50 protein-coding genes and 1 pseudogene are annotated in these 54,150 nt (G+C 71.8%); 19 read left to right on the top strand and 32 right to left on the bottom strand.

Going from position 1 to position 54,150, the window contains the following annotated elements; all coding sequences use genetic code 11:
• Positions 1–449: 449 nt before the first annotated feature.
• On the bottom strand, positions 450–2,060 hold the full coding sequence (locus KVT45_RS45610) for an MFS transporter (RefSeq protein ID WP_217555718.1): 1,611 nt from the start codon (positions 2,058–2,060) through the stop codon (positions 450–452).
• Between the two features lie 260 nt (positions 2,061–2,320).
• Between KVT45_RS45610 and KVT45_RS45605 the strand changes: the two genes are divergently transcribed.
• Positions 2,321–3,622, top strand: coding sequence for a mannosyltransferase family protein (locus tag KVT45_RS45605; protein WP_308311061.1), 1,302 nt, complete (start codon positions 2,321–2,323; stop codon positions 3,620–3,622).
• 238 nt (positions 3,623–3,860) lie between these two features.
• Complete coding sequence (locus tag KVT45_RS45600) at positions 3,861–4,880, top strand: phosphatase PAP2 family protein (protein WP_217555716.1); 1,020 nt, start codon at positions 3,861–3,863, stop codon at positions 4,878–4,880.
• Between the two features lie 125 nt (positions 4,881–5,005).
• Here the strand turns inward: KVT45_RS45600 and KVT45_RS45595 are convergent, their stop codons facing one another.
• Both KVT45_RS45595 and KVT45_RS45590 read right to left on the bottom strand, forming a co-directional pair.
• Complete coding sequence (locus KVT45_RS45595; RefSeq protein ID WP_217555714.1) at positions 5,006–5,221, bottom strand: I78 family peptidase inhibitor; 216 nt, start codon at positions 5,219–5,221, stop codon at positions 5,006–5,008.
• Between the two features lie 492 nt (positions 5,222–5,713).
• Positions 5,714–6,418 carry a transglycosylase family protein gene (locus KVT45_RS45590; RefSeq protein ID WP_217555712.1) on the bottom strand — a complete coding sequence of 235 codons (705 nt, stop codon included), beginning with the start codon at positions 6,416–6,418 and terminating at the stop codon, positions 5,714–5,716.
• A gap of 539 nt (positions 6,419–6,957) precedes the next feature.
• On the opposite strand from KVT45_RS45590, the gene KVT45_RS45585 reads away from it, so the two are divergent.
• Both KVT45_RS45585 and KVT45_RS45580 read left to right on the top strand, forming a co-directional pair.
• On the top strand, positions 6,958–7,743 hold the full coding sequence (locus KVT45_RS45585; protein WP_217555710.1) for a hypothetical protein: 786 nt from the start codon (positions 6,958–6,960) through the stop codon (positions 7,741–7,743).
• A 183-nt stretch (positions 7,744–7,926) separates the two neighbouring features.
• Positions 7,927–8,334, top strand: coding sequence for a hypothetical protein (locus KVT45_RS45580; protein ID WP_217555708.1), 408 nt, complete (start codon positions 7,927–7,929; stop codon positions 8,332–8,334).
• Positions 8,335–8,390: 56 nt separating this feature from the next.
• Here the strand turns inward: KVT45_RS45580 and der are convergent, their stop codons facing one another.
• The 5 genes from der to aroH all read right to left on the bottom strand — a co-directional run bounded on the left by der (position 8,391) and on the right by aroH (position 12,835).
• Complete coding sequence (der, locus tag KVT45_RS45575) at positions 8,391–9,875, bottom strand: ribosome biogenesis GTPase Der (protein ID WP_217555706.1); 1,485 nt, start codon at positions 9,873–9,875, stop codon at positions 8,391–8,393.
• Between the two features lie 91 nt (positions 9,876–9,966).
• Positions 9,967–10,554: a 1-acyl-sn-glycerol-3-phosphate acyltransferase gene (locus KVT45_RS45570; RefSeq protein WP_254648320.1), complete on the bottom strand. Its 588-nt coding sequence runs from the start codon at positions 10,552–10,554 to the stop codon at positions 9,967–9,969.
• A 53-nt stretch (positions 10,555–10,607) separates the two neighbouring features.
• Positions 10,608–11,294, bottom strand: a complete 687-nt coding sequence (cmk, locus tag KVT45_RS45565) for a (d)CMP kinase (protein ID WP_217555703.1) — start codon at positions 11,292–11,294, stop codon at positions 10,608–10,610.
• Between the two features lie 96 nt (positions 11,295–11,390).
• Positions 11,391–12,476, bottom strand: a complete 1,086-nt coding sequence (locus KVT45_RS45560) for a prephenate dehydrogenase (protein ID WP_217555701.1) — start codon at positions 12,474–12,476, stop codon at positions 11,391–11,393.
• Entirely contained in the window at positions 12,473–12,835 is a 363-nt protein-coding gene (aroH, locus tag KVT45_RS45555; RefSeq protein WP_089102957.1) for a chorismate mutase, read from the bottom strand. The genes KVT45_RS45560 and aroH overlap by 4 nt, the downstream gene beginning before the upstream one ends.
• A gap of 234 nt (positions 12,836–13,069) precedes the next feature.
• Between aroH and KVT45_RS45550 the strand changes: the two genes are divergently transcribed.
• The 4 genes from KVT45_RS45550 to KVT45_RS45535 are packed head-to-tail and all read left to right on the top strand — an operon-like array spanning position 13,070 to position 15,558.
• Positions 13,070–13,729: a hypothetical protein gene (locus KVT45_RS45550; protein ID WP_217555699.1), complete on the top strand. Its 660-nt coding sequence runs from the start codon at positions 13,070–13,072 to the stop codon at positions 13,727–13,729.
• Between the two features lie 29 nt (positions 13,730–13,758).
• Positions 13,759–14,343 (top strand): DUF6529 family protein, encoded by a 585-nt coding sequence (locus KVT45_RS45545; RefSeq protein ID WP_217555697.1) that lies wholly within the window; start codon positions 13,759–13,761, stop codon positions 14,341–14,343.
• Positions 14,340–14,792 (top strand): Rieske (2Fe-2S) protein, encoded by a 453-nt coding sequence (locus tag KVT45_RS45540; RefSeq protein ID WP_217555695.1) that lies wholly within the window; start codon positions 14,340–14,342, stop codon positions 14,790–14,792. Before KVT45_RS45545 ends, KVT45_RS45540 begins: the two co-directional genes overlap by 4 nt.
• A gap of 22 nt (positions 14,793–14,814) precedes the next feature.
• Complete coding sequence (locus KVT45_RS45535) at positions 14,815–15,558, top strand: nucleotidyltransferase domain-containing protein (RefSeq protein ID WP_217555693.1); 744 nt, start codon at positions 14,815–14,817, stop codon at positions 15,556–15,558.
• On the opposite strand, the gene KVT45_RS45530 is transcribed toward KVT45_RS45535, so the two are convergent.
• On the bottom strand, positions 15,484–16,236 hold the full coding sequence (locus KVT45_RS45530; protein WP_217555691.1) for a nucleotidyltransferase domain-containing protein: 753 nt from the start codon (positions 16,234–16,236) through the stop codon (positions 15,484–15,486). The two genes, KVT45_RS45535 and KVT45_RS45530, sit on opposite strands and share 75 nt — an antisense overlap.
• A gap of 121 nt (positions 16,237–16,357) precedes the next feature.
• The gene (locus KVT45_RS45525) at positions 16,358–17,281 is read right to left on the bottom strand and encodes a LysR family transcriptional regulator (RefSeq protein ID WP_217555689.1); all 924 of its coding nucleotides are present in this window, start codon (positions 17,279–17,281) and stop codon (positions 16,358–16,360) included.
• An 89-nt stretch (positions 17,282–17,370) separates the two neighbouring features.
• Between KVT45_RS45525 and KVT45_RS45520 the strand changes: the two genes are divergently transcribed.
• The 4 genes from KVT45_RS45520 to KVT45_RS45505 all read left to right on the top strand — a co-directional run bounded on the left by KVT45_RS45520 (position 17,371) and on the right by KVT45_RS45505 (position 20,658).
• A complete protein-coding gene (locus KVT45_RS45520; protein WP_217555687.1) occupies positions 17,371–17,811 on the top strand; it encodes a hypothetical protein in 441 nt (146 codons plus the stop codon).
• On the top strand, positions 17,808–18,713 hold the full coding sequence (locus KVT45_RS45515; protein WP_217555685.1) for a sugar phosphate isomerase/epimerase: 906 nt from the start codon (positions 17,808–17,810) through the stop codon (positions 18,711–18,713). The genes KVT45_RS45520 and KVT45_RS45515 overlap by 4 nt, the downstream gene beginning before the upstream one ends.
• 145 nt (positions 18,714–18,858) lie before the next feature.
• Positions 18,859–20,100 (top strand): sugar MFS transporter, encoded by a 1,242-nt coding sequence (locus KVT45_RS45510; RefSeq protein ID WP_217555683.1) that lies wholly within the window; start codon positions 18,859–18,861, stop codon positions 20,098–20,100.
• Between the two features lie 213 nt (positions 20,101–20,313).
• Positions 20,314–20,658, top strand: a complete 345-nt coding sequence (locus KVT45_RS45505) for an ATP-binding protein (RefSeq protein ID WP_217555681.1) — start codon at positions 20,314–20,316, stop codon at positions 20,656–20,658.
• 18 nt (positions 20,659–20,676) lie between these two features.
• Here KVT45_RS45505 and KVT45_RS45500 read toward each other — a convergent pair whose 3' ends face one another.
• Positions 20,677–21,630: a LysR family transcriptional regulator gene (locus KVT45_RS45500; protein WP_217555679.1), complete on the bottom strand. Its 954-nt coding sequence runs from the start codon at positions 21,628–21,630 to the stop codon at positions 20,677–20,679.
• Positions 21,631–21,742: 112 nt separating this feature from the next.
• Between KVT45_RS45500 and KVT45_RS45495 the strand changes: the two genes are divergently transcribed.
• Positions 21,743–22,546, top strand: a complete 804-nt coding sequence (locus tag KVT45_RS45495; RefSeq protein ID WP_217555677.1) for a glycine betaine ABC transporter substrate-binding protein — start codon at positions 21,743–21,745, stop codon at positions 22,544–22,546.
• A 54-nt stretch (positions 22,547–22,600) separates the two neighbouring features.
• Here the strand turns inward: KVT45_RS45495 and KVT45_RS45490 are convergent, their stop codons facing one another.
• The 11 genes from KVT45_RS45490 to KVT45_RS45440 all read right to left on the bottom strand — a co-directional run bounded on the left by KVT45_RS45490 (position 22,601) and on the right by KVT45_RS45440 (position 35,484).
• On the bottom strand, positions 22,601–23,623 hold the full coding sequence (locus KVT45_RS45490) for an ADP-ribosylglycohydrolase family protein (RefSeq protein ID WP_217555675.1): 1,023 nt from the start codon (positions 23,621–23,623) through the stop codon (positions 22,601–22,603).
• Positions 23,620–24,339 carry an NUDIX domain-containing protein gene (locus KVT45_RS45485; RefSeq protein WP_217555724.1) on the bottom strand — a complete coding sequence of 240 codons (720 nt, stop codon included), beginning with the start codon at positions 24,337–24,339 and terminating at the stop codon, positions 23,620–23,622. The genes KVT45_RS45490 and KVT45_RS45485 overlap by 4 nt, the downstream gene beginning before the upstream one ends.
• 198 nt (positions 24,340–24,537) lie before the next feature.
• On the bottom strand, positions 24,538–25,662 hold the full coding sequence (locus tag KVT45_RS45480; RefSeq protein ID WP_217555673.1) for a pseudouridine synthase: 1,125 nt from the start codon (positions 25,660–25,662) through the stop codon (positions 24,538–24,540).
• A gap of 11 nt (positions 25,663–25,673) precedes the next feature.
• Positions 25,674–26,324: an SMC-Scp complex subunit ScpB gene (gene scpB, locus KVT45_RS45475; RefSeq protein WP_217555671.1), complete on the bottom strand. Its 651-nt coding sequence runs from the start codon at positions 26,322–26,324 to the stop codon at positions 25,674–25,676.
• A complete protein-coding gene (locus KVT45_RS45470; protein WP_217555669.1) occupies positions 26,321–27,412 on the bottom strand; it encodes a ScpA family protein in 1,092 nt (363 codons plus the stop codon). The genes scpB and KVT45_RS45470 overlap by 4 nt, the downstream gene beginning before the upstream one ends.
• Positions 27,413–27,430: 18 nt before the next feature.
• Entirely contained in the window at positions 27,431–28,042 is a 612-nt protein-coding gene (locus tag KVT45_RS45465) for a hypothetical protein (RefSeq protein WP_217555667.1), read from the bottom strand.
• Positions 28,027–29,154, bottom strand: coding sequence for a ParA family protein (locus tag KVT45_RS45460; protein ID WP_089102947.1), 1,128 nt, complete (start codon positions 29,152–29,154; stop codon positions 28,027–28,029). Before KVT45_RS45460 ends, KVT45_RS45465 begins: the two co-directional genes overlap by 16 nt.
• Positions 29,155–29,559: 405 nt before the next feature.
• Positions 29,560–30,684 (bottom strand): alanine dehydrogenase, encoded by a 1,125-nt coding sequence (gene ald / locus KVT45_RS45455; protein WP_217555666.1) that lies wholly within the window; start codon positions 30,682–30,684, stop codon positions 29,560–29,562.
• Between the two features lie 135 nt (positions 30,685–30,819).
• Entirely contained in the window at positions 30,820–32,895 is a 2,076-nt protein-coding gene (locus tag KVT45_RS45450) for a tetratricopeptide repeat protein (RefSeq protein WP_217555664.1), read from the bottom strand.
• Positions 32,896–33,089: 194 nt separating this feature from the next.
• Positions 33,090–33,716: an NUDIX hydrolase gene (locus KVT45_RS45445; RefSeq protein ID WP_217555663.1), complete on the bottom strand. Its 627-nt coding sequence runs from the start codon at positions 33,714–33,716 to the stop codon at positions 33,090–33,092.
• A 97-nt stretch (positions 33,717–33,813) separates the two neighbouring features.
• Positions 33,814–35,484: a CTP synthase gene (locus KVT45_RS45440; protein WP_217555661.1), complete on the bottom strand. Its 1,671-nt coding sequence runs from the start codon at positions 35,482–35,484 to the stop codon at positions 33,814–33,816.
• Between the two features lie 516 nt (positions 35,485–36,000).
• Between KVT45_RS45440 and KVT45_RS45435 the strand changes: the two genes are divergently transcribed.
• The 3 genes from KVT45_RS45435 (at position 36,001) to KVT45_RS45425 (ending at position 41,111) form a co-directional block, all read left to right on the top strand.
• Positions 36,001–37,803: a glycoside hydrolase family 15 protein gene (locus KVT45_RS45435; protein WP_217555659.1), complete on the top strand. Its 1,803-nt coding sequence runs from the start codon at positions 36,001–36,003 to the stop codon at positions 37,801–37,803.
• A gap of 120 nt (positions 37,804–37,923) precedes the next feature.
• Positions 37,924–39,273 carry an FAD-binding oxidoreductase gene (locus KVT45_RS45430; RefSeq protein ID WP_217555657.1) on the top strand — a complete coding sequence of 450 codons (1,350 nt, stop codon included), beginning with the start codon at positions 37,924–37,926 and terminating at the stop codon, positions 39,271–39,273.
• 194 nt (positions 39,274–39,467) lie between these two features.
• Positions 39,468–41,111: a PucR family transcriptional regulator gene (locus tag KVT45_RS45425; RefSeq protein ID WP_217555655.1), complete on the top strand. Its 1,644-nt coding sequence runs from the start codon at positions 39,468–39,470 to the stop codon at positions 41,109–41,111.
• A 44-nt stretch (positions 41,112–41,155) separates the two neighbouring features.
• Here the strand turns inward: KVT45_RS45425 and KVT45_RS45420 are convergent, their stop codons facing one another.
• The 5 genes from KVT45_RS45420 to KVT45_RS45400 all read right to left on the bottom strand — a co-directional run bounded on the left by KVT45_RS45420 (position 41,156) and on the right by KVT45_RS45400 (position 46,859).
• Entirely contained in the window at positions 41,156–42,292 is a 1,137-nt protein-coding gene (locus tag KVT45_RS45420) for a glycosyltransferase family 4 protein (protein ID WP_217555653.1), read from the bottom strand.
• Between the two features lie 506 nt (positions 42,293–42,798).
• Positions 42,799–44,517, bottom strand: coding sequence for a DNA repair protein RecN (gene recN / locus KVT45_RS45415; RefSeq protein ID WP_217555722.1), 1,719 nt, complete (start codon positions 44,515–44,517; stop codon positions 42,799–42,801).
• A gap of 278 nt (positions 44,518–44,795) precedes the next feature.
• Positions 44,796–45,701 (bottom strand): NAD kinase, encoded by a 906-nt coding sequence (locus KVT45_RS45410; RefSeq protein ID WP_217555651.1) that lies wholly within the window; start codon positions 45,699–45,701, stop codon positions 44,796–44,798.
• Positions 45,698–46,513 carry a TlyA family RNA methyltransferase gene (locus tag KVT45_RS45405; RefSeq protein ID WP_217555649.1) on the bottom strand — a complete coding sequence of 272 codons (816 nt, stop codon included), beginning with the start codon at positions 46,511–46,513 and terminating at the stop codon, positions 45,698–45,700. The genes KVT45_RS45410 and KVT45_RS45405 overlap by 4 nt, the downstream gene beginning before the upstream one ends.
• Before the next feature lie 7 nt (positions 46,514–46,520).
• Positions 46,521–46,859: a hypothetical protein gene (locus tag KVT45_RS45400; RefSeq protein WP_217555647.1), complete on the bottom strand. Its 339-nt coding sequence runs from the start codon at positions 46,857–46,859 to the stop codon at positions 46,521–46,523.
• Between the two features lie 42 nt (positions 46,860–46,901).
• Here KVT45_RS45400 and KVT45_RS45395 point away from each other — a divergent pair, with 42 nt between their 5' ends.
• The gene (locus KVT45_RS45395) at positions 46,902–47,249 is read left to right on the top strand and encodes an SCP2 sterol-binding domain-containing protein (RefSeq protein ID WP_217555645.1); all 348 of its coding nucleotides are present in this window, start codon (positions 46,902–46,904) and stop codon (positions 47,247–47,249) included.
• Positions 47,250–47,301: 52 nt separating this feature from the next.
• Here the strand turns inward: KVT45_RS45395 and KVT45_RS45390 are convergent, their stop codons facing one another.
• The 4 genes from KVT45_RS45390 to KVT45_RS45375 are packed head-to-tail and all read right to left on the bottom strand — an operon-like array spanning position 47,302 to position 51,347.
• A complete protein-coding gene (locus KVT45_RS45390) occupies positions 47,302–48,189 on the bottom strand; it encodes an ABC transporter ATP-binding protein (RefSeq protein WP_217555643.1) in 888 nt (295 codons plus the stop codon).
• Positions 48,186–49,223 (bottom strand): iron chelate uptake ABC transporter family permease subunit, encoded by a 1,038-nt coding sequence (locus KVT45_RS45385; protein ID WP_217555642.1) that lies wholly within the window; start codon positions 49,221–49,223, stop codon positions 48,186–48,188. The genes KVT45_RS45390 and KVT45_RS45385 overlap by 4 nt, the downstream gene beginning before the upstream one ends.
• 8 nt (positions 49,224–49,231) lie before the next feature.
• Positions 49,232–50,275, bottom strand: coding sequence for an iron ABC transporter permease (locus KVT45_RS45380; RefSeq protein WP_217555640.1), 1,044 nt, complete (start codon positions 50,273–50,275; stop codon positions 49,232–49,234).
• Between the two features lie 43 nt (positions 50,276–50,318).
• The gene (locus KVT45_RS45375) at positions 50,319–51,347 is read right to left on the bottom strand and encodes an HAD-IIA family hydrolase (RefSeq protein WP_217555638.1); all 1,029 of its coding nucleotides are present in this window, start codon (positions 51,345–51,347) and stop codon (positions 50,319–50,321) included.
• 84 nt (positions 51,348–51,431) lie between these two features.
• On the opposite strand from KVT45_RS45375, the gene KVT45_RS45370 reads away from it, so the two are divergent.
• A complete protein-coding gene (locus KVT45_RS45370) occupies positions 51,432–52,715 on the top strand; it encodes a DUF1015 family protein (protein WP_217555636.1) in 1,284 nt (427 codons plus the stop codon).
• A 73-nt stretch (positions 52,716–52,788) separates the two neighbouring features.
• Here the strand turns inward: KVT45_RS45370 and KVT45_RS45365 are convergent, their stop codons facing one another.
• Positions 52,789–53,577, bottom strand: coding sequence for a tetratricopeptide repeat protein (locus KVT45_RS45365; protein ID WP_217555720.1), 789 nt, complete (start codon positions 53,575–53,577; stop codon positions 52,789–52,791).
• Between the two features lie 48 nt (positions 53,578–53,625).
• Between KVT45_RS45365 and KVT45_RS45360 the strand changes: the two are divergent.
• Positions 53,626–54,150 (top strand): annotated as a pseudogene (locus KVT45_RS45360) (hypothetical protein); the annotation flags it as partial.

The raw sequence follows: 54,150 nt of genomic DNA, 5'->3' as shown, positions 1-54,150 counted from the left end.
GAGCGGATAGCCGGGGGGCAGGAAGCGGGAAGCGGGAAGCGAAGAGCGGATAGCCGGGGGGCAGGAAGCGGGAAGCGGGAAGCGAAGAGCGGATAGCCGGGGGGGGAGGAAGCGGGAAGCGGGAAGCGAGGAGCGGATAGCCGGGGGGGGAAGCGAGGAGCGAGGAGCGAGGAGCGAGGAGCGGATAGCCGGGGGGGGAAGCGAGGAGCGAGGAGCGAGGAGCGGATAGCCGGGGGGCGGATAGCGGGGAGCGAGGAGGCGAGGAGCGGGGGCGGATAGCGGGGAGCGCATGGCGGCGGATGCGTTGGGCCCGTCGTTCGTACAGGCAGCCGCCAACGGCGAACCACCCCCGCAGGCGACGCCCACTCTTCCCCCCACCCGCACGGGTGGTGCGTGGGTGGGAGAAGGCCCTGACCCGCACCCGCCCGCCGGCCGGCCGGCCCACCGGGCTACGCCGAGACGCGGGACCTCTCCGGTTCGCGAGGGGCGGGGACCTCCACCGGGGCGTCCTCGCAGTGCATGGCTCGCGGCAACCGCAGCGCCATCACCGCCCCCAGCAACAACAGCCCACCGCTCACCAGCAACGTCACATGCAGACCGTGCACGTAGGAGTCCCGCGCCGCCCGGCGCAACGCCGACCCGGCCGGCCCGCCCAGCCGGCCGGCGACCGCGTACGCCTCCCCCAGCGAGTGCCCCGCCGCGGCCGACGCCGACGCCGGTACCCCCGGCACCCCGGCCAGCCCCGGCGCGTACGCCGCGTTCATCACGCTGCCGAGGAGCGCGATCCCGATCCCCGCCCCCAGCTGGTACGACGTCTCGCCGATCGCCGCCGCCCCGCCGGCCTGCGCCGCCGGCGCCTCGCTCAGCATCGACTCGTACGCCCCGAAGAGCGTGGTCTCCAGGCCGAAGCCGAGGAGCAGGAAGCCGAAGAGCAGCAGGCTCGCGTTGTCCGCCCCGCCCATCGCAGTCAGCGTGAGCACCGCCGCCGCGGTCAGGCAGAAGCCGAAGCACACCATCCGGCGCGGCCCGAACCGCCGCAGCATCCGCGCCCCGGCCAGCCCCGCGGCCATCGCGGCGAGCGTCAGCGGCAGCAGCCGTAGCCCGGTCTGCAACGGCGAGAGGCCCAGCACCAGTTGCAGGTACTGCGCGGCGATCAGCTCAAGGCCCACCAGCGCCAGCATCGCCAGCACGATGCAGCCCACCGCCGTACTGAACGCCGGCCGCGCGAACATCCTCAGGTCCACCAGCGGGAACGCCCGCCGCCGTTGCCGTCGTACGAAGAGGACCAGCAGCACTGCGCCCAGCAGCAACGGCGCCAGCGTGAGCGCGCTCGCGGCCGGTTCGCCGCCGCCGAGGCGCTTCACGGCGAAGACCACGCCGAACAGGCCGGCCGCCGCCATCAGCGCGCCGACCACGTCCCAGGGGCCGTCGCGGTCGCCGCGCGACTCGGGGAGGAAGAACCGCCCCACCGGGAGGCTGACCAGCATCAGCGGGATGTTGACCAGGAAGACGGAGCCCCACCAGAAGTGTTCGAGGAGGAAGCCGCCGAGGAGGGGGCCGACCGCCGCGCCGACCGCCGCCACCGCACTCCAGATACCGATGGCGAGGGCCCGCTCACGACGGTCGGGGAAGACCTGCCGGAGGATGGAGAGGGTGGCCGGCATGATCATCGCTCCGCCGACGCCGAGCAGCGCCCGGGCCCCGATCAGTGCCGCCGCGCTCGGCGCGACCGCGGCCGCCGCGGAGGCGATGCCGAACAGGGCGTAGCCGAGAAGCAGCACGCGCCGCCGGCCCACCCGGTCGCCGAGCGTGCCGAACAGGATCAGCAGCGAGGCGCAGACCAGCGGGTAGACGTCGACGATCCAGAGCAGTTCCATCGCACCGGGCTTGAGGTCCTCGGTGACGGCGGGCACCGCGACATGCAGCACGGTCGCGTCGAGGGCGACCAGCAGCAGGCTGACGCAGAGGACGACGAGGACGACCCAGCGGTTGGCACCGGCACCGGCCCTGGACACCGTCCGACGGCGCGGTCGTACGGTGGCCGTGGTCGTCCCGGACATGTACGTACCTCCCAGATGGTCCCTCGCGTGCGGCGGACGGGCGGGGTGGGGACGCCCCGTCGTACGGCCGGAGAGGAGCGGGGTCTCCGGCCCGCGCATACGAACGCGAGTGACATGTCAGCGTACGCGAGTTCGTTCCGGGGGCACGTGGCGGACCTCTCACACTCTCCGGAGAACTCATGTGGCGTACACCACTGCCCTCCGCTCTGCACCACGCCCGCACGAACCCCGTGGTTCCGTGCCCGTCGATAATCGAGCCCGTGACCGATCTTGAAACGCCCATGGCGGTACCGCGCGCCCCCGCCCTGCGCCGGGCGGCGCCGGCCCTGCTCGGGTACGCGGCCGTACGCGCCCTCGGCCTGGTCGTGCTGGCCGGGTGGAGCGCGGCACGCGGCAGGAGCGCGTACACCTTGTTGACGGCGCGCTGGGACTCGCTGTGGTACACGCGGGTCGCCGAACTGGGCTACGGCTACGAGGTGCGGCTGCCGAACGGCGACGTCCACTCCAACCTGGCCTTCTTCCCGCTGCTGCCCTGGCTGGAGCGCCTGCTGCACGCGCTCGCGCCCCTGTCGTACGCCGACGCCGGCTTCACCGTGAGCCTGCTCGCCTCGCTGGCCGCGGCCTGGGGGATCTTCGCGGTCACGGACTTCGTGTACGGCCTGCGGGCGGGGGTCTGCGCGGTGCTGCTGTGGGCCGCGCTGCCCGTCGGGATCGTGCAGTCGATGGCGTACAGCGAGTCGCTGTTCACGGCGCTGGCCGCCTGGTCGCTGTACGCCGTGCTGACCGGCCGCTGGGTGATCGCCGGATTGCTGGCCGCGCTGGCGGGGCTGACCCGGCCGGTGGGGCTCGCCGTGGTGGCGGCGGTGTGGACGGCTGGGGTGGTCTCGTTCGTGCGGGATCGGAGCAGGGGCGCTCGGGACGGTGGTGCGGACGATCCGGACAGCGCGCGAGAGGACGAGCGCGCCCCTGAGGTGTCCAGCGCCGCCCGCGCCCGGCGCGCCCCGCAGACAACCGGCGCATCCCACATGACACGCGCCCCCCACATCACCACCGCCGACGCCCCGCCCTGGCGCCGCGCCCTCGGCATGCTCCTCGCCCCCGTCGGCACCGCCGCCTACGTCCTGTGGGTCGGCCACCGCACCGGCAGGGGCCCGCTCGGCTACCTGGACGTCCAGGCGGGCTGGCGTAACGGCTTCGACGGCGGCTATGCGTTCGCACGCTTCGTGGCCGACAAGTTCACGTCATTTCCGTCCGCTCTCGCCGGAGCGGGTTTGCTCCTCGGTGTCGGCCTCCTGCTGTGGCTCTACGTGATCGGCGTCCGCCAGCGGCAACCGCTCCCCCTGCTGGTCTACACGGGTGTCGTCCTGGCGCTGGCACTGTGCGCGTCGAGCTACTTCGGGTCCAAGCCGCGGCTGCTGATGCCGGCCTTCCCGGTCCTGCTGCCGCTCGCCCGGGCCCTCGCCCGGCTGCGCACCGGCAGATCGGTGCTGGTCACGGCGGGTGTGGCAGTGGCCTCGGCGATCTATGGCGCGTTCTGGCTGAACGGCTCCGGACCTCCATGATCATTTGAGTGGCTCCGATGAGCAGCCGGAGAATTCCACCCCATGCTTTGGTTAACGAATTCATAAGTGCCATAAAACGGCGACCCGGCATGATCAAAGGAATTGAAGGGCGGACCCGCCGAGGATTACGGAATCCTTAGAATTCGGAGGCCTCCTGAGAGGTTTCCCACATCACATCGTCATCACAAAGCCGCTGTTTCGACCGGGAACAGAGCTCACTCGCTGTAACGTCGATTGGGTGCGTACCGAACGAAACCTCACCCGTCTGGACCGGGTGTTCGCCAGGCTGGACCGTGAGCCGGAACGGCCGGCCCACATTGATGTGCCGAAGATGAGCCGGCACCGGGTCGTGTTGTTCACCGCGACCCTGGCCTTCTACCTGGCGATCGTGTGGGCCGTCGTGATCACGTCGTGGCTGGTCCGGCTCGACTGGCAGGTCATGTTCTTCCGGCCGTACCAGCAGTGGGCGGGGATCCACTGGTTCGTCGACTACTACGTGGTCCTCGGCCAGCGCGGCCCGACGGCCGTGATGGTCGCGGCCTGGCTGGGCTGGCGTTCGTGGCGGCAGCACACGCTGCGCCCGATGCTGACGCTCGGCGCCTCCCTGCTGCTGCTCAACATCACGGTCGGCGCGGCCAAGCTCGGCATGGGGCGCCTCGGACCGCACTACGCGACCGTCATCGGCTCGAACGAGATGGGCCTGGGCGGCGATATATTCCCCAGCGGACACACCGCCAACGCGGTGGTGACCTGGGGAATTCTGGCATATCTGGCCTCCACCCCGAGAGCCCGCCGCTGGCTCTCCGCCGCCTCGGCGGTCACCTCGCTCGGCGTCGGCATGTCCACCGTCTACCTCGGTACGCACTGGCTGAGCGACGTGTTGCTGGGCTGGGCCGCGGGACTGCTGATCCTCTTGGCGCTGCCCTGGTGCGAGCCGTTCATCGCCCGCGCCGAGACCTCGATCTTCGACCTGCGCGACCGCTGGCGCGCCCGCCGCGGCAGCACGGTGCCCGCCCCGGTCCCGGTGCCCGTGGTCCTCAAGCCGCGTCCGGCGCCCGTCGAGCAGACGACGCCGGAACCCGAGCCGGTCTCCCTGGCCCGCGCGCCCAGGGCCCCGATCCATCTGGCACCCGGCCCGCACACCGCCCGTTCGGAGCGCACCCCGGTGACCCCGGCGGGCAGCCGTCGCCCGCCGCACCCCGAACGGCAGCCGCGCGGCACCGCCGCCCAGGCGGCCCGTCCCGTGGCGGGCGGCTGACGGCCGCCCCACCGGCACGACAGGCCGGGTACGACAAGCGGGGGTCAGGTACGCACAGCCGCCCCCGGCACGGCGAAGGCCCCGGTTCCCCACTGCGGGGAACCGGGGCCTTCGCCGTCGTACGGTCAGCCCTTCCAGGCGCGCGCCACGACGCCGTCGCGCACCTCGAAGTTGAGCCGCCCCGTCCGGTACTCCATGGTGATGATCGCGCCCGGCGGCAGCGAGCGCACCGTCGTCCACCCCCGTTGCCGGGCGAACCGTTCCGCGTCGCCCGCGTCGAGGCCTACGTACCCTTGCGGGCTGTCCTGGGGCTCCGTCGGCGGAGCGGTGTCCGGTGCCATGCGGCCCACGCTAGGCCGCTTCCGGCGGAGACGGAAGCCGAAGTCCCACGTCCGTCTCCGGTCACACTTCTGTCACAGAATCACGACACGCGTTTCGCTCGAACTCCGTCACACGTTCGAGCGGTTCCATGCGCCTTCCTGGCGCATTCGAGCGCAATTCCCCGATGCCGGTAGGGTCTTCCGAAAAGCCGCCGGAAAGAACCGGAAGCAGGGATCCGGGACACTCCGGCGCGTGCATTCCATTCCGATTCCGACGGCCGACGCCGAAGCTGACACCGCATAAGAGATTCACCGCTCCGGCACAGAACCCCCGTACCGCGCGGGTAGGGACGAGGTTGCGGCAGCGTGAACTCGAAGGGTGCCGTCCGCACGTGAATCACCCTCACATCCGCGCGCCCGCGCCCATTCAAAGCATGTACATGCCCCCAAAACGCACCGGGCCCCGCCCGGTCGGACCGGGCAGGGCATGGCGGTGCGGGGCGGGGGTTCGCGTCAGAGCGCGAGGCGCTGCCCAGGCACGATCAGGTTCGGGTCGTCGCCGATGACGGCCTTGTTGGCGGCGTAGAGGTGCTGCCAGGTGGTGCCGTGCCGCTCGGCGATCTCGCTCAGGGTGTCGCCCTTGCGGACGGTGTAGTCGCCCCCGGACGAGGTGCGGTCCGCCGAGCGCTGCGGCGTCTTCGCCGCAGGGGTCGACTTCCTGGTGGTCGACGGGGCCGACGGGGCCGACGACTTGGACGACCTCGACGACTTCGTCGCCGACTCCGTGGTGCTCTTCGTGGTCACCGAGGCGCTCTCGGGCGCCGAACCGGTCGCCCCGGCCCGCGCCGAGCAGACCGGCCACGCGTTCCAGCCCTGGGCGTGCTGGACCTTGGTGGCGACGGCTATCTGCGCTTCCCTGGAGGCCTGGTCGGCCGTCGCCGCGTAGGCGGTGCCGCCGTACGCGCGCCAGGTGGAGGCGGAGAACTGGAGTCCGCCGTAGTAGCCGTTGCCGGTGTTGATGTGCCAGTTGCCGCCGCTCTCGCACTGGGCGATGCGGTCCCACACTCCGTTGTCCGCCGCCGCGGCGTTGCCGGTGGCCGCCAGCAGGCCCAGCGGGGCGAGCAGCGCCGCTCCGGCCAGGGCGGCTGTCGTACGGCCCTTGCGGGAGCCGTTCTTGGCGACGGCGGTCTCACGGGTGGTATCGGCACACTCGGACATGTATTTCCCTCTCCACATACCCGGGGTCCCCCAGGCGGGACGCGGTCCCCGCGCGATGGACGCGGTTCCTCGCGCTCGCCCCGTCCGCCGCGGCCGGTACTGCGGTGGTGCTCTGCCTGGTGTGGCCGGCGGACGTACCCGAGCGGTGCTCGTTGCACACGGCGGAGGAATCTAGAGATCGGGAACGCCCGAAATCAACCAACTCCCTGTCAGGCCAGGCCAGTTCGCTGTTACCGTTGGTAGCAGCTATTTTCGGCCACCCACTACATTCCCTGATTTCCTGATTTGTCGACCATGGGTTCGACGGATCTGTGATTCACTTCACCGCGTCAAACTCCTTTGGCTTGCGAAGAGTTGACGGGGAGTGCCGGATTCCGCACGAGGAGTGACCCTGCGCAGCGGATGGTTCGATCCCGATCCTCCCGATGCGTGACCCCCACCACAGATCACCCGTTGTCTTCTTCATGAGCCCGCGACCCCGGGGGCTCACGGACCGGGAGCCACCCGGGCCTTCACGCACGCATCCCGAGGGAGCCACCGTGCCGCGCATGCTCGACGTCAGCGACGAGGTACGCGCCGAGATCGGCGACGAAGAAGCCGACCGGCTGCTCGCCGGAGACAACGCCCCCGGCAGCTACGACTGCACGTCCTGCCGCACCCCGGGCGACTCCGAACAGGAGCGCACCAGCACCGTCCTGTTCATCGGCGACGAGACCGCCGTCCTCGCCTTTGCCCACGCCACCTGCCTGCCCTCGCAGGTCGTCCAGGTCACCGAGGAGCAGCTGCAGGGCGCGGTCCGCTCCATCAACGGCGACAGCGCGCCGGGCGGCGGGCCGCAGAAGTCCGTGCCCGAGCAGGCGGTGCTCGGGGTGACCAGCGGACTCGTGCTGATCGCCGGGGAGTTGCACCCCGCGCTGGTCGTGGAGCCGACGTCGCCGATCGTGCGGCCCGGCACGGACGGGGTGGGCGACGACTTCCTGCCGCTCCTCATCGAGCAGGGCTTCATGCCGGTGCCGGAGCTGTCCGCAGTGCCGCCGGTGCTGCACGGGTGGTCGGTGCTGCTGGCGGTGGGTCAGCTGCACGCGGTGCTGCAGCCGGGCGCGGCGGGCGGGCAGCCGGTGGCGTGGTGGCAGGCGCATCAGCCGCTGCAGGTGACCGACGGGTGGCGGGCGGCCGCCAACAAGCACCAGCAGGTGCTGATGTTCGCGGCGCCGGTGGGGTCGATCGGGCGGCAGCCGCGGGAGGACCTGCTGCGCGACGCGATCGACAAGGCGGCGGCGAACGGGAAGCTGGTGGCGGCGGCGCTTCCGCTTGCGGGGGTTTGAGGGTCGCCCGAGGGGTAGGGGCTGCGGGCCGGATCGCGACTGCGGCAGCGTCGTGGTTGCTCGCGCCCACGCGGCGGCAGCCGCAGATCCAACACAGCCCCGCGCCCCTTACAGGGCGCTCCACAGCCCCAAAAGCAAAACTATGGGCCGCATCTCTTCAAGAATCCGGTCGTTTGGACATACGTGCACGCATACGACCTTCCTCCCCACCGGCCGTCCTTCTCCGCCGTTCCCGCTGCTCGGGCGGCTCAGGAGGCCCCGGGCGGGCTCTCGGCCACGCCGATCTACGACTCGCTCTATGCGGAGTGGGTCAAGGCCTTCCGTACGCTGCCGGGTGATCGCAGCGGTGAGGAGTCCATGGGGTTCGTCGCCTTCGGGAGCGCCCCGTTCAGTACCGGCACCCACGGTCTGGGGTCGTACGGAGGGAACTCGTACAGCGCGTACAGCGCCGGTGCCTACAGCGCCCGGAACGGCGGCGGGCAGCCGCAGCCGCCGCAGTGGCAGCGGGTCGGGACGCTCGGGCGGGCCCAGGAGACCGGGATGACGCCGGTCCCGGCTGCGCTTCCGCCGGGACCGCGCCGGGGGATGTGACAGATCATGCGTGAGGGGCGGCCACCGTCAGCGGTGGCCGCCCCTCACGCATGCGGCTACTTCTTCTTCGCGCCGCGCTTCTCGCGCACCCGCACGGAGATGTGGATCGGCGTGCCCTCGAAGCCGAACTCCTCGCGCAGCCGGCGCTCGATGAAGCGGCGGTAGCCCGCCTCGATGAAGCCGGAGGCGAACAGGACGAACCGCGGCGGCTTGGTGCCGGCCTGGGTGCCGAACAGGATGCGCGGCTGCTTGCCGCCCCGGACCGGGTGCGGGTGGGCCGAGACCAGCTCGCCGAGGAAGGCGTTGAGGCGGCCGGTGGGGACGCGGGTCTCCCAGCCGGCGAGGGCGGTCTCGATCGCGGGGACCAGCTTCTCCATGTGGCGGCCGGTGCGCGCGGAGACGTTGACGCGGGGTGCCCAGGCGACCTGGCCGAGCTCGGTCTCGATCTCGCGTTCCAGGTAGTAGCGGCGCTCCTCGTCGAGGGTGTCCCACTTGTTGAAGGCGAGGACGACCGCGCGGCCCGCCTCGACGGCCATGGTGACGATGCGCTGGTCCTGCACCGAGATGTTCTCGGAGGCGTCGAGCAGGATGACCGCGAGCTCGGCCTTCTCGACGGCGGCGGCGGTGCGCAGCGAGGCGTAGTAGTCGGCGCCCTGCTGCAGGTGGACGCGCTTGCGGATGCCGGCGGTGTCGACGAACTTCCAGGTGATGCCGCCGAGTTCGATCAGTTCGTCGACCGGGTCGCGGGTGGTGCCGGCGATCTCGTTGACGACGACGCGCTCCTCGCCGGCCACCTTGTTGAGGAGGGAGGACTTGCCGACGTTCGGGCGGCCGATGAGGGCGATCCGGCGGGGGCCGCCGACCCCCGTGCCGCCGAAGGTCTGCTCGGGCGCGTCGGGCAGCGCCTCCAGGACGGCGTCCAGCATGTCGCCGGTGCCGCGGCCGTGCAGGGCGGAGACCGGGTGCGGCTCGCCGAGACCGAGCGACCAGAGGTAGGCCGCGTCGGCCTCGCCGCTGGGTCCGTCGACCTTGTTGGCGGCCAGCACGACGGGCTTGCCGGCCTTGCGCAGCAGGCGTACGACCGCCTCGTCGGTGTCGGTCGCGCCGACCTTGGCGTCGACCACGAAGACGACCGCGTCGGCCGCCTCGATCGCGTACTCGGCCTGGGCCGCCACGGAGGCGTCGATGCCGAGGACGTCCTGCTCCCAGCCGCCGGTGTCGACGACCTTGAAGCGGCGGCCCGCCCACTCCGCCTCGTAGGTCACACGGTCCCGGGTGACCCCGGGCTTGTCCTCGACGACGGCCTCGCGGCGGCCGATGATGCGGTTGACCAGGGTCGACTTGCCGACGTTCGGGCGGCCGACGACGGCGAGGACGGGCAGCGGACCGTGGCCGGCCGCCTCGATGGCACCCTCGACATCCTCGATGTCGAAGCCCTCTTCCGCGGCGAGCTCCATGAACTCCGCGTACTCGGCGTCGCCGAGCGCCCCGTGGTCGTACTCGTGCTCAGCCGAGTCGCCGGGCTGGATGTGGTCGTTCATGAAGTCCGTACCTCGTCGTTCATCGTGGTGATCGGTGGATCAGACCTGCTGCGGGCTCTCTCCCACGGGCTGATCCACTACTCAGTGTCGCCTAGCGTCCGGTCAGACGCCTGGCGTTTTCCAGGTGACTGGTGAGCTGCTTCTGGATGCGCTCGGTGGCCTCGTCCAGGGCCTTTCGGGTGCGTCGGCCGCTGCCGTCGCCCGCCTCGAAGGCGTCGCCGAAGACGACGTCGACGCGGGAGCGCAGCGGAGGCAGCCCCTTTATCAACCGTCCGCGCCGCTCGGAGCTTCCCAGCACGGCCACCGGGACGATCGGCGCCCCGGAGCGCACCGCGAAGTAGGCGAGGCCCGCGCGGAGCGCGGCGAAGTCGCCGTCGCCGCGGCTGCCCTCGGGGAATATGCCGAGCACTCCCCCGGCCTCCAGGACGCCGAGCGCCTGGGTGATCGCCGTGCGGTCGGCGGAATGGCGGTCCACCTTCAGCTGCCCGATCCGGGTCAGGAACGGGTCGAGCGGCCCGACGAACGCCTCCTTCTTGATGAGGAAGTGCGTCGGCCTGGGCGCCACGCCCATGACCATCGGGCCGTCGATGTTGTGGGAGTGGTTCACGGCGAGGATCGCCGGACCGTGCGCGGGCACCTTCCAGGAGCCGAGCACGCGCGGCTTCCACAGCCCGTACATCAGGCCGACCCCGATGCGGCGCCCGGTCTCGGCGCCCCGCTGCGACGGAACGCTCACTTCCCGGCCCGCTTCTCCTCGACGAGGGTGACGACGCACTCGATGACCTGGGCCAGCGTCAGCTCGGTGGTGTCCACCTCGACCGCGTCGCCGGCCTTGGCGAGCGGCGAGGTCTTACGGGAGGAGTCGGCCGCGTCCCGCTTGACCAGGGCCTCGCGGGTGGCGTTGACGTCGACGCCCTTCAGCTCGCCGCTGCGGCGGGCCGCGCGGGCCTCCGGGGAGGCGGTGAGGAAGACCTTCAGGTCGGCGTCGGGCAGCACGGTGGTGCCGATGTCCCGGCCCTCGACGACGATGCCGTCCGCGGCGGCGCGGGCCAGCGACCGCTGCAGCTCGCTGATCCGGGTCCGCACCTCCGGTACCGCGCTGACCGCGCTGACCTTGGAGGTGACCTCCTCGGTGCGGATCGGGCCGGCGACGTCCACGCCGTCGACGGTGATCGTCGGCTTGACCGGGTCGGTCCCCGAGACGATCTCCGGCTTTCCGGCCACCGCGGCGATCGCGGTCGGGTCGGTGAGGTCGATGCCGTTGGTCGCCATCCACCAGGTGATGGCCCGGTACTGGGCGCCGGTGTCCAGGTAGCTCAGGCCCAGCTGCTCGGCCACGGCCTTGGACGTGCTCGACTTGCCGGTGCCCGAGGGGCCGTCGATCGCGACAATCACGGGCTTTACGGCGCCGTTTTCCACGGGGGGACACCTTCCGGGTGCAGGGTGGTGGGTGGTGTACGGGCGGCAGTGCGCCCCGCACAAGGTTACCGGCCCCCGGGACCTCCGGTTTCAGCGCTACTGCCGCAGCGCCCAGCCCCGGTCCCGCAGCGCCGACGTGAGCACGGGCACGGCCTTCGGCTCCACCCAGAGCTGGACGTGACCGGCCTGCTGGCCGGTCGCGTGCTCGATCCGCACGTCCTCGATGTTGACCCCGGCCGCCCCGGCGTCCGCGAAGATCCGGGCCAGCTGCCCTGGCTGGTCGTCGATGAGCACCGCCACGACCTCGTACGCCCGCGGCGCCGAGCCGTGCTTGCCGGGCACCCGGACCTGGCCGGCGTTGCCGCGGCGCAGCACGTCCGCGATCCCGGCCCCGCCCGCGCGCCGCTTGTCCTCGTCGGAGGACTGCAGGGAGCGCAGGGCGCGGACCGTCTCGTCGAGGTCGGCGGAGACGTCGGCGAGCAGGTCGGCGACCGGGCCGGGGTTCGCGGAGAGGATGTCGATCCACATGCGGGGGTCGGACGCGGCGATCCGCGTCACGTCCCGGATGCCCTGTCCGCACAGCCGTACGGCCGACTCGTCGGCGTGCTCCAGGCGGGCCGCGACCATGCTGGAGACCAGGTGGGGCATGTGGGAGACCAGGGCCACCGCGCGGTCGTGGGCGTCGGCGTCCATGACCACCGGGACGGCCCGGCAGTGCGAGACCAGCTCCAGGGCGAGGTTCAGCACCTCGGTGTCGGTGTCCCGGGTGGGGGTGAGCACCCAGGGCCGGCCCTCGAAGAGGTCGGCGGTGGCGGCCAGCGGCCCGGACTTCTCCCGGCCGGACATGGGGTGGGTGCCGATGTACGACGTCAGGTCCAGTCCGCGCTCCTCCAGCTCCCGGCGCGGGCCGCCCTTGACGCTGGCCACGTCGGCGTAGCCGCGCGCCAGGCCCCTGCTCATCGCGTCCGCGAGGACGGCGGCCACATGGGCGGGCGGGGCGGCGACGAGCGCCAGGTCGACCGGCCCCTCGGGCGCCTCGTCGGTGCCGGCGCCGAGCGCGGCCGCGGTACGGGCCTGCTCGGGGTCGTGGTCGGCGAGGTGGACGACGACGCCCCGCTGGGCGAGGGCGAGCGCGGCGGACGTACCGATGAGGCCGGTGCCGATGACGAGCGCGGTTCTCACTGGGCGATGTCCTTGCGCAGGGCGCCCGCGGCACCGAGGTAGACGTGACTGATGTCGGCGCGCGGCCGGTCGGACTCGATGTGCGCCAGTATCCGGACGACCCGGGGCATGGCGCCCGCGATGTCCAGCTCCTGGGCGCAGATCAGCGGTACGTCGACGATGCCGAGCTTGCGCGCGGCGGCCGCCGGGAAGTCGCTGTGCAGGTCGGGGGTGGCCGTGAACCAGATGCTGATCAGGTCGTCGGCGGTCAGCCCGTTCCGCTCCAGGACGGCCGTGAGCAGCGCTCCGACCTGCTCGTCCATGTGACCGGCCTCGTCCCGCTCCAGCTGGACGGCCCCCCGGACCGCTCGTACCGCCACGGCACCGCTCCTGTTCTGACGTCGGCCTCTTGGTCCGTCCAGCCTAGTCAGACCGCCGCCGGGCCCGTGCGCCGTGCCCGCCGGCTGAGACGAGGCCGTTGCCGGCCATGGCCCCAATGTCACGTGTAGTACCCCATTCCGCTACTTGGGATGAAACACCCCTGTGCGCCTCTTTACGCCGGGCCCGCCGATCCGCTCTGATGGCAGGCAGACCCGCCTCGGGGGAGGCCCGCCATGAAACGTCCCGGTCCGTTGCTGACCCTGCTCGCGGGTCTGCTGCTCGGCCTGTTCATGCTGACGCTCAACGCGACGACGGGGACGAAGTCCGCTTCGTCGTCGTACCAGGAGAAGTCACCGAGCCCGGCGCCGACGAAGACCACGGCGTCCCCGTCTCCGTCCCCGCGGCCGTCGCCGTCGCCGTCGAAGATCGCCGACGCCTCCTACGCAGGCCGCACCGCCGACGACTCGTCCTCCGTCGCCGTCTCGGTCCGCGACGGCAGGGCGATCGCGTACTTCTGCGACGGGCACAGCAAGGAGTCCTGGCTCAAGGGCCGGGTGAACCCCGACGGCAGCATGAAGCTGACCGGCGGCCACGGCGCCGTACTGAACGGCACGCTCCAGGACAACAGCCGCATTCGCGGGGCCGTCCACCTGGAGGGCGGCCACTACGCCTTCACCGCCCGGCGGGCCGTCAAGGGGTCGGGGCTGTACCGGGCCACCGCGACCGTGCGCGGGGCGAAGATCGACGGCGGCTGGATCGTGCTCGCCGACGGCCGCCAGGTCGGCATCGTCGACCGCGACGGCAAGCCCTCGGCCGCACCCCGCATCGACCCGGAGACCGGCGCCGTGACGGTCGACGGACAGCGGCTGACGGCGAGTCCAGTCGTCCCCTGACACCCGGCCGTGACCCGAGGGAGCCGACCATGACCGTCGACCCGAACGCCGCCACGCAGAGCTGGCCGTCGCCCGAGCCGAACCACCGCCGCCCGCACCCCGCCCGCTATCTCGTGCCCGTCCTGGTGGCCGCCGCGGTCGCGGTCGCCCTCGGCGTGTACGGCAGGGTCCACCAGCCGACCGGGACCGCCTTCAACCTCGCCGGTTTCAGCAGCACCCGCGCGGTGAAGTCCTGGCTCGCCTCGACGGCGTTCTTCTTCGCGCTCGTCCAGCTGGTCTCCGCGCTGATGATGTACGGCAGGCTGCCAGGACCGCGCTGGGCGCCGGCGCTGCACCGCTGGTCGGGGCGGATCGCGTTCCTGGTCGCCGTCCCCGTGGCGGTGCACTGCCTGTACGCGTTGGGCTATCAGACGTACGAAACACGCGTTTTGTGGCACTCCATCCTGGGTTGCTTCTTCTTCGGTGTTTTCAGTGCCAAGATGCTGCTGCTCCGCTCGGAGCGACTCCCCGGCTGGCTGCTGCCGATCGTCGGTGGGCTGGTGTTCGCCGTGCTCACGCTCGTCTGGCTGACGTCCGCCTTCTGGTTCTTCCGCACGTTCGGGGTGACGACATGACCGACGGCTCCACTCGGCGCAGCGTGCTCACGACGGGTACCGCGGCGCTCGCCGCGACCTGCGTGGGATGCAGCAACTACAACGACAACGGCTCCTCCAGCTCGTCCGAGACGCCCGCCTCGTCCGGGGGGTCCGCCTCCCGAGCGGCGAGCGCGACCGCCGGGGAGGCGCTGGCCCAGACGAGTGAGATCCCGGAGGGCGGCGGCACGATCTTCAAGGACCAGAAGATCGTGGTGACCCAGCCGACGAAGGGCGACTTCAAGGCCTTCTCGGCGATCTGCACGCATCAGGGCTGTACCGTGAACCAGGTGGTGGACGGCACCATCGACTGCCCCTGCCACGGCAGCAAGTTCCACATCGCCGACGGCTCGGTCGCCCACGGCCCGGCGACCAGGCCGCTGCCGGCCGAGTCGATCACGGTGACCGGAAATTCGATCACCCTGGGGTGACCGGCCACATACGCTCCTGGGCATGGAGCCCGAGGACCTGGTGCGCGACCACACGATCTATGCCTGCGTCATGGGGTCGCGGGCCTTCGGTCTGGCCACGGAGGGCAGCGACACCGACCGCCGGGGTGTGTTCCTCGCCCCCACTCCCCTGTTCTGGGGCTTCGAGAAGCCGCCGACTCATGTCGAGGGACCGGGCGAGGAGCGGTTCTCCTGGGAGCTGGAGCGGTTCTGCGAACTGGCGCTGCGGGCCAACCCGAACATCCTGGAGTGCCTGCACTCGCCCCTGGTCGAGCGCCTCGACGACACGGGCCGCGAGCTGCTCGCGCTGCGCGGCGCCTTCCTCTCGCGGCGCGCCCACGACTCCTTCACCCGCTACGCCCTCGCCCAGCGCCGGAAGCTCGACGCCGACGTCCGTTCGCACGGCGCCCCGCGCTGGAAGCACGCGATGCACCTGCTGCGGCTGCTGACGAGCGCCCGCGACCTGCTGCGCACCGGCGAGCTGACGATCGACGTCGGCGACCGGCGCGCGGAGTTCCTGGCGGTGAAGCGGGGCGAGATCGCCTGGGCGGAGGTCGAGTCCCGGATGACCCGGCTCGCCGCTGAGACCGAGCGGGCGCTGCACGGCACCCCGCTCCCGGCGGAGCCGGACCACGCGCGCGTGGCCGACTTCCTGTTCCGGGTCCGCCGTGCCTCAGCCCTGGAGGCGCGCCCGGACGACGAGATCGTGCAGGGCGTCGTACGCGCCGGGGGCCTCGGGCAGCACTGAGGTGTTCTGCGCGTCGTCGAGCAGGGCGTGCAGCCGCTCCACGTCGGCCGCCACGCGCGCGTGCTCGACACCGGCCTCGCCGTGCTCCCGCTCGGCCTTGGCGGCGATCAGCTCGGGCAGGTAGGCGGGAGCCTCCGCGACCTCGCCGACAAGGGTGGGCAGATGGGCCTGCACCTCGCCGCCGCGCATCAGATGGATGCCGGTGAGCAGCACCCGGAACGTGTACAGCAGCGGCTTGAGTTCGCCGGTCTTCTCGAACAGCCGCCACTGGGTGACCGCGAATCCCCGGTAGTGGTGGGCGTGGTGGCTGGTGAGCACGCCCGGGGCGAGAGCGGCCAGTTCGCGGTGCGTGTCGCCGGTGTGCGCGACGCGCGGCGACAGGAGCTGCTCCAGCACATAGCCGTTGCGGCGCAGCATCAGCCGGACGAACTTGCGCAGGTCGTGGGTGACGAGGTCCATCTCGACGCCGTAGTGCACCCAGATCCGCGAGCGGGTCTCCTCCGGTTCGCGCAGCCCGACCAGGTCGGCGGCGGGCAGCAGATGGACGCCGCGCAGGTCCACGTCGGAGTCACGGGAGGGGAAGCCGTACAGGTGTGCCCCGGAGACGGTCGCGAACAGCAGGGGGTAGGGCTGTTCCTCGACTATGGGCGTCAGGTTGATGTCCAGGTCGTCGATCATGGTGCCAGTGTGCGCGTTTCGCTCGGGGGGCGGGTCCGGATCTTGAGTCGGGAAGCAAAAGTGCCTTCTCCGTGACAGTGCCTGTACGTGCCTGTAGTGGCCGTAGTGGCCGTAGTGGCTGTCATGGAAGCGCGGCACGTTGTCTGTCTGCCGGCTTTGTCAGCTGAGCCGAGTCCTGCAACAGGGTGAGGAAGCGGTGCACGAGACCGTGCGGTTCGCTGCGCAGATAGCACGTCAGCTCGCGGAAACGCCTGGGCCGGCAGGACAGAATGGCGGCGTCCAGGCCCGTGGGCACCGCGTTGTCCGGAAGGAGAGCGGGTCCCACTCCGGCGGCGGCCAGCCGCGCCGCCGCATCGACCTGCCAGGTGCGTACCACCGGCATCGGCCGGAACCCCTCGCTCGCGCAGTAGCCGCCGATCAGGTCGTTGAGGCCGTGCCCCTGTCCGAACAGGACCCAGCCCTCGTCCGCCAAGGCGCGCAGCTCGACTGTGGTGGCCCCGGTCCCTGAGCTTTCGCGGACCAGCGGGTGGCTGCGAGGGAGGACCACCACGAACTCCTCGTGTCCGAGCGAGAGGACCGGGCCGTCCCACGCGCGTGGCCGCGGGCCGATGGCCAGGTCGCCCAGACCGTTGCGCACCTGTTCCTCCAGCAGGTCGCGATGGCTGAACTCCTCCAGCCGCACCGGGCACTTTGGGTGCTGGTCGTGCCAGGTCCGGATGACGTCCGGCAGGACACCGGCCGCGACCGAGGAGACGGTGGCGATGCGCAGTTCGGCTGATTCGCCGGTGACCGCCGCCCGCGCGGAGCGGTAGGCGCGCTCCGCACCGCGCAGCGTGGCGAGCGCTTCCGGCAGGAAGGCGCGACCGGCCGGGGTGAGCTGCATACCTCGCGGCAGCCTTTCGAACAAGGCGCCGCCCACCCGTCGTTCAAGCGCCTTCAGTTGCTGGGACAGGGATGGCTGGGCGACGGAGAGCCGCGTTGCCGCCCGGCTGAGAGACCCCTCCTCGGCCACCGCCACGAAGTACTCGAACTGCCTCAGGCTCATGCCGCCGACGTTACGTATAGATAGAGGCTAAGTAAATCCCCAGGAAGAAAGTCTTAGACTTACGATATCGAACGGGCCATTCTCGGGACATGGGCCACCATCACACCCCCGAAGCCGCGACCTGCGACGTCGCGCACGACAGGCCTTCCGATGCCGAGGCCGCGCACGCGCACCTCAACCGGCAGGTCGGCACCCGCCTCCTGTTCGAAAACAGCGCCGTCCGCGTCTGGGAGGTTCATCTCGAGCCCGGTGTCCGGGCACCGCTGCACTGCCACGCCCTGAACTACTTCTGGACCTGCACCGAGCCCGGAACAGCCCTGCAATGGCAGCTCACCGGAAGCGAATGGCGGCTGCAGCGCCGCACCTACCGCATCGGTGACACGCAGTTCTTCGACTACGGCAGTGAGTCGCCGGCCATCCACGATCTGTACAACGACGGCGACTCCACGCTCCGCTTCGTCACCGTCGAGTTGCTCGACAGCGCGGCACAGTCCGCTCCGACCACCATCGCGCCGGGAGGTGCGTCATGACCATGCGCCTGTCCATGCACAACTGGATGCGCCCGGAGCCGCTGGAGGTCACTGTTCCGCGGCTCGCCCGTTGCGGCTACGACGCGATCGAGATCTCCGCCGACCCCCGCGGCACCGATCTCGCCGCGACCGCGCGACTTCTTGACGAGCACCGGATCTCCTGCGCCGGCGGCCTCGCGCTGTTCATGGGCGGCCGCGATCTGGTCCACGAAGACCCCTTCATCCGGCAGGCCAGTCTCACCTACCTGTTCGAGACCATCGACTTCGTCGCGGCGCTGGGCGGCACCTTCGTCACGGTGCCCTGCACGGTCGGCAAGCTGGTGCCCATGGCCGACGCGCGGCTGGAGTGGGACTGGTACGTCTCCGCCCTGCGGGAGGCACGGAAACATGCCGACGACCACGGCATCCGGCTCGCCATCGAGCCGCTGACACGGTACGAGACGTATCTCATCAACCGGGCCGACCAGGCGCTGTGCCTGGCCGACGAGGTGGGCGACACGTGCGGCATCTGTCTGGACATCTTCCACATGAACATCGAGGAAGCCGACTGGCGAGCCGCCATCCGCAGCTGCGCGGGCAGGCTGGTGAACTTCCATGTCGCCGAGAACAACCGGCTGCCGCCCGGATCGGGAGCGATCGACTGGACGGCGCTGCTGGGCGAACTGCGCTCGGCGGGCTACGACGGCCATCTGTCCGTCGAGTTCATGCCCGCTCTCGACCGTACGCCCCTGTCCCAGCGGCAGATCACCGACGCCGCCGACGGATCCCTCAGCCAGGGCATGACCAAGTGGCTGCGCGACCACGCCTCCGGCGTGCTGCCCGAAGACCTCTACGAGGCCTACACCGCCCAGTCGGCCGACGTCCTGCGCCGCTACCTCGCCCAGGTGAGCACAGGCGCCTGAACCGGCTGCCGCATCGTCCGCCGGGGCGGCCACCCTCCCTCCTCGCCTCGGCGGATCCCCCCACCATCCCCCGTTTCCTCGTTCCCCCGTTCCCCCTCTCCCCCGTTCCCCCTCTCCCCCGCTCCTCCCCGACACGGAGTCCGCCATGACCGCGCTCAGCCGCTCCCTCAGACCCGCGGCCACCACGGCCGTTCCATTCGACATACGACGACTGTTCGTCGGAAGCTGTATCGCCCTCGCCGCAACCGGCATGACGTTCTCCGTTCGCGGCGACATCATGGGCGCACTGGGGCAGCGTTTTTCCCTCGACCACTATCAGCTCGGCCTCATCGCCGGGGCGGCCTTCTACGGCTACGTCGGCGCCATCCTGGGCGGCGGCCTGCTGGTGGACTCCCTGGGCGCCAGGAAGATCCTCACTCTCGCCTTCCTCGCCCAGCTTGCCGGACTGGCCCTGACGATCACCGCCCCCGGCTTCGACATGCTGTTCACCGGGACGCTCGTGGTGGGCCTGGGCAACGGGCTGATCGAGGCCGCGGCCAACCCTCTCGTCGCTTCCCTCTACCCACGGGAGAAGACACGGCGCCTCAACGCGTTCCACGCGTGGTTCGCCGGCGGTCTGATCGCGGGCGGACTCGTCGGCTACGGGTTCACCCTCGCGGGCCTGGACTGGCGTATGAAACTCGCCGCGATCACCGTCTCGGTCCTCGTCTACGGCGTGGTCCTGCTCCCGCTGCGCTTCCCTCCCACCGAACGAGTCGCCGCCGCGGTGAGCAGCCGGGAGATGTTCCGCACCGCGACCCGACCCGTCTTCCTGATCCTGCTGGCCTGCATGTTCCTCACCGCGTCCACCGAACTGGGCCCCAACCAGTGGATCCCCGACACCCTCGGGCAACTCGCGGGCGCCTCCGGGATTCTCGTCCTCACGTTCGTCAACGGCATCATGTTCGCCGCTCGTAGCCTCGGCAGTCGCCTGCTGGGCAACGCAAGCCCGATCGCCGTCCTGGCCGTGTCCTCGATCCTGGCCGCCGCCGGACTCCAGCTGCTCGCCCACGCCCACAGCGCTCTGGCCGCATACGCGGCCGCGGCCGTCTTCGCGCTCGGCATCGGCCGCTACTGGCCCACCATGCTCGGCGCTGTTGCCGAACGGTGCCCGAAGGGCGGCTCCTTCGTCCTGGCCCTCATGGGATCCGGAGGCATGCTCGCCACCGCTGTCGCTCTTCCCTGGATGGGACACATGATCGACACCCGCGGTGCGGCCTACGCCTTCGCCACCGTCAGCGTCCTCCCCGCCCTCTGCGTCCTGGCCTTCACCGCCCTGTGGCTGCGCGACCGCAGAACCGGCGCGGAGACCATCGAAACCCTTACGGTCCAGCCCCACTCCGCCTGACCCGCGCCCCACCGGCCGGTGTCCTGCCCGCGCCGCAAGCGGGCAGGGCCGGCCACCGGAAATCCTGCCCCTCAGCCCAACGGTCCCCTCATGATTCCGACACCGCCCGCCCCGAAAACCTCTCACCCGGGTGCGCATCCACCCCTCTCACGGCGCATCCATCTGGAGGACCACCCGGCCCCCGGCCGCCGCGCTCGCGCCGCTGTCCACCAGATGGCCTGCCTTCTCGGCGTCTGCGTAGCCACCGGTTTCGACGACCACGACCACACGAACATCACGGACACCGGGGACTCCGCGGCCCTCGTCGCCACCGAACTCGTCACCAACGCCTGGCGGCACGCCGGAGGCGCCCTGGAAATGCGCCTCATCTGGGACGGCCGCACCCTCACCGTGGAAGTCGACGACACGAGCAGTACCTCGCCCGCCGTCCTGGCGCCCGACCGACGCGGCTCACACGGCGGATACGGCCTCGCTCTCGTCAACTCCCTCGCCGAGGCCTGGGGAACATATGGCCGCCCGAACGGCAAGACCGTCTGGGCGAGGTGCGTACTCGCATGACCTGTGAGAACGGTGCTGTCACCGCCCGTCCCGTGGCGGGCGGCGGACCGTCCGGCCGGTGCTGCGCAGTCGCCTGTCGACATGTCCGGGCATCAAAGGCGCGTGGTCGCCGAGGATCTCCAGGAACGAGGCGGTCACCGGATCCGGGCTGGTACGGGTGTACCCGGCCAGGTGCCGGCGCAGGGGCGGGTCGGGGCGCAGGAACGCACCGCCGAAGCGCAGCGGGATGGTGTTGGCGGGCACGAGGGTGGGGCCAAGACCGGCGGCGGCGTACGCGATGGCCGCTGAGGCCTGTTCGGTGCGTACCGCGACACGGGGCCGGAAGCCAGCCGCCACGCACGCCTGTTCGAGGATGTCGCAGAGTCCGCTGTCGGGGGTGAAGTGCACCCATTCCCGCTCCGCGAGGTCGGGGAGTCGAACGCTCGGGCTACAGTCCGAGGCCGCCACGGGGTCGTCGGCGTGGGTGACCACGAGGAACTCCTCGGTGCCGATGTGGCGGGCGGTGCCCTCCCAGTCGTCCGGTAGCGGGCCCACGGCGACGTCGGCCTGACCGGCGGCCATGGCCCGGGCCATCTCGTCGCCCCGGCGGTGCTCGAACAGCCGGATCCGTACTCCCGGATGCTGCTGCCGCCACAGGCCGAGGACCGTGGGCAGCACACCTGAACTGAGCGAGTAGAGCGTCGCCAGGTGCAGTTCGCCGGTGGCGACGCCGGCGGCCCGGCGGGCGGAGACGGTGGCCCGGCCGGCCTCGGCCAGGGCGGCCCGGGCGTGCGGCAGCATCGAACGCCCGGCCGGGGTGAGCCGCACTCCGCGTGGCAGCCGTTCCACCAGCGGCCCTCCGACCTCGCGTTCCAGCGCCTGGAACTGGTGGGAAAGCCCGGGCTGGGTGACGTTGAGACGTTCCGCGGCCCGGGTGAACGACCCCTCGTCCACGATGGCCACCAGATACTCCAGCTGTCGCAGCGTTGCCATGCGGTCAGCTTATGAGAAGGATGCCAAGGATTCATTGTACTTATGGCGCACCTGGGTGGAGCGTGAGACCTGCCGAAGAACCGCAGCTCACAGCCGCAGCCAAGGAGCCGTCATGTCCCGTCCCTCCTCCGAGTCGACCATCACCGTGGGCAACATCGCCCTGTCCTTCCACCGGGCCGTGGCAGCGGTCACGCGTCGGGTCCTGGAGGCCCACGGTCATCGGGTGAACAGCGTCGAGGCCCCGCACGAGCAGTTGTTCCGACTGCAGGAACAGGGCGACATCGACGTACTGGTATCGGCGTGGCTGCCTTCGAGTCACGACAAGTACCTGTCCCGCTACCGGGACCAAGTGCGTGTGCTGGCACCCCAGTACCAGCCCTACTGCGTGTGGGCGGTGCCGCCCTGCATACCCGTCGAGATCGTGCGGGAGGTCGGCGACCTGGCACGGCCCGAGGTGGTCGGGAGAACGACCACGGCCATCGACGGCATCAACCCGGGAGCCGGCATCAGCCGCTTCTCGGCCCGGATGGTGGACGAATACGGACTGGGCCGGGTCGGTTACACCTTCACCCCGGGCACCGAGGCCGGCTTCGTCTCCCGCGTGGAACGCGGTCTCGCGACGGGCGAGTGGTTCGTCATACCGCTGTGGCGTCCCCAGTACCTGAACCGCCTGCACCGTCTGCGCCCCCTGGAAGACCCCAAGGGGCTGCTGGGAACCGTGGACAGCGCCAGTACGGTCATCAGCCTTGCGGCGCTGGACCGCATACACCCGGACGCAGTCGCCGGGTTGGACCAGCTCCACCTGGGCAACGAGGGCGTCGAGGAGATCGACGCCCTGATCAACGTGGACGGCCTCAGTCCGTTGCAGGCCGCCGACCGGTATCTCACCGGCTCCGGCCTCGGACTGCCCGCCTGACCAGCGCGGCGGCGATGCAGAAGCCTCGCCGCCCACCAGCGGAGGGACAGGCTCCTAGGCGTCCCAGAGCGCGCCCAGGGTCATCAGGTCGCCCCGGTACTCGATCCGGTCGGCCCACTCGGTCGGCCAGGCGTCCTCGCCCAGCCAGGCCCCGGCGAAGGCGCCGGTCAGGCAGGCGATCGAGTCCGAGTCGCCGGAGGAGCAGGCGGCCCGGCGCAGCGCGAGCAGCGGCTCGCCGGGGAAGAGCAGGAAGCAGAGCAGACCGGTCGCCAGGGCTTCTTCGGCGATCCAGCCGGCGCCGGTGGCCAGGCACGGGTCGGCCTCCGGCGATGCGGTGCGCACGGCCTCCTGGAGCCGGTCGAGGATCTCCAGGCACTCGTCCCAGCCGCGCGCGATGAACTCTTCGGGGGTCGCGTCCTGGCTCCGCGTCCACAGGTCGCCGAGCCAGGTGCGGTGGTAGCGGGTGCGGTTCTCGCGGGCGTACGACCGCAGCCGGCCGACGAGCCCGTCCGGTTCGGTCCCCTGCGCGAGCAGCCGTACGGCACGCGCGGTGAGGTCCGAGGCGGCCAGCGCGGTGGGGTGGCCGTGGGTGAGCGCGGCCTGCAACTGGGCGGCGCCGGCGCGCTGTTCGTCACTCAGCCCCGGGGCGAGCCCGACGGGCGCGACCCGCATGTTGGCACCGCAGCCCTTGGAGTCGATCTGGCTGGCGTCCTGCCAGGCCCGGCCCTCCTCCTTGAGGAGGGCGCACGCGCGCAGACAGGTGTTGCCCGGCGCCCGGTTGTTGTCCGGCGACTCGTACCAGGCCACGAACTCCGCGCGCAGCGGCCGCTCCAGCCGCTCGGGCGCGAGCACCCCGCGGTCCATCGCGGTGCGCACCGCGTGTCCCACGGCGAGGGTCATCTGGGTGTCGTCCGAGACGAAGGCCCGCTGCGGCAGCTCCATCTCCCGCCAGGGCCCGGACTTGGCGAGGATGGAAGGCACGTCGTTGAACTCGGTGGGGAAGCCGAGCGCGTCCCCGAGGGCGAGACCGATCAGGGAGCCGGTGGCGGCGCGCTTGTCGCCGATGTTCGTGGTCATGCGGGGCGTCCTTCCCGGGACGGGCGGAGCAGGGGCGGGTGGAGCGTGGTGGCGGTGCCCGCGCGGTAGAGGGCGGCCGGTTTGCCGCGGCCGCCGGTCAACCGCGCGGCGCCGGGGGCGGGTTCGACGAAGCCGGGGGTGGCGAGCACCTTGCGGCGGAAGTTGGGGCGGTCCAGTGTGACGCCCCACACGGTCTCGTAGACGTTCTGCAGCTCGCCGAGGGTGAACTCGGGCGGGCAGAAGGCGGTGGCGAGACGGCTGTACTCCAGCTGCGCGCCGACCCGTTCATGGGCGTCGGCCAGGATCCGGACGTGGTCGAAGGCGAGCGGCCTGGCCGGGTCGTACGGCAGCCAGCGCGCCTGGGCCGCGTCACCGCCGCCGTGCGGCTCGGGGGCGTCGGGCAGCAGCGCGGTGAAGGCGACGGAGACGACCCGCATCCTCGGGTCGCGGTCGGGCTCGCTGTAGGTGCGCAGCTGCTCCAGGTGCAGTCCGGACACGTCCGACAGGCCGGTCTCCTCGGCGAGTTCCCGCCGGGCCGCCGTCTCGGCCGACTCCCGCGGCAGCACGAAGCCGCCGGGCAGCGCCCACTGTCCGGCGTACGGCTCCTGCCCGCGCTCGACGAGCAGCACGTGCAGGGCGCCGGCGCGGAGGGTGAGGACGGCGAGGTCGACGGTGACGGCGAAGGGTTCGAAGGCGTACTTGTCGTAGCCCTGCATGTACCCGTCCACCCCCTCGATGATCGATGCCACTAATAGTCTTCACGACTATAAAGAGCGGACGGGGGCCGCGCAAGGCCTCAGCGGCCGCTGGAGCCCCGTTCGCGGACACGACGGCGGCCGGTCCCGGACTACCCGGAACCGGCCGCCACGAAGCCGTACACGCCCCTTTACGGGGTTTTGAGGCCTCAAAGGGGTCTAGAGGTCGACTTCCTTCAGGAGCATCCCGACCTCGGTGTTGGACAGCCGGCGCAGCCAGCCCGACTTCTGGTCGCCGAGGGTGATCGGCCCGAAGGCGACCCGCACCAGCTTGTCGACCGGGAAGCCGGCCTCGGCCAGCATGCGCCGGACGATGTGCTTGCGGCCCTCGTGCAGGGTGACCTCGACGAGGTAGTTCTTGCCGGTCTGCTCGACGACCCGGAAGTGGTCCGCGCGCGCGTACCCGTCCTCCAGCTGGATGCCGTCCTTGAGCTTCTTGCCCAGGTCGCGCGGGATCGGGCCCACGATGTGCGCGAGGTAGGTCTTCTTCACGCCGTACTTGGGGTGGGTCAGCCGGTGCGCCAGCTCGCCGTGGTTGGTGAGCAGGATGACGCCCTCGGTCTCGGTGTCGAGCCGCCCCACGTGGAAGAGCCGGGTCTCCCGGTTGGTGACGTAGTCGCCGAGGCACTGCCGCCCGTCCGGGTCCTCCATGGTGGAGACCACGCCGGCCGGCTTGTTCAGCGAGAAGAACTGGTACGACTGCGTGGCGACGGTCAGCCCGTCGACCCTGACCTCGTCCTTCTCCGGGTCGACCCGCTTGCCCTGCTCCAGGACGATCTCGCCGTTGACCTCGACCCTGGCCTGCTCGATCAGCTCCTCGCAGGCGCGCCGGGAGCCGTAGCCCGCGCGGGCGAGGACCTTCTGCAGCCGCTCGCCCTCCTGCTCGGCGCCCGGGAAGGTCTTGGGGAGCTTGACGTCCTTCTTGTCCGCGTACCGCTCGCGGTTGCGCTCCTCGGCGCGGGCGTCGTACTCACGGGAGCTCGCCGGCGCCGTACGGCCGCGCCCGGTGCCCTGCCCCTGCCGGGGCCCGCCCTTGGCGCCGCCGCGCGCCGAGGCGCCACGGCCCGACTTCGGGCCGTCCTGGGTGGCACCCGGGCCTACGTCGTAACGCCGCTCCTCCGGGCGCGGCTTCTTCGGCCGGCCGGCGCCCTGCTTGTCGTCGCGGGCGTTCCCGGCGCCGCGGTAGTTACCGCGGGCACCGCTGCTCCCGCCGCGGCCGCCGCTGTTGCCACCACGGCTCCCGCCGTTGTTTCCGCTGCTGTTCCTGCCGCTGCTGCTTCGCATCAAAGTTCCGTCTAGTCGTCTGCGTCGTCGGTACCCGGCGCATCGGGTGCGTCCGGATCGAACGACGGTACGCCCTCCTGGGTCTCGGCCTCGATCGCCTCCGCCTCCGGGAGGAAGGGCGCGAGCTCCGGGAGCTCGTCCAGGCCGCGCAGGCCCATCCGCTCCAGGAAGTAGTTCGTCGTCCTGTACAGGATCGCACCTGTTTCGGGTTCCGTGCCCGCCTCCTCGACCAGACCCCGCTGGAGCAGGGTCCGCATCACGCCGTCGCAGTTGACCCCGCGCACCACCGAGACCCGGCTGCGGCTCACCGGCTGGCGGTACGCGACGACCGCGAGGGTCTCCAGGGCGGCCTGGGTGAGCCGGGCGGTCTGGCCCTCCAGGACCAGCCGCTCGACGGCGGGCGCGTACTCGCCGCGCGTGTAGAAGCGCCAGCCGCCCGCGACGAACCGCAGCTCGAAGCCACGGCCCTGTGCGGTGTACTCCTCCGCCAGTGCCCGCAGCGCCTTCGTGATCGTCTGCTTCGGCCGCTCCAGGAGCTTGGCCAGGTGCTCGGCGGTGGCGGGCTCGTCCACGACCATCAGGACGGCCTCCAGAGCCGGCTTGAGATCGAGGTCGGCGACGGGCCGCAGCCCCGTCGGCAGCTCCGTGGTCTCCTCACTCACGCCTTCTCCTCCTTGGGCGGCTCGGGCGGCCGGTCGAACTCGTCGGTCACCGTCGGCTGGGTCTGCGTGTCACCGCCGGTCCACCGCACGATCAGATCCCCGAGGGCGGTCTCCTGGTCGAGGGCGACGGCCTTCTCCCGGTACAGCTCCAGGAGCGCCAGGAAACGGGCCACGACGGTGAGCGTGTTGTCGGTGTCCTCGACGAGCACCCGGAAGCTGGCCTCCCCCAGCTCCCGCAGCCGCGCCACCACGATCCCGGCCTGCTCCTGCACGCTGACCAGCGGGGCGTGGATGTGGTCGACGTACACCTGCGGCTTGGGCCTGGGCTGCATCGCCTTGACCGCGAGCTTGGCGAACCCCTCAGGACCGATGCTGATGACGACCTCGGGCAGCAGCTCGGCGAGGTGCGGTTCGAGGCCGACGGTCCGGGGCCAGCGGCGGGCCTCGTCGTCCAGGCGCCGGTTGAAGATGTCGGCGATCTGCTTGTACGCGCGGTACTGCAGCAGCCGCGCGAACAACAGGTCCCGGGCCTCCAGCAACGCGAGGTCGGCCTCGTCCTCGACCTCGGCGGCGGGCAGCAGCCGGGCGGCCTTGAGGTCGAGCAGGGTGGCGGCGACGACGAGGAACTCGGTGGTCTGGTCCAGGTCCCAGTCCGGCCCCATGGCCCGGATGTGCGCCATGAACTCGTCGGTCACCTTGGAGAGCGCGACCTCGGTGACGTCCAGCTTGTGCTTGGAGATCAGCTGGAGGAGCAGATCGAAGGGCCCCTCGAAGTTGGCAAGCCGGACCTTGAAGACGCCGTCGGGGACGTCTTGGGGCCCTTGGGCGCCGGGCTCCTTCTCAGACACGCTGCCGTTGTGGGCAGGCGTTCCGCTGGGGGTCCCCCCAGGCCCTTCAGGCACTGGGGGAGGAACGGGTGGGCACAACGCACCACCGGCCTCTGCCGGACCCGCGGCCTCGGCCGACGACTGCCCCTCGTCCGCTGGCGGCACTGCTTCCGGCGCCGGCGGCGAAACCCCCGGCCCCCGCCCCAGCGCACGCCGACGGCCGCCGGAGGCACCGGGAGCGGGAACGTCGGTCGAGGTCATAGCCCCCGCAGGCTACCCCTACCGCCCGCGCAGCCGTCGTACGAGGATGCTCGCGTCCCCGCGGGACTCCAGGTCGGCCAGGACCACGGCGACCGCCTCGCGGACGATCCGGCCCCGGTCCACGGCCAGCCCGTGCTCGCCCCGGAGCACGAGACGGGCGTGCTCCAGGTCCATCAGCTCCTCGGCGGAGACGTACACGGTGATCTTCTCGTCGTGCCGCTCGCGCCCGCTGGGCCGCCGGGCGGGCGCCCGGCCGCCGCCCCGCTGCTTGCGGGGCTGGCCCTGCGCGGCAACCCCGGCAGAACCTTCCTGCGCCGCCTGCTGCCGCGCGGACCGCTCCGACGGCGCGACCGTGACGGACTGCGCGGCGTGGTTGCGGGATTCCCCGGCGTCGGCCGACTCGGCCTCCGCCGCCACGTGCTCCGCGCCCTCGCCGTCGCCGCCCTGCACGGGCACCGACTGGGGCACGTCCTCGGCGGCCGCGGCCGCCGTCTCGTCGCTCTCCCCCGCTGGAGCCGGCACCCGGGCCTCGCCGTTGACCGGGCGCCTGGGCGTGGACGGCTGCAGCGCCATCCCCCCGGTCGTACGGAACAGTTCGTCGGCCCCGGGCAGACTCACTCGGCGTGACACCGGGCGAGCACCTCCCTGGCGAGCTGGCGATAGGCGGCGGCACCGACGGAGTTGGAGGCGTACGTGGTGATCGGCTCACCGGCGACCGTGGTCTCCGGGAAACGGACCGTGCGGCCGATGACCGTGTGGTAGACGTGGTCGTCGAAGGCCTCGACGACACGGGCCAGGACCTCGCGGCTGTGAACCGTGCGCGAGTCGTACATGGTGGCGAGGATGCCGTCGAGCTCCAGCTCCGGGTTGAGCCGCTCCTGGACCTTCTCGATGGTCTCGGTCAGCAGCGCGACACCGCGCAGCGCGAAGAACTCGCACTCCAGCGGCACGATCACCTTGTGAGCGGCCGTCAGCGCGTTGACCGTGAGCAGGCCGAGCGAGGGCTGGCAGTCGATCACGATGTAGTCGTAGTCGGGCAGCAGCGGCTTCAGGGCGCGCTGCAGCGTGGACTCGCGGGCGACCTCGGAGACCAGCTGGACCTCGGCGGCCGACAGGTCGATGTTGGAGGGCAGCAGGTCCATGTTGGGGACCGCCGTCTTCAGGAGCACCTCGTCGGCCGCCATGCCCCGCTCCATGAGCAGGTTGTAGACGGTGAGGTCGAGCTCCATCGGGTTGACGCCGAGACCGACCGACAGCGCGCCCTGCGGGTCGAAGTCCACGAGCAGCACCCGCCGGCCGTACTCCGCGAGCGCGGCACCCAGGTTGATGGTCGACGTGGTCTTGCCGACGCCGCCCTTCTGGTTGCACATCGCGATGATCGTCGCGGGGCCGTGACTGGTCACCGGGCCCGGGATCGGGAAGTACGGCAGCGGGCGCCCGGTCGGGCCGACGCGCTCGCGGCGCTGGCGGGCCGCATCGGGCGCGAGCGTGGCCGCGTACTCCGGATCGGGCTCGTACTCGGCGTCGGGGTCGTAGAAGTGCCCGTCGGGCAGTTCGTCGTAGTCGGCGAACTGGCTGTGGGGCGCGCCACTTCCGTCGCCGGCCATGGCGTTCACGTGATGGCCATCCATGCTCTGGTGTGCTGTCCGCGTGGTCAGCGAACTCTGATGGGCTGCGAAGGTGCGCACCGCGACGGAGCCGACAGCCTCGAACCCCGCGGGACCCTGGTCCCTCACCGGCATTCCTGGTTGACCACCCCCGGGAGAAAATGTCGACTCATTCACAAGTCGTCTTACCTCCTTGGTGACCAGGAAACTTCTAGACAGGTCAGCGTGGCACCATGCCGACAGTCGGCGACTCTATGGCGTGTCGGGCGTTCGCAGCAACACAATCCGCCGGACCCGGCAGGATGTGTCGGCAATGAAACATCCCGCTGTCAAGGGCGTACGGCCGTCGCACAGCAGGTTTCACCGGTGTGCGAATCGGTCGAAGGGTTACGTTCGAGGCGAGTTGACCGCAAGTCGCAAAGTGACCATACACACATCCGGCCGGACCTTGTCGGGCAAGGTCCGGCCGGATGTGCGCGATTGACGCGGCTTGTTGACGTATCGCCTTTACGAAAAGGTGACTTGCCCGCCCGGTCCTGCTCAGCCGATCAGCGTGTCGAGGTCCACGTGCTCCAGGCCGTGCGCCTCGGCGACCTCCTTGTAAACGACCTTGCCGTCATGGGTGTTGAGGCCCTTGGCGAGCGCGGCGTCCCGGCGCAGCGCCTCCGCCCAGCCGTTGTTCGCGAGCGACACGATGTACGGGAGCGTGGCGTTGGTGAGCGCGTAGGTGGAGGTGTTGGGCACCGCGCCGGGCATGTTGGCGACGCAGTAGAAGACCGACTCGTGGACCTTGAAGGTCGGCTCGGCGTGCGTGGTGGGGCGGGAGTCCTCGAAGCAGCCGCCCTGGTCGATCGCGATGTCGACAAGGACACTTCCCGGCTTCATCCGGGAGACCAGCTCGTTGGTGACGAGCTTCGGGGCCTTGGCGCCCGGGATGAGCACCGCGCCGATCACGAGGTCGGCCTCCAGGCAGGCCTTCTCCAGCTCGAAGGAGTTGGACATGACGGCCTTGACCTTGGTGCCGAAGATCCGGTCGGCCTCGCGCAGCTTGTTGATGTCGCGGTCGAGCAGGGTCACCTCGAAGCCCATGCCGATGGCGATCTGCGCGGCGTTCCAGCCGGAGACACCGCCGCCGATGACGACGGCCTTGGCGGGCAGCACACCCGGGACACCGCCGGGCAGGACACCACGGCCGCCGGCGGCGCGCATCAGGTGGTAGGCGCCGACCTGCGGGGCGAGCCGGCCGGCCACCTCGGACATGGGCGCGAGCAGCGGGAGCGCGCGGTTCGGCAGCTCGACGGTCTCGTAGGCGATCGCCGTGGTGCCGGACTCCAGGAGGGCGTCGGTGCACTCCTTGGAGGCGGCCAGGTGCAGGTAGGTGAAGAGGGTCTGGTCCTCGCGGAGGCGGTGGTACTCCTCCGCGATCGGCTCCTTGACCTTCAGCAGCAGGTCGGCGGTGGCCCACACCTCGTCGGCGGTGTCCAAAATCGTGGCCCCGGCGGCGATGTACTCGTCGTCCGGGATCGACGAGCCGACACCGGCGCCGCGCTCGATGACGACCTGATGGCCGTTACGCACCAGCTCGTGCACGCCGGCCGGGGTGATGGCCACCCGGAACTCGTTGTTCTTGACCTCGCGGGGGATGCCGACCTTCACGTCGATCACGGTCCTTGGCTCAGAGGGTGTGGGGGCATAGCTGCACATACCCGGCATGCGATGGCATACCAGGAGACACCGCGGAAGAACCGGCGGCAGAGCCAGTTTAATGAAGGCGTTCCGGCTGTCTAGCCTTTCATTGCATCAATCTCGGCCGGAAGCACTACGGATTTCGTAGGCGTTAGCGCCGTGTTCCGGGTCGGAGTCCGGGCCCGAGGGGTCCGAGGGGCCCAGGGACTCCTCACCCAGCATGCGCTCGGCGGCCGAACGGTGCAGGCTCGCGGCGGTCGAGTCGCCGAGGCGCTCCAGCGTGTCGGCGAGTCGCAGCTGGAGCGCCGCCTGGAGCCGGGTGTCCTCGGCACGGCGCGCCCACTCCACCGCCTCCTGGCAGGTGCGCAGCGACTCATCGGGCCGGCCGGCGTACTCCTGGACCCGGGCCAGCTCGCTCAACGCCCTTGCCTGCGCGGGCACATCACCGTTCTTGCGGTGGCCGGAAACGGCCGCCCGCCAGGCCCGCAGCGCCTCCCCGTAGCGGCCCGCATAGGTGTGCGCGCCGGCGATGCGGCCGTAGAGCCGGGCCGCCTCGGCACGCTCGTCGCGGGCCAGGCGCTCGGCGAGGGCGCGGCCGAACCAGTCGGCGGCCCGGTCGTAGTCCCCCAGCTCCTGATACGCGCCACCTACGGATTCCATTGCGCGACCGGTCGCGTACGGGTCATTTGCGCGGCGTCCGGCGTCCAGCGCAGACCGATAGCGCACCAGCGCATCGGCCGTTCGCCCGGTCTGCGCGTCCAGGTCGCCGAGGTTCAGCAGTGCGGCGGCCTGCTCCCGGGGCAGGTCGCGGCGCTCGGCGACATCGAGGACGAGCCGGTGGATGCCGTACAGATCGGGGGCCGCGGCCTGGGTGCCGAGGTGCGCCACCATGGCCTTGACCAGTTGTGCCATCAGTCGGCGGGCCAGCGTGTCGAGCTCGCCGTCGGCGACCGCCGCGCGGGCGGCGGCAAGCAGGGCCGGGCGCCGGATGCGCAGCCAGTCGGCGGCGGCCCGCGGGGTGGGGAAGCGCAGCTCCCGGGGCAGGGCCTGGAGCTTCTCGCGGGCCTGCGGGTTGTCGGTCTCGGTGATCGCCCGGCAGGACTGCAGCAGCCGTACCGTGCGCTCCAGCATCCGGGCGCGGGCCAGCTGGAGCTCCCCCGCCCGCTCCTGGCTCTCGGCCAGCACCCGGAGCAGCGGGTGCAGACAGCCGGGGACCTCGTACTGGGGCAGCGGGGAGGCCACGGTGTGCAGCAGGCCGAGACGGACCAGCTCGTCCAGGGTGATGCGGGCGGTGTCGACCGAGCAGCCGGCCAGGGAGGAGGCGGTGTGCGGGTCGACCAGGCCGGCCGGGGCCAGGCTGAGGAGGCGCAGTATCCGCGCGGACTGGCCCGGCAGCTGGTCGTGCACGAACCGGAAGACGCGGGCCAGCGCCGTGCCGTCGTCCGCCTCCGCGTGCAGGCGTTTGGCGAGGTCGGAGACGGCCGCCTGGGGACGGGCGGCGAGCCAGCCGCCGGCCAGGGCGAGCACGGCGGGCTGCGCCTGGCAGACCTCGACCAGCGACTCGGCGGAACGGGGATCGACGGTGATGCGGACCGAGCCGGTGTACCGGGTGAGCAGTTCCACGGCCGACTTGGTGTCCAGGCCGCCCAGGGTGCACGGACGGACGTCCGAGATCCCGGTGAGCGGGCCGCCGGAGACGGCGACGGCCAGACAGTCCGGGGTGTCAGGGAGCAGTACGTCGACCTCTTCGGCGCCGGGCGCGTCGTCGAGCAGGAGCAGCATCCGGCGTTTGGCGAGGGCGGTGCGCAGGGCGTGGGTGAGGTCGTCCGCGGCTGCGCCTGCCGGGGTGGGCAGCCGCAGCGCGGTGAGGAGGTCGCGCGCGGTGCGCTCGACGGGGACCGGGGTGCCGTCGGGCTCGGCGAGGCGGGCGCGCAGCACTCCGTCGGGGTAGCCGGGGGCGACCTGCCGGACGAGTTCCCCGGCGAGTGCGGTGCGGCCGGAGCCGGGCCTGCCCGCGATCAGCAGCACCCGGGCGCGGGGGGCCTTGCGGCCGGCGATGGTGTCCAGGCCCGCGCGCTCGATGTCGGCGCGCAGTTCCTTCAACTCCCTTGTACGGCCCAGGAACCGATCGTCCGTGGCCGCGGGCGCCGACCGCCGTGCGCCGCCTGTGTCCACCGCCTGATCCGTCACGGGCCACACTCCCGTCCCACCGCACACGCAGGCCCGCCGGGGCTCCGGTTCGGGCGTTTCGGCTCAATCGCATCGAGCCTAGTTCACGTGCGCGGACGTTCCGGGCAGCGCGCGGCGGACCTATCGCCCGATCGGATCAGGCGATGGTCACACCGGCGCGCCCGAAGGGCGGACACAGGCCCCGGGGGCGGGGCTCAGGACTCGAAGGGGCGGGCCGGCCAGGGCGCGTCGGCCGGGCGCAGCGCGTCGAGACCGTCGCCGGTGCGGGCGGCGACCAGGGAGAGGACGCCCGTCACGAGGCAGTTGTTGTGCAGATCACCGGCGAGGAGCAGGCGCACCAGCTCGTCGACCGGCACGCGCGCGTACTCCAGGTCGATCTCCTCGTGCTCCGTCTCGAACCGCTCCCCTTCGGCCTCGGAGAGATCACGGGCGAGGAAGATCCGTACGGCCTCGTCGCAGCCGCCGGGGGTGGTGTACAGGTCGGTCAGCACCCGCCAGTCCTCGGCCTTGACGTGGGCCTCCTCGTACAGCTCGCGCTGGGCGGCGTGCAGCGGGTTCTCACCGGGGATGTCGAGCAGACCGGCCGGGATCTCCCAGAGCTTCTGCCGGACCGGGTGCCGGTACTGGCGGATGAGCAGCACGCGGTCCTCCTCGTCGAGGGCGAGGACGGCGACCGAGCCGGGGTGGACCTGGTAGTCGCGGCGGACCACCGAGCCGTCGGGCATGACCACCTCGTCCGTGCGGACCGAGGTCTTGTTGCCCACGAAGGGGGTCTCCGTCGCCCGGATCTCCCACTCCTCGGGGGTGTCCTTGATCGTCATGCCGTGCCGCCCTTCCACGTGCCCTCCACGTGCAGAAAAGAAAACCGGGGTGCGCACCTTTGAAGGTATGCACCCCGGCCACCGTACAACCGGTGTGTTACTTCGAATTCTCCTGCTCGACGGCGCCCTGCTGACGCGCGACCGCGGCCTTCACCAGGCCCGCGAAGAGCGGGTGCGGGCGGGTCGGGCGGGAGCGCAGCTCCGGGTGGGCCTGGGTGGCGACCAGGTAGGGGTGGACGTCGCGCGGGTACTCGACGTACTCGACGAGCTTGCCGTCCGGGGAGGTGCCGGAGAACTGGATGCCGGCCTTCTTCTCCAGCTCCGCGCGGTAGGCGTTGTTCACCTCGTAGCGGTGGCGGTGCCGCTCCTCGACGTACTCCTTGCCGTCGTAGACCTCGCGCACGATGGAGCCCTCGGCCAGCTTGGCCGGGTACATGCCCAGGCGCATGGTGCCGCCCATGTCGCCCTCGCCGGCGACGATGTCGAGCTGCTCGGCCATGGTGGAGATGACCGGGTGGCCGGTGGCGGAGTCGAACTCGGTGGAGTTGGCGTCCGGGATGTCGGCCAGGTTGCGCGCGGCCTCGATCACGATGCACTGCAGGCCGAGGCAGAGGCCGAGCAGCGGGATCCGGTTCTCGCGGGCGTAGCGGATGGCGCCGACCTTGCCGAGCACACCGCGGTCGCCGAAGCCGCCCGGGATGCAGATGCCGTCGACGTCGGAGAGCTGGGCCGCCGCGCCGGCCGGGGTCCTGCAGTCGTCCGACGTCACCCACTTGATCTTCACGCGGGCCTTGTTGGCGAAGCCGCCGGCGCGCAGCGCCTCGGTGACCGAGAGGTAGGCGTCGGGCAGGTCGATGTACTTGCCGACCAGCGCGAGGGTGATCTCGTGGTCGGGGTTGTGGACGCGGTCGAGCAGGTCGTCCCAGGTCCGCCAGTCCACGTCCCGGAACGGCAGGTCCAGCTTGCGGACGACGTAGGCGTCCAGGCCCTCGCCGTGCACGGTCTTCGGGATGTCGTAGATCGAGCGGGCGTCGGGGCAGGCCACGACGGCGGCCTCGTCGACGTCGCACATCAGCGAGATCTTGCGCTTGATGGCGGTGGGCACCTCGCGGTCGCAGCGCAGGACGATCGCGTCCGGCTGGATACCGATGTTCCGCAGGGCGGCCACGGAGTGCTGGGTGGGCTTGGTCTTCAGCTCGCCGGACGGGCCGATGTACGGCAGGAGCGAGATGTGCACCACAAACACGTTGTCCCGGCCGACCTCGTGGCGGACCTGGCGGACGGTCTCCAGGAACGGCAGCGACTCAATGTCGCCGACCGTGCCGCCGACCTCGGTGATGACCACGTCGACCTCGTCGGTGGCCATGCGGCGGATGCGGTGCTTGATCTCGTTGGTGATGTGCGGGATGACCTGGACCGTGTCGCCCAGGTACTCGCCGCGCCGTTCCTTGGCGATCACCGTCGAGTAGACCTGACCTGTGGTGACGTTGGCGGAGCCGTCCAGGTCGCGGTCGAGGAAACGCTCGTAGTGGCCGATGTCCAGGTCGGTCTCGGCGCCGTCGTTGGTGACGAACACCTCACCGTGCTGGAAGGGGTTCATCGTGCCCGGGTCGACGTTCAGGTACGGGTCGAGCTTCTGCATCACGACGCGCAGGCCCCGGGCCTTGAGCAGCATGCCCAGGCTGGAGGCCGTCAGGCCCTTGCCGAGCGAGGAGGCGACACCCCCGGTGACGAAGATGTGCTTGGTCGTCGTAGATTTCGGCGGCATGGCCAAGAGGGGGCTCCCGTGGTCGCGGTCTGTCGTGCGGTACGGCTGCCGTCCTGGAGTTTCCGGGGTGGTGCCGTCGCTGCGGTTCGGGGGTTTCGTGCCCACCGGTCCACGGGCTACCAGGGTATCAGCGCCGCGGAGAGATGGCTTCCGGCCACGCTCCGTACACACGTGGGCACAGACGCGTGGCCCGCCTTACCCGCTTTTCACCCAGGGCTCACCCGTTCGGCCCACACGGGTTGCCCGGAGCGGCACGCAGATCATCTACGTGCGTCGTATCCTGCTCGGACACTCGCTGCCGAGCCCGTCCGGAAAACACGGCACACCCCCGCCCGTCACTCCCGGAACAACGAGAGCTTGGCAGTTCGTTGAGCTATGACTGTCGTTTTGCCTCAGGGCGCGGCGGGCTGCTTTGCTTCACCGCTTAACGACGCACAACAACAACCCCCCTTGACCGCACTAGCGACAGCCCCCTTTTGCCTGGGGGGTGACGTGGCCGTTCGACTGGAGTTGCACGTGGCCGGGCGCATCGAAGATTACGCACTCATCGGAGACATGCAGACCGCTGCCCTGGTCTGCCGGGACGGCACGGTGGACTGGCTGTGCCTGCCCCGCTTCGACTCGCATGCCATCTTCGCCGGTCTGCTCGGCACCGAGGAACACGGCTTCTGGCGGCTCGGCCCGGCGCACGCGGCCGACTCGCAGCCGCCGACCGCGGCGCGCCGTACCTACCGGGGCGACTCGCTGATCCTGGAGTCGGAGTGGGACACCCCGCGCGGCACGGTCCGGGTCATCGACTTCATGCCCCCGCGTGACGGCGCGCCCCAGCTGATCCGCATCGTGGAGGGCGTCACCGGCCGGGTGCCGATGCGCTCGGTGCTGCGGATGCGGTTCTCCTACGGCCGGGTGGTCCCCTGGGTGCACAAGCACGACGGCCGTACGGTCGCCGTCGCGGGCCCCGACTCGGTGTGGTTCGACACCTCGGCGGAGACCTACGGCAAGTCGCTGACCACGTACGCGGACTTCACGGTGGCCCCGGGTGACCGGATCGCGTTCACGATCTCCTGGGAGCCCTCGCACAAGCAGCCGCCCGCGCTGCCGGAACCGGAGCAGTCGCTGCAGGCGACCGAGGACTTCTGGCGGGAGTGGGTCGAGCACTGCACCTACCACGGCCCGTACCGCGAGGCCGTGGTCCGCTCGCTGATCACCCTGAAGGCCCTGACGTACGCCCCCACGGGCGGTATCGTCGCCGCGCCGACGACCTCCCTCCCGGAGGACATCGGCGGCGTCCGCAACTGGGACTACCGCTACACCTGGCTGCGCGACGCGGCCATCACCCTGTCCTCGCTGCTGCGCACCGGCTATCGCGAGGAGGCCCGCGCCTGGCGCGAGTGGCTGCTGCGCTCGGTCGCCGGCGACCCCGAGAACCTGCAGATCATGTACGGCATCGCGGGCGAGCGCGAACTGGGCGAGGCCGAGCTGGACTGGCTGCCCGGCTACGAGAACTCGACCCCGGTCCGGGTCGGCAACGGCGCGGCGCACCAGCTCCAGCTGGACGTGTACGGCGAGGTCATCGAGGCCCTGCACCTGGCCCACATGACCGGCCTCGCCCGCAACGACTACGCGTCCCTCCTCCAGCTCAAGCTGATCCGCTACCTGGAGGACCACTGGGACGAGCCGGACGAGGGCATCTGGGAGGTGCGCGGGCCGCGCCGGCACTTCGTGCACTCCAAGGTGATGGCCTGGGTCGCCGTCGACCGCACCATCAAGCTCATCGAGTCCGGGGACGCGGACGGCCCGCTGGAGCGCTGGAAGGAGCTGCGCGACGACATCCACCGGGACGTCTGCGAGCGGGGCTACGACAAGGAGCGCAACACCTTCACCCAGTCGTACGGCTCCCAGGAGCTGGACGCCTCGCTGCTGCTCATCCCCCAGATGGGCTTCCTACCCCCGGACGACAAGCGGGTCATCGGCACCATCGAGGCGATCCAGCGCGAGCTGTCCACCTCGGACGGCTTCATCCTGCGCTACCCGACCTCGGGCGGCGACGAGGGCGTGGACGGCCTCCCGGGCGACGAGGGGGCCTTCCTGGCCTGCTCGTTCTGGATGGCCGACGACCTCGCGATGATCGGGCGCGTCGACGAGGCCCGCAAGCTGTTCGAGAAGCTTCTCGCGCTGCGGAACGACCTCGGGCTGCTGGCGGAGGAGTGGGATCCGCGGCTGAAGCGGCAGGTGGGGAACTTTCCGCAGGCCTTCAGTCATGTGCCGTTGATCGATACGGCGCTTCGCCTTACGGCTTCGGGGGCGTACGGAGGCTGAAGCGCCCCAAAGGGGCGCGGGGAACTGCGCGACCAGCCACAACGGAGCAGCAGACGACCGGCGCCCCAGAACATCTAAGCTGAAAACTCATGAATCCCCCTTTTCGGGAAGGGGGTGGCCATGGCTTCCCCGTCCAAGGCGCGCACGGCCCTCGCCGCGCTCCGCGAGGACCTGGTCGGCGACGTATTCGCCCCGGAGGACTCCGGGTACGACGAGGTCCGCGCTGTCTTCAACGGCATGATCGACCGGCATCCGGCCGTGATCGCCCGGTGCGCGGACGACGCCGACGTGGTCCGGGCGGTGCGGTTCGGCCGGGATCTGGACCTGCACATCGCGGTGCGCGGCGGCGGGCACAGTGTGGCGGGGTCGGCTGTCGGTGACGGGGCGCTGGTGGTGGATCTGCGCCGGATGGACGGGGTGACCGTCGACCCGGCGGCGGAAGCCGTACGCGTGCAGGGCGGGGCCACCATGAGCCGTCTGGACCGGGCGGCCCGGCGCTACGGTCTCGTCGGCACCGGTGGGCGGGCCCCCGGCATCGGGGTCGCTGGGTTCGTGCTCGGTGGCGGGTCGGGATGGCTGGACCGCGTCTTCGGGCCGGCCGTCGACAACCTGATCGGCGTCGAGCTGGTCACCGCCGACGGTGAGCGCGTCCACGCCAACGCGGACGAGAACCCGGAGCTGTTCTGGGCCCTGCACGGCGGCGGCGGGAACTTCGGCGTCGCCACCGCGCTCACCCTCGAACTGCACGAACTGCCGGTTTTCTCGGTCGCGCTGCTGCGGTACCCGCCGTCGTCCGGCCCGGACGTCGTCCGCGCCTTCCGCGAGGTCATCCGCACCGGTCCCGACGAGGCGGGCGGCGCGGTGGTGTACCTCGCCGACGGCGAGCCGGTGTGTGCCGCCCTCGTGACCTACGCGGGCGGCGAGGAAGGGCTGCGCAAGGTCGCCGGACCGCTGCTCGCGCTGCCGCACGAGGCGGAGGTCGCCGGCCCGCTGCCGTACCGCGAGATGGAGTGCCTGCTCGACCTTCCGTCCGGGCTGCGGAACCACTGGTCGGCCGAGTGTCTGGCCGCTCTGCCCGACGAGGCGGTGGACGCCTGGTGCGGCTGTGCGGAGGGCATGCCGGTACCGAGCGGCTCGCAGCATCTGCTGTTCCCGCTGGGCGGCGCGATCGCCTCGGGTCCGGCGGAGTACCCGGTGCCGTACCGGAACGCGGCCTGGGCGGTGCACCCCTTCGGGATCTGGGCGGACCCGGCCGACGACGAACGGGCGATCGCCTGGGTGCGGGACGTCCGTGCCGGGGTCCGGCCCTGGTCCACCGGCGCGGTCTGCCTGAACCTCATCGGTGACGAGGGTCCGGAGCGGGTGCGGGCCGGTCTGGGAGCGGGGAACGCGCTGCGGCTCGGCAAGGTGAAGCGGCACTGGGACCCCGACAACGTTTTCCGCTTCAACCACAACATCAGACCGCTCTGAGCGGGTCCGGCGAAGTACGCCCCGATTCGGCAGCGCCCCGAAGGGGCGCGGGGCTGTATCAATATGCGGCTCCGCCGCGTGGGCGCGACCAGCCACGACGGCGCCGCGGTCGACGGACCGCATATCGCGGCACTTCCAGCCGAGCGCTCAGCGGAAAGTGCCGTGGAGGCGTTCGCCCAGGTAGCGTCCGCTCCATGGACAGCGGTACGGGCAGCGGATTCGACACCCAGGGCGCCGGGATCACAGTGCAGCGGGCGCTGGAGCTGCCCGCGCTGCGCAGCGGGCTCCCGGAGATCCTGGCGGGCGCCGACCGGCTGGGCCGTACCGTGCGCTGGGTGCACGCGGGCGAGGTGCCGAACATCGCCTCGCTGCTGAAGGGCGGCGAGCTGCTGCTCACCACCGGCTACGGCCTGGGCACCCGGCCGGCCGAGCAGCGGGCGTTCGTCCGCACCCTCGCCGAGCGGGGCATCGCCGCGCTGGTGGTGGAGCTGGGCGCGCGGTTCTCCCGGCTGCCCGCCACCCTCGTCGACACCGCCCGCTCGACCGGGCTGCCACTGGTCGTGCTGCACCGCGAGGTGCCGTTCGTGACGGTGACGGAGGAGATCCACACCGAGATCGTCAACCACCACTACGCCCTCCTGCAGCGTGCCGAGGAGGTGCACCGCCGCTGCACCGAGGCCCTGCTGGGCGGCGGCGGGGTCCCCCAGGTGCTCGCCATCCTGGCCGACTTCAGCGGCAACCCGGTCTTCCTGGAGACCACCGACGGCCAGCTGCTGTACGCCGCCGGGTCGGGGCCCGAGGGGGCCGACCCGCTCCAGGTGTGGGAGGGGCTGCGCGGCCAGCACAAGGACGCGCCGCCGCCGACCGGGGTGGTCCTGGTGGACGTGCCGGGCGGCGGATCGGGGACCGGCTCGGTGCGCGCCCGCCTGGTCCTGCTCCCGGTACGCGGCCCCCTCGCCCCCGTCCACCGCATCGCCGCCGAGCGGGCCGCGGGCATCCTGGCCGTCGTCCTGATGCAGGCCCGCCAGGAGGAGGAGCTGGCGGCGCGCGGGCGCGGCGACTTCCTGACCGACCTCGCCGAGGGCCGGATCACCGCGGAGGACGCCCCGGCGCAGGCCCGTGTCCTCGGCTTCAAGCCGGGCGGCAGCCCGCTGCTGCCGGTGGTCATGCGGGTCGGCGACTCGCTGTCCCCGGGCGGGGGCTGGGCGTTGCTGGCGCGCGCGGTGGGTGAGGAGCTGGCGGCCGTGGGTGTGCCCGTCCTGCTGGGCGTACGACCGGTGGAGGGCCGCGTGCCGCTGCTCCTGGGCCTGCGCTCGGAGGCGGAGCGGTCGACGGTCGCGGACCGGGTCGCGGCGGTGCTCAGGGCGGGGGTGGAGCGCGCCGGGATGCAGCGCCCCGGGGCCGCTCCCCCGGTCGTGGTGGTCGGCGTGGCCGGCGGCTGGGCGGCCGCGTCGGCGGGCCTGCGGCATGCGGCCGAGACGGCGACGGCGGCCCAGGGCCTCTCCGACCGGCCCTGGTACGACGCCCGCAGCCTCGACATCGACCTCCTCCTGTGGCGGCTGCGCGACCACCCCGACCTGGCGGCCTTCGTCGACCGCGCGATCGGTCCGCTCCGCGACCACGACCACCGCTCCAAGCCGCCGCTGCTGCCCACCCTGGAGACCTACCTGGCGCACGCGGGCCGCAAGGCGGAGACGGCCCGCGAACTCCACCTCAACCGGCAGACCCTCTACAACCGCCTCGCCCGCATCGGGGAGTTGCTGGGCACGGACCTCGACGACCCGCAGGCGGTCCTGGCGTTGAGCCTGGCCCTGCGAGCACGCCGGCACGTCCCCTAGGACCGCACGACCTCACGGCCTGACGACTTCACGGCCTCACGGCCTCACGGCAGCGGCCGGGGCTGCGTCAACTCGTCGTACACGCTGAGTACTTGGGCGACGGTCTCGTCCTCCGTGGGCCAGCTCGCCGCCTGCCGGGCACCCCGCTCGCGCAGCTCCGCGCAGCGCCCGGGGTCGTCGAGGAGGCGTACGACGGTGTCGGCGAGGGCCGGTGCTTCGCCGTACGCGACCAGCTCTGCCGCGTCTCCGACCAGGTCGGGGATGCCGCCGACGGCGGTCGCGACGAGCGGCACGCGCGCGTGCAGGGCCTCCTGGGCGAGGACCGAACGGGACTCCCAACTACTGGACAGCAGCGCCAGATCGGCGGCGGCGAGCAGTTCGGCGACGTCGTCACGGCGCCCGATCAGCCGCACGGGCAGCTCCTCGTCCTCGATCCGCCGCTGCAACGCCGCACGCAGCGGCCCCTCGCCGGCGATGACGAGCAGCGGCACCGGATCGAGCCGGCACCAGGCACGCGCCGCGTCCAGCAGGACATCATAGCCGCGATGCCGGTCGAGGGAGCCGACGGCGATGAGCAACGGCCGCCCCATGGCGCCGAGTTCGGCCCGGACCTTGGGCCGCAGCCGCTCCGCCTCGTCCTCGTCCACGGGCCCCTGCGGGCCGGGCAGCGCCACGGCGGCGAGCCGGGCGTCCCGGGCGCCGGTACGGCGGGCCCGGTCCACCAGGTCGGAGGTGGTCCCGAGCACCACGGCGGCCGTCCGCACCACCCGCCGCTCCAGCATCCGCAGCAGATGCGCCCGGGCGCCCTCGGCGTGCGCCCGGTTGTGCCAGGTGACGATCAGCGGGGTGCTGCGACCGCTCAGCGCCAGCACCGCGCGGAAGGAGGCGTGCAGGCCGTGGGCGTGCACCAGGTCGGCGTCCGTGCAGGCGGCGCGGAGCGCCGCGACCGAGCCCGGGTCGCTGCTGCGCGGCACGTGCACGTGGTCGGCGCCGACGTCCGAGAAGCCGTAGGCGCGATCCGCCTCGGCGGGGGCGCACACCGTGACCCGCACGCCCCGCGCGACCAGGCCGGCGGTCAGCGACCGCACGTGCGCGCTGCTGGCGGCGTTGCCGCCGCCCAGCACCTGCACGGTGCGCAGCGGCGACTGACCGTGCGGTGCGTTGCTGCTCACGGGGCTCACGCGGCCGGGACTCCTGGTTCGGCGTGGGGCGGTCACGAGGGAACGTACAGAAGGTATCGGGGCCGAGGGGGTCACCGCGCGCCTCCCCCGGAGACCGCGTCCCCCTCAAGGATGCCAGCACACAAGGGTGTTCCGGGTACTCCGAGAAGGCACATACCGAGGCGGGCCGGGGCAATGCGCCGGAGTGTGTCACCCGGGAGGGTGACAAAAACGCCGCCGAGGAGGAACGCCGCGGGCGCCACCAGCCACGATGCGCTCCCGTGCCGGGACCTCGCCGAAGGGGTGGCACGGCACCGCCGACGGACGGCACCGAGACCGACAACCCCCGGCCGACGGCCTCGAACCGACGGGCTCTGACCGCCGGCAGCCTTTGACCGGCAGAAGGAACGGCGGCGGAAGGAACGGCGGCGGAAGGAACGGCGGCGGAAGCGGCGGGACGGATGACGCCCCGCCGCTCAGCCTGCCGCTCCAGCCCGGCGATCCGTCAGCGGACCGTCAGCAGTCCGTCAGCGGTCCGCCCGTGCCGTCGCCAGCAGTTCCTCCGCGTGCGCCCGTGCCGTCTCCGAGTCCTCCTGGCCGGCCAGCATGCGGGACAGCTCCCGGACCCGCTCCTCGCCCTCCAGGACCTTCACGCCGGACCGGGTGACCGTGCCGTCGTTGGTCTTCTCGACCAGCAACTGCCGGTCGGCGAAGGCGGCGACCTGGGGCAGGTGGGTGACGACGACCACCTGCGCGGACTTGGCGAGCTTGGCCAGGCGCCGCCCGATCTCCACCGCCGCCTTGCCGCCCACGCCCGCGTCGACCTCGTCGAAGAGGTACGTCGGGACCGGGTCGGTGCCCGCGAAGACGACCTCCACCGCGAGCATCACGCGCGACAGCTCACCGCCGGACGCGCCCTTGGCGATGGGGCGGGGCGGGGCACCGGGGTGCGGGGCGAGGAGCAGCTCGACCTCGTCGGCGCCCGACGGGCCGTAGGCCACCACCCGTCCGTCGACCTCCACGCCCTCCGGGTCCTCGGTCTGCCGGATGGCGAAGGACACGCGCGCGTGCGGCATCGCGAGGGAGCCCAGCTCCGCGGTGACGGCGGCCGCGAAGCGTTCGGCGGCTTCGGTACGCGCGTCGGTCAACGCCTGTGCGAGCCCGCCCAGTTCCACGCGAAGGGCATCGCGCTCGGCGGTCAGTTCGTCGATCCGCTCGTCGTCGCCGTCGAGTTCGGTCAGCCGCGCGGCGCCCTGCTCGGCCCAGGCCAGCACCGCGTCGATGTCCGAGCCGTACTTGCGGGTGAGCGCGGTGAGCGCGGCGCGCCGCTCCTCCACGGCCGCGAGCCGCAGCGGATCGGCGTCCAGGTCGTCGGCGTACCCGGCCAGCTCGCCCGCCACATCGCCCAGCAGGATCCCGACCTCGCCGATCCGGTCGGCGAGCGCGGCCAGCGCCGGATCGTGCGAGCGAACGGCCTCCAGGGCCCGGTGGGCGCCCGCTACGAGGGTGGCCGCGTCGATGCCCTCGGGGTCCTCGGGGTTGCCCGCGAGCGCGGAGTGCGCGGCGGTCGCGGCGGACGACAGCGCCTCGGCGTGCCCGAGCCGCTCGGCCTCCTCGGCCAGCTCCGCATCCTCGCCGGCCCTCGGCTCCACGCCCGCGATCTCGTCCAGCCCGTAGCGCAGCATGTCGGCCTCCTGGGCCCGCTCACGCGCGCGCGTGACGATCTCCTCCAGCTCGGCCGCCACGGCCCGCAGCCGCCGGTAGGCCTCGCCGTACTTGGCCAGCGGCACGGCGACCCCGTCGCCGGCGTACCGGTCGAGGGCCTGCCGCTGCCGGTTCAGCTTCAGCAGCCCCTGCTGGTCGGTCTGCCCGTGCACGGCCACCAGGTCGTCGGCGAGCTCGGCGAGCAGCCCCACGGGCACGCTCCGCCCGCCCAGGTGCGCCCGTGAGCGCCCCTCGGCGGAAACGGTACGGCTGAGCAGCAGCGCCCCGTCGTCCAGCTCGGCACCGGCCTCCTCGGCCCGTACGGCCGCCGAGGCTCCGGGGGGCACGGTGACCCGCCCCTCGACGACCGCCTTGTCGGACCCGATCCGCACGAGCGCGGGATCGGCCCGCCCGCCGAGCAGCAGCCCCAGGCTGGTGACCACCATGGTCTTGCCCGCACCGGTCTCACCGGTGACGGCGGTGAACCCCGGCGACAACTCGACGACAGCGTCGTCGATGACCCCGAGTGACCGTATCCGCATTTCTTCCAGCACGGGGAAGACCTTACGAGGTCGAGCCGATGAAGTGCGAGGCCCCCTGTCACCCGGGCGAGTGGAGAAACCGCGCGGGCCGGGGGCTGTATCGATATGCGGTCAGGTGTCCCCATGGCGAAGGGGCACGGCGTTCCTTCGCCACGCCGGGGACTGTCCCTGCCTGAAGGGGCGCGGGGCTGTGTCGATGTGCGACTACCGCCGCGCGGGCGCGACCAGCCACGAAGCACCCGCACCCGCCGACGCTCCCCGCCACCCCCCACGAACCGCTAGTGCGGCGCCCCCCGCCATCCGGACACCGGCAGCGCGAACTTCGCCACCAGCCGGTCCGTGAACGACGCGTGATGCAGCCGGGCCAGCCGCACCGGCACCGCCCCGCGCCGCACCTCGACCCGCGCCCCCGGCGGCAGCTCCACCGTCCGCCGACCGTCGCACCACAGCACCCCCGGCTGGATGTGCGGCAGCACCTCCACCGCGAGCACCGAGTCCGGCGATGTCACCAGCGGCTTCGCGAACAGCGCGTGCGCGGAGATCGGCACCATCAGCAGCGCCTCCACCTCCGGCCACACCACCGGCCCGCCCGCCGAGAACGCGTACGCCGTCGACCCGGTCGGCGTCGACAGCACGATCCCGTCACACCCGAACCCCGTCACCGGCCGCCCGTCGATCTCCAGCACGACTTCCAGGAGCTTCTCGGCGCCCGCCTTCTGCACGGCCGCCTCGTTCAGCGCCCAGTCGGTGTGCACGATGTCCCCGTTGCGGTGCACGACGACGTCGACGGTCATCCGCTCCTCGACCTCGTACGCCCGGCTCACCACCCGGTCGACGACCTTGTCCAGGTCGTCCCGCTCGGCCTCCGCGAGGAACCCGACGCTGCCGAGGTTGACGCCGAGCATCGGCACCCCGGAGGCACGGGCGAACTCCGCGCCGCGCAGCAGCGTCCCGTCACCGCCGAGGACGATGAGCAGCTCGCAGCCGTCGAGACTGTGCGGCGAGGCCTCCTCGACGAGTTCGACCTCTTCGGGGAGGGGCAGGTCGTGTGCCTCGTACTCCAGTACCCGGACGCCGACTCCGGCCGCCAGCAGCCCCTTCACCACGAGCTCGGCGCTGCGGATCGCCGCGGGCCGCCCGGTGTGGGCGAGGAGGAAAACAGTACGAGCTCGGTTCTGTGTCAACGCGGCCCCTCCGCCACTGCACGGTCAACATCGGCCGGATCCAACTGAGGTGCGCCGGCCCGCAGCCACAGAAAATACTCGACGTTGCCGGACGGCCCGGGCAGCGGACTGGCGGTGACACCCTTCACCCCGAGCCCCAGCTCCCACGCCTTCTCGGCAACCCCCCGCACGGCCTCCGCCCGCAGCTGCGGACTCCGTACGACTCCCCCGCTGCCCAGCCTCTCCTTGCCCACCTCGAACTGCGGCTTGACCATCATCACCAGGTCGGCGTCCGGCTTCACGCACCGCGCCAGGGCCGGCAACACCAGCCCGAGCGGGATGAAGGACAGATCACCCACGACAAGATCCACAGGCTCCCCATCGATCGCTTCAAGCGTCAACTCGCGTACGTTCGTACGGTCCTTGACGGTGACGCGTTCATCGCTCTGCAGAGACCACGCGAGTTGGCCGTATCCGACGTCGACGGCGACGACGTGCGCGGCCCCCGCGCGCAGCAGCACATCGGTGAAGCCGCCGGTCGACGCACCGGCGTCCAGCGCCCGCCGTCCCTCGACCAGCAGGCCCTCCGGGACGAACACCGCCAGCGCGCCGGCGAGCTTGTGGCCGCCCCGCGACACGTACTCGGGATCGCCGTCGTCGGCCTGTACGACGATGGCGGCGGCGGTCTCCACCTGCGTGGCCGGCTTGGTCGCGACGGCCTTGCCGACGGTGACCCGCCCGGCGGCGATCAGCTGGCTCGCGTGCTCGCGCGAACGCGCGAGCTTCCGGCGGACCAGCTCCGCGTCCAGACGGCGACGTGCGACTCCTGCCACGGTGGGTTCAGCTCCTGCTCTGGTGGTACGACGGTGCGGGCGCCCTGTTGCCGTACGGCGGGGCGGGCGCCGGGGGGCCCGGAGGCCCCGGATGTCCCGGGCGGGCGTCGAGCTCGGTCAGCGCGTCGCGCAGCCCCCTGTGTACATCCTCGTACACCTCCAGATGCCCGTCCGTGGCGAGGTGGTCGGCGTCGGCCAGCCGGTCGAGCCGGTCGTCGACCTCGGCGTTGCCGGTGGGGGTACGGGGGACGTTCAGCGGGGCGGGCGCGGCGGGGTCGTACTCGGGTTCGACGGCGGCCGCTTCCTCGGCCTCCGCCACCCGGCCCTCGGGCACGGAGTCGGTCATGCCCCGACGCTACATCGAACCGCTGGGGTACCGTCGATCGCGATGGCCACGATCGAGGAGTGCCGCGCCGCACTCGACAAGCTCTCGCACAACATGGGTGGCGCCGAGGGCGACGTCCAGACGGCCGCCGCCATGGACCGCACGGTCAGCTGCCACATCACCGACCTGGACGTCACCTTCGCCGGCCGGCTCACCGGCGGCCGGATCGAGGTCGAGGAGACGTTCCCCGGGCCGCCGCGGGAGAAGGCGCAGATCAGACTCGCCATGGCGGGCGACGACCTGGTGGCCCTGGTCGACGGAGAGCTGAACTTCGCCGGGGCCTGGGGTTCGGGCCGGGTGAGGCTGGAAGCGAACCTGCTGGACCTGTTCCGGCTCAGAAAGCTTCTCTGACCCGGCTCGGAAAGCCTCTCCGACGCGGCTCGGAAAGCTTCTCCGACCCGGCTCAGGAAGCCTCTGCGACCTCGGCCCGCGCGCGTGCCTTCCGGGCTGCGGGCACCACCAGCGGGGTCCCCGTCTCCGGGTCGTCGATGATCTGGCAGCGCAGCCCGAACACCTCCTCGACCAACTCGGCGGTGACGATGCGGTTCGGGGCGCCCTCGGCGACGACCCGGCCGCCCTTGAGAGCGATCAGGTGGGTGGCGTAGCGAGCCGCGTGGTTGAGATCGTGCAGCACGGCGACCAGCGTCCGCCCCTGCTCCTCGTGGAGTTCGGCGCACAGGTCGAGGACGTCGATCTGGTGCTGGATGTCCAGGTAGGTGGTCGGCTCGTCGAGGAGCAGCAGGGGGGTCTGCTGCGCGAGCGCCATGGCGATCCAGACGCGCTGCCGCTGGCCGCCGGAGAGTTCGTCGACGTACCGGTCGGCGAGTTCGGCGACGCCCGTCTGGGCCATCGACTCCTGGACGACCCGTTCGTCCTCGGCGGACCACTGGCGCAGGATGCCCTGGTGCGGGTAGCGGCCGCGGCCGACCAGGTCGCCGACGGTGATGCCGTCGGGCGCGATCGACGACTGCGGCAGCAGCCCGAGCGTCCGGGCGACCTTCTTCGCGGGCATCGACTGGATGACCTGCCCGTCGAGCAGCACCCGGCCCTGGCTGGGCCTGAGCATCCGGGACAGCGCCCGCAGCAGCGTCGACTTGCCGCAGGCGTTGGGGCCGACGATCACCGTGAAGGAGTTGTCGGGGATCTCCACCGACAGCTGCTCGGCGATGACGCGCTGGTCATAGGCGAGGGTGACGTTCTCGGCGGACAGGCGGTTCACTGTGCTCCTCTTGTTGTCTGACGCGTCTGACTCGGGTGTCGCGCTCAGGTCCGAGCCGGCTTTCGGTGTCATATCCGGCCCGCCCGGCGCTCGGTGACGAGGAGCCACAGCAGATAGACCCCGCCGAGGACGCCGGTGACCACGCCGACGGGCAGCTGGTCGGCGCCGAAGGCACGCTGCGAGGCCCAGTCGGCGGTGACCAGCAGGGCGGCGCCCATGCAGAAGGAGGCCACCAGGTTGGGGCCGGGCGAGCGGGTGAGGCGGCGGGCGAGCTGGGGGGCGGTGAGGGCCACGAAGCTGACCGGGCCCGCGGCGGCGGTGGCGGCCGCGGTCAGCAGGACGGCGGCCACCATCAGCAGCATCCGTACCCGCTCCACGCGCACGCCGAGGGCGTTGGAGACGTCGTCGCCCATCTCCATCATCCTGAGCCCGCGCGCATGGGCGAGGACCAGCGGGACGAGGACCGCGCACAGCGCGAGCAGCGGCCAGACCTGGCTCCAGTCACGGCCGTCGAGGGAGCCGGTCATCCAGACGACCGCACGCGTCGCGTCGACCAGGTCGGCCTTGGTGAGCAGATAGCCGTTGACCGCGGTGACGACCGCGGAGACACCGATGCCGACCAGGACCAGCCGGTAGCCGTGCACGCCCTGCTTCCAGGCGAGGAGGTAGATGGCGAGGCCGGTCACCAGGCCGCCGATCAGCGCGCCGACGGTGACCTGGGCGGCGGTCCCGGACAGCAGCACGATGACGACGAGCGCACCGGAAGTGGCGCCCTGCGAGAGACCGAGGACGTCCGGGCTGCCCAGCGGGTTGCGGGAGATCGACTGGAACAGCGCGCCGCCGAGCCCGAGCGAGGCGCCGACCAGCAGGCCGACCAGGACCCGCGGCAGCCGCAGCTCGTTGACGATGAAGTCCTGCCCGGCGGTGCCGTTCCCGGCCAGGGTCTGCAGCACGTCACCGAAGGAGATCGGGAAGTCCCCGGTACCGATCAGCACGACACTCGCGGCGGCCGTGGCCAGCAGCAGCGCGCCGACGACGACCAGCGCGCGCACGTCGGCCCGCAGGGAGAGCCCGCCGGGGGTGCGCAGAGTACGCGTGTTCTTCACAGCGGTCCTCACAGCTGGGCCGTCCTCCGCCGTCGTACGAGAAGAATGAAGACCGGCCCGCCGATGATCGCGGTGACGATGCCGACCTGGAGTTCCGCGGGGCGGGCGACGATCCGGCCGATGACATCGGCGCCGAGCAGCAGCACGGGCGACAGGACCGTCGCGTACGGCAGGATCCAGCGCAGGTCGGGGCCGGTGAACGAGCGCACGACGTGCGGGACCATCAGGCCGACGAAGGCGATCGGGCCGCAGGCTGCGGTGGCCGCGCCGCACAGCACGGTGGCGGCGAGCATGGCCAGGGCCCGGGTGCGGCCCAGGTTCGCGCCGAGGGCGCGGGCGGTGTCGTCGCCCATCGCCACCGCGTTCAGCGGCCGGGCGAGGCCGAGCGCGAGCAGGGTGCCGGCCGCGAGGAACGGCAGCACCTGCAGGATCGTCGAGTCGGAGGCCGAGGCCAGCGAACCCACCGTCCAGAAACGCAACTTGTTGAGCGCCGCGTCGTCCGTGATCATCACGGCCTGGAGATAGCCGTAGAGCGCGGCGCTGATCGCCGTACCGGCCAGCGCGAGCCGCACCGGGGTGGCGCCCCGGCTGCCGCCCAGGAACCACACCAGCGCGCCCACCGCGGCCGCCCCGAGGAAGGCGAACCACACATAGCCGTTCAGCGTGCTGACGCCGAAGTAGGTGATGGCGGTGACCACCGCGGCCGACGCGCCCGCGTTGATCCCGAGCAGGCCGGGGTCGGCGAGCGGGTTGCGGGTGAGCGCCTGGAGCACCGCCCCGGACAGGCCAAGGGCGGCGCCGGCCAGCAGGCCGAGGACGGTCCGCGACAGCCGCGCGTCGACGACGACGTCGCCGTACGTCCCCGTGTCGTGGAACAGGCCGTGCCAGACCTGGCCCAACGGCAGCTCTTTCGCCCCGATCGCGATGCTCGCCAGGGCGACGAGCAGCAGGATCGCGAGGGAGACGAGGAGCCCGAGGGCCCGTATCGCCCGGCGGTTCGGGGGCGCGGGGGCGGTCTCCGCGCGCTGTTCGGGAGGACTGTCGACCAACACGAGGTTAGGTTAGCCTACCCTCGCATCCGACCTCGACGGAGTCTCAGAGCCCCAGCCGCGCCAGTGCCTTGCCTCCGTCCAGCTCGCAGGAGCCCTCTCCGGCCGCCGTCCAGGCCGCCGCGCACAGCGCCCGCAGCCCGTCGAGCGCCTCGCCGTCACCCTCCAGCTCCAGCCGGTCGGCACCCGCCGTCGCCGTCCAGCCACCGCACCGGAAGCCACCGCCGGCCGCCGTCACCTCCGGCTGCCCGGTGAGCAGACCGCGCAGATCGGCGTCGACATAGGTCGGCCGGTGCTGCGGCGGCGCGGCGAGCAGCTGACGCCCGTCGGTGACGCCGGTCAGCACGAGCAGCGAGTCCACCCCGCCGTTGAACGCGCCCTCGATGTCGGTGTCCAGCCGGTCCCCGACCACCAACGGCCGCTTCGCACCCGTCCGCAGGATCGTCTCCCGGTGCATCGGCGGCAGCGGCTTGCCCGCCACCTGCGGCTCGGCGCCCGTCGCGATCCGGACCACCTCCACCGCCGCGCCGTTGCCCGGCGCGATCCCGCGCCCGCTCGGGATCGTCAGATCGGTGTTGGACGCGAACCACGGCACCCCGCGCGCGACGGCGTACGACGCCTCGGCGAACCGCCCCCACGGCAGCTCCGGGCCGCCGAACCCCTGCACCACGGCCGCCGGATCGTCGTCCGCCGACTCCACCGGCTCAAGCCCCCGCTCCCGCAGGGCGACCCGCAGCCCCTCCCCGCCGATGACCAGCACCCGCGCCCCCGCCGGCACCTGCTCGCTGATCAGCCGCGCGACCGCCTGCGCCGAGGTGATGACGTCGTCGGCCCCCGTCGGGATCCCCAGCTCGGTGAGGTGCTCGGCCACCGCGTCCGGCGGCCGCAGCGCGTTGTTGGTGACGTACGCCAGATGCATCCCGCCCGCGCGGGCGACCTCCAGCGACTCCACGGCGTGCGCGATCGCGCTGCCGCCCGCGTACACCACCCCGTCCAGATCGAGCAGCGCCGTGTCGTACGCCGTGCTCAGGGCCTGTCCGCTGCCCTCGGGACCAGTCCTGACGCCCTGGCTCATCCCCATCGCTCCTCGCCACTCCTCGTTGACCCGCCTTGCACCGTCGATCATCCCGCACGCCACTGACACACGTACGATGCCGGGATGAACACTGCAGGTCACTCGGAAGCAACGGAGCGCCGAGGCCTGGAACTCACCCCGTTCCGAGGCCTTCGCTACGACCCCGACCGGGTCGGCAGCCTCGCCGCCGTCACTTCCCCGCCGTACGACGTCGTCGTACGCCCCGACGGCGTACACCACCTCCAGTCCGCCGACCCGCACAACATCGTCCGCCTCATCCTCCCCCAGGCCGGTTCTCCCAGCGCCGGTACCGAACAGGCGGCCGACACCCTGCACCGCTGGCAGGCCGAGGGCGTCCTCGCCACGGATCCCGAGCCGGGCCTGTACGTCTACGAACAGCACGACGGCAACGGCCTGCTCCAGCGCGGAGTCATCGGCGCCCTGCGGATCTCGGAGCCGTCCGAGGGCGTGGTACTGCCGCACGAGGAGGTCATGCCCCCGGTCGTCGCCGACCGCGCGGCCCTGATGCGCGCCACCTGCGCGAACCTCGAACCCCTCCTGCTCACCTACCGGGGCAACGGCGCGGCCGCCGAGGTCGTCGAAGCGGTGGCCGGCCGCCCCCCGCTGCTCGCCACCACCACGGAGGACGGTTTCCACCACCGCCTCTGGTCGATCACCGACCCGGCGGAGGTGGCCCTCGTCCAGTCCGACCTGGCCCACCGCCAGGCCCTGATCGCCGACGGCCACCACCGCTGGGCCACCTACTTGCGTCTACGCGCGGAGCACCCCTCTCCCAGCCCCTGGGACTACGGCCTGGTCCTCCTCGTCGACACCGCCCGCTACCCGCTGCGCGTCCGCGCCATCCACCGCCTGCTGCACGGCCTGCCGGTGGCGCAGGCCCTGGAGCACGTCAAGGGCCTGTTCCGGGTACAACGGCTCGACGTCTCCCTGCCGGCGGCCCAGGAGGCGCTGGCGGACGCGGCCTGCGCCGGCAACGCGTTCCTGCTGGCCGGCGACGGCGCGTTCCATCTCATCGACCGCCCGGACCCGGACCTCCTGGCCCGTACGATCCCGGACGACCGCCCGACCGCCTGGCGCACCCTGGACGCGACCGTCCTGCACGCCACGCTCCTCGACCACGTCTGGCGGATCCCCGAGGACTCGCCCGCGCACATCGCGTACATCCACGACACGGCGGCGACGGTCGCCAAGGCCGAACGCGACGGCGGTACGGCCGTCCTCATGCACCCGGTCCGCGAGGAGGTCGTCCGCGACCTGGCCCGCCAGGGCGTGACGATGCCCCGCAAGTCGACGTCCTTCGGTCCGAAGCCGGCGTCGGGGCTGGTGCTGCGGGCGCTCGACGTCTGAAAGAGAGAGGGCAGACCCCGATCGGGGCCTGCCCTCTGCCAGTCACTCAGCCTCAGTCACCCAGCCACTGAGCTCAGTCCTGCTCGCCCTCAGCCTCCGCCTCGACGTCGGTCCCGGATTCGGTCCCGGCCGCGGCCTCGGTCTCGGTCTCGGTCTCCTGGGGGGTCTCCTCGGACTCGCCCTCGTCCAGAGCGTCGACGAACTCGACCCCGTCCAGCTCGGCCAGCCGGTCGGAGGCGTCCGTGCTGCCGTCCCGGTCAGCCTCGACGGCCTTGGCGAACCACTCCCGGGCCTCGTCGACACGCCCGGCGGCGAGCAGGGCGTCGGCGTAGGCGTACCGCAGCCGCGCGGTCCACGGCTGTACGGAGTTGGACGCCAGCTCGGGGCTCTGCAGCGTCACGATCGCCGCGTCCAGCTGCCCCATGTCACGCCGGGCCCCGGCGGCGACGAGCCGCATCTCGACCTGGCCGGCCTTGTCGAGCTTGTGCACCTCGGGGGCGCCGGCCATGTCGAGCGCCTTCTCCGGCCGCCCGAGCCCACGCTCGCAGTCGGCCATGACCGGCCACAGGTCGACGGTGCCGGTCATGCGCCGCGCGGCCCGGAACTCGGCGAGCGCCTCGGAGTACTTCTGGTTCGCGTACGCGGCGAACCCGGCCGCCTCGCGGACGGCTGCGACACGGGACGCCAGCCGCAGGGCCACCTTGGAGTAGCCGTAGGCGCCCTCGGGGTCCTCGTCGATGAGCCGGGCGACCATCACCAGGTTCTTGGCGACGTCCTCCGCGAGCGTCTTGGGCAGGCTCTGCAGCTCCTGCCGTACGTCCTTGTCGATCTCGTCACCGGTGACGTCCTCCGGGATCGGCAGCCGCTTGATCGGCTCACGGTCCCGGTCACGCTCCCGCTCGTCACGGAAGTGGCCGCCGCCGCGCCGGTCGTCACGCCGGTCGTCACGGCCGCGGTAACCGCCACCACGGTTGTCGTCCCGGCGACCGTACCCGCCGCCACCGCGGTTGTCGTCGCGACGGGGGCCGCGATCGCGGTCGTCACGTCGCCCGTAGCCGCCCCGGTCACCGCCACGATCGTCACGCTGGAACCCCGGACGAGAACCACGGTTGTCATCACGACGGCCGTAACCGCCACCGCCACCGCCACCACCGCGGTTGTCATCACGACGATCATCCCGACGGAAGCCACCACGGTCATCGCGGTCATCACGCCGGAAGGCCGGACGGTCACCACGGTCATCACGGCGGTCGTCCCGGCGGTCGTCACGACGGAAGGTCGGACGATCCCCACGGTCATCGCGACGGGGGCCGCGATCGCGGTCGTCACGTCGCCCGTAGCCGCCCCGGTCACCGCCGCGATCGTCACGCTGGAACCCCGGACGAGAACCACGGTTGTCATCACGACGGCCGTAACCGCCACCGCCACCGCCACC

Origin of the sequence: Streptomyces sp. GbtcB6, assembly GCF_019091475.1 — a bacterium.
GTDB classification, from domain to species: domain Bacteria; phylum Actinomycetota; class Actinomycetes; order Streptomycetales; family Streptomycetaceae; genus Streptomyces; species Streptomyces hyaluromycini.
This window is presented reverse-complemented; position numbering and strand designations above follow the sequence as displayed.

What these genes read in the sequence shown, in the direction of transcription:
- KVT45_RS45430 (WP_217555657.1), top strand. Translation starts at nt 37,924, where the DNA reads ATGGCTTCCCCGTCCAAGGCGCGCACGGCCCTCGCCGCGCTCCGCGAG.
- KVT45_RS45525 (WP_217555689.1), bottom strand. Translation starts at nt 17,281, where the DNA reads ATGAGCCTGAGGCAGTTCGAGTACTTCGTGGCGGTGGCCGAGGAGGGG.
- KVT45_RS45520 (WP_217555687.1), top strand. Translation starts at nt 17,371, where the DNA reads ATGGGCCACCATCACACCCCCGAAGCCGCGACCTGCGACGTCGCGCAC.
- KVT45_RS45370 (WP_217555636.1), top strand. Translation starts at nt 51,432, where the DNA reads ATGAACACTGCAGGTCACTCGGAAGCAACGGAGCGCCGAGGCCTGGAA.
- KVT45_RS45400 (WP_217555647.1), bottom strand. Translation starts at nt 46,859, where the DNA reads ATGACCGACTCCGTGCCCGAGGGCCGGGTGGCGGAGGCCGAGGAAGCG.
- KVT45_RS45490 (WP_217555675.1), bottom strand. Translation starts at nt 23,623, where the DNA reads ATGACCACGAACATCGGCGACAAGCGCGCCGCCACCGGCTCCCTGATC.
- der (WP_217555706.1), bottom strand. Translation starts at nt 9,875, where the DNA reads ATGAACGACCACATCCAGCCCGGCGACTCGGCTGAGCACGAGTACGAC.
- KVT45_RS45505 (WP_217555681.1), top strand. Translation starts at nt 20,314, where the DNA reads ATGGCCTGCCTTCTCGGCGTCTGCGTAGCCACCGGTTTCGACGACCAC.
- KVT45_RS45390 (WP_217555643.1), bottom strand. Translation starts at nt 48,189, where the DNA reads ATGACACCGAAAGCCGGCTCGGACCTGAGCGCGACACCCGAGTCAGAC.
- KVT45_RS45485 (WP_217555724.1), bottom strand. Translation starts at nt 24,339, where the DNA reads ATGCAGGGCTACGACAAGTACGCCTTCGAACCCTTCGCCGTCACCGTC.
- KVT45_RS45500 (WP_217555679.1), bottom strand. Translation starts at nt 21,630, where the DNA reads ATGGCAACGCTGCGACAGCTGGAGTATCTGGTGGCCATCGTGGACGAG.
- KVT45_RS45570 (WP_254648320.1), bottom strand. Translation starts at nt 10,554, where the DNA reads ATGTACGGGCTGTGGAAGCCGCGCGTGCTCGGCTCCTGGAAGGTGCCC.
- KVT45_RS45470 (WP_217555669.1), bottom strand. Translation starts at nt 27,412, where the DNA reads ATGACCTCGACCGACGTTCCCGCTCCCGGTGCCTCCGGCGGCCGTCGG.
- KVT45_RS45590 (WP_217555712.1), bottom strand. Translation starts at nt 6,418, where the DNA reads ATGTCCGAGTGTGCCGATACCACCCGTGAGACCGCCGTCGCCAAGAAC.
- KVT45_RS45535 (WP_217555693.1), top strand. Translation starts at nt 14,815, where the DNA reads ATGGAGCCCGAGGACCTGGTGCGCGACCACACGATCTATGCCTGCGTC.
- KVT45_RS45545 (WP_217555697.1), top strand. Translation starts at nt 13,759, where the DNA reads ATGACCGTCGACCCGAACGCCGCCACGCAGAGCTGGCCGTCGCCCGAG.
- KVT45_RS45540 (WP_217555695.1), top strand. Translation starts at nt 14,340, where the DNA reads ATGACCGACGGCTCCACTCGGCGCAGCGTGCTCACGACGGGTACCGCG.
- KVT45_RS45395 (WP_217555645.1), top strand. Translation starts at nt 46,902, where the DNA reads ATGGCCACGATCGAGGAGTGCCGCGCCGCACTCGACAAGCTCTCGCAC.
- recN (WP_217555722.1), bottom strand. Translation starts at nt 44,517, where the DNA reads ATGCGGATACGGTCACTCGGGGTCATCGACGACGCTGTCGTCGAGTTG.
- KVT45_RS45530 (WP_217555691.1), bottom strand. Translation starts at nt 16,236, where the DNA reads ATGATCGACGACCTGGACATCAACCTGACGCCCATAGTCGAGGAACAG.
- KVT45_RS45445 (WP_217555663.1), bottom strand. Translation starts at nt 33,716, where the DNA reads ATGACGATCAAGGACACCCCCGAGGAGTGGGAGATCCGGGCGACGGAG.
- KVT45_RS45595 (WP_217555714.1), bottom strand. Translation starts at nt 5,221, where the DNA reads ATGGCACCGGACACCGCTCCGCCGACGGAGCCCCAGGACAGCCCGCAA.
- KVT45_RS45495 (WP_217555677.1), top strand. Translation starts at nt 21,743, where the DNA reads ATGTCCCGTCCCTCCTCCGAGTCGACCATCACCGTGGGCAACATCGCC.
- KVT45_RS45375 (WP_217555638.1), bottom strand. Translation starts at nt 51,347, where the DNA reads ATGAGCCAGGGCGTCAGGACTGGTCCCGAGGGCAGCGGACAGGCCCTG.
- KVT45_RS45515 (WP_217555685.1), top strand. Translation starts at nt 17,808, where the DNA reads ATGACCATGCGCCTGTCCATGCACAACTGGATGCGCCCGGAGCCGCTG.
- KVT45_RS45550 (WP_217555699.1), top strand. Translation starts at nt 13,070, where the DNA reads ATGAAACGTCCCGGTCCGTTGCTGACCCTGCTCGCGGGTCTGCTGCTC.
- KVT45_RS45425 (WP_217555655.1), top strand. Translation starts at nt 39,468, where the DNA reads ATGGACAGCGGTACGGGCAGCGGATTCGACACCCAGGGCGCCGGGATC.
- KVT45_RS45510 (WP_217555683.1), top strand. Translation starts at nt 18,859, where the DNA reads ATGACCGCGCTCAGCCGCTCCCTCAGACCCGCGGCCACCACGGCCGTT.
- KVT45_RS45460 (WP_089102947.1), bottom strand. Translation starts at nt 29,154, where the DNA reads ATGCCGGTGAGGGACCAGGGTCCCGCGGGGTTCGAGGCTGTCGGCTCC.
- KVT45_RS45480 (WP_217555673.1), bottom strand. Translation starts at nt 25,662, where the DNA reads ATGCGAAGCAGCAGCGGCAGGAACAGCAGCGGAAACAACGGCGGGAGC.
- KVT45_RS45610 (WP_217555718.1), bottom strand. Translation starts at nt 2,060, where the DNA reads ATGTCCGGGACGACCACGGCCACCGTACGACCGCGCCGTCGGACGGTG.
- KVT45_RS45440 (WP_217555661.1), bottom strand. Translation starts at nt 35,484, where the DNA reads ATGCCGCCGAAATCTACGACGACCAAGCACATCTTCGTCACCGGGGGT.